The organism is Actinomyces timonensis DSM 23838 (genome assembly GCF_000295095.1).
Taxonomy (GTDB): domain Bacteria; phylum Actinomycetota; class Actinomycetes; order Actinomycetales; family Actinomycetaceae; genus Actinomyces; species Actinomyces timonensis.
Genome location: NZ_JH806634.1, coordinates 176,829 through 227,896, shown reverse-complemented (window position 1 = coordinate 227,896; position 51,068 = coordinate 176,829). Strand labels below are relative to the sequence as shown.

Genomic DNA, 51,068 nt, shown 5'->3' with positions numbered 1-51,068 from the left:
CGACGACGGCAGTGGCCCTCGCGCGCGGGCCTCGCAGGCCTCGTGGGCGCGGCGCCTGGCGCCGGAATGGGCGCCGCTGGGCGGCCGCAGGCGCGCGGGCCTGGGGGCCCTGACCGCGGTGGCGCTGGTCAGCACCCTCGTATGGCCGGTGGCCGCGTGGATGGCGACGGGCCGCATGGACGCCTACACAGCCACCGAGACCTCGTGGCGCGGGGGCGAGCTGGCCCCCTTCGTCCCGTGGCTGGACCGCGGGCAGTGGTGGGTCGGGGAGCACCTGGGCTGGCTGCTCGTCGTCGGCGTCCTGGCCCTGGCCGCGCTGGGCCTGGCCTCCCGGGCGGCGCGCTCCCTCGGCCCTGCCGCCTGGTTCTGGTGCGCGGCCTACGCGCTCTACCTCCTGGCCTTCTTCGACCCGACGACGTCGCTGCTGCGCATCCTGCTGCCGCTGGCCCCGCTGGCGTGGGCCGCCGCCGCGAGCGTGGGGCGCCGTGGCCGCTGGGCGCTGGTGATCGCGGGGGTGATGGCCCAGGTCTTCTGGATCAGCTGGGTGTGGGATCTATCATCCTCAATCACCTGGGTGCCCTGATCAGTGGCCTACCATCGCCCCGTGAGCAATAGCGCGACCATGACCGCCACGGCGGAGCCGATGAGCCTCAGCAGCCGGATCCGCGCCTGGGTTCATGAGTTCTTGCAGTTCGGAATCGTGGGCGCACTCGCGTACGTCATCGACTCCGGCCTGTTCAATCTCGTCCAGCACGGTCCCACCGGTTTCCTGTCGGGGCACCCGAACTCCGCGAACGTCCTGAGCGCGACGATCGCGACGATCTTCTCCTGGGTGGCGAACCGGTACTGGACCTACCGGGGACGCACGAGGGACAACACCTGGCACGAGGGGATCCTCTTCGCCCTGGCGAATATCGGTGGGCTGGTCATCACGCAGTTCTGCCTGCTGTTCACCCACCACGTCCTGGGGCTGACAGGGCCTCTCGCCGACAATATCGCCGCCTACGTCGTCGGATTCGGATTGGGCACCGCGTTCCGATTCCTCTTCTACCACTACATCGTGTTCACCGGCTCCAGCGATGAGGCCGGCGCCGAGGACCCCGGCAGCCCGAGCGTCTCCGATTCCTGAGTCCGGCGTGTCAAGGCTGTGACGCTCCTGCGAGGCGGCTGAGCGCCTGGCCCGGGATCGTGCCAGATGCCACAGCGGGGATGAGGGAAGGCTCACGGCCAGTGGGGCGCTCCTCTCCATAGCCTTGCCGCGTGACTGCTTCCCTCACGGCTATCGCCGCGCTCAATGCCGCCGTCCCTGCGGCCCCTATGCCCGCCCTCGGCCCGAAGTGGCTCGACGCCGGGGAGATGATCACCCAGATCGTCTCCTGGTTCGGCCCCTGGGCGATCGTCGGCGTCATGCTCGTCATTTTCGCTGAGACGGGCCTGCTCATCGGATTCTTCCTCCCCGGGGACTCCCTCCTGTTCACCCTTGGGCTCTTCGTGGCCACAGGCGCGGTGGGTGTGCATATCTGGGTGGCTGCCCCTCTGGTACTGCTGGCGGCCATCGCCGGGAACCAGACCGGTTACCTCATCGGGCGCGAGGCCGGCCCGAAGATCTTCAACCGTCCGAACTCCCGGCTGTTCAAGCAGGAGTACGTCGAGCGCACGAGAGACTTCTTCGAGCGCCACGGCGGCAAGGCCGTCACGCTGGCGCAGTTCGTGCCGATCGTGCGCACCTTCACCCCGGTGATGGCCGGCGTCGGGCGGATGCACTACCGGCATTTCGTCACCTTCAACGTCATCGGCGCCACCTTCTGGGCCTTCGGGATCACATGGCTCGGCTACTTCCTGGGCTCCATCGAGTGGATCCAGAAGAACATCGACGCGATGATCCTCGTCATCGTCTTCGTCTCCGTGGTGCCCATGCTCCTGCACGCCCTATCCGGGCGCCGCAAGAAGACCGGCAAGGAGGCTGCCACGCCGGTTCCCCAGACGACCCCGGGCACCGGCCCGGGGCACTGATCGGGAGCGGATCGGCCCGCCTCGGCGGTCAGATCCCTTCCACCGCACGACCCCGCAGCGCCCGCTGCCCGGTCACGACCACCCGCGAGGTACACATGACCCTGCACCGACCGATCGCCGCGCTCGGCTCCGCGACTCTTCTCGCGGGGCTCGCGCTGACCGCGCCGGCGGCACTCGCCTCTCCGGCCGACGCCGCCCCCGCCACAGCGAGCGCCGCCCAGGCCGCTGCGGCCCCCGCACTGGCCGCCACCGACGGCGATAACGCCGCTGGGAGCATCGGCTGGGTGATGTCCCAGGCCGGGTCCTGGTCCTACATCAACCCCGCCGACGGCCAGGCCATCACGGGCTGGCTGCACACGGGCGGATCCTGGTTCTACCTCGACGGCGACGGCGCGCTCGTCACCGGCTGGGCCACCGTCGGCGGCGCCTGGTACTACTTCGACGCCGATGGCCGGATGGCCACCGACTGGAACTGGATCGACGGTGCCTGGTACTTCCTGGGCGACGAGGGATCCATGGCCGTGGGCTGGAAGCTCATCGGCGGCTCCTGGTACTACCTGGGCAGCAACGGCCAGGCCGCGATGGGCTGGCTCGCCGACGGCGGCTCCTGGTACTTCATGGGCAACAGCGGCCGCATGGCCGTCGGCTGGGCGAACCACCTGGGCGCCTGGTACTACTTCAACGGCTCGGGCCAGATGCTCACCGGCTGGATCGTGGACGGCTCCACCTGGTACTACCTCGACCCGTCATCGGGCCGGATGACCGCCAGCGAGCCCGTGGCGGGAGCCGGCTCGGGCGGCACGTCCGGCACCTCCGCCTCCGACGCGAAGGCCTACGCCAGCAGCCAGATGAGCGCGTGGGGCTGGGACGCCAATGAGTACTCCTGCCTCGTGGGCCTGTGGGACCGCGAGTCCGGCTGGAACTACCAGGCCTCCAACGCCTCAGGTGCCTACGGCATCCCGCAGGCACTGCCCGGCTCGAAGATGACCTCGGCCGGCTCGGATTGGGCGACCAACCCCGCCACGCAGATCGACTGGGGCCTGGGCTACATCAAGGGCCGCTACGGCAGCCCCTGCGCCGCCTGGTCCCACTCCGAGAGCGCCGGCTGGTACTGACCCCCACCCACCTCCCCATCGAGACCGGGCGAACAGCACCGCGAGATCTGGAATTCTCCAGTCAATCGCAATCTCGCGGTGCTGTTCGCCCGGTCTCGTTCATAGGAGGGGGCGATGGATTGACGGCGCGGGGCGGGTCGGGGCGAGCCGGCGGCTAGAAGCGGCGGCGGCGGCCGACGCTGACGATCGCGCCCTTGGGCAGCACCGTGTTCGGATCGAGGGAGCGCGGCACGGCGGCCAGGAGCACGGAGAACACCGGTGGGCGGCGCGCGGTGAGCTCGATGCGGCCGCCGTCGGCCTCCACGAGGTCCTTGGCCAGGGCGAGGCCCACGCCGGTCGAGCCGTGCCCGGACACGGAGCGCTCGAAGATATGGGGCGCCAGCTCGTCGTCGACGCCCTCGCCCTCGTCGGCGATGTCGATGAAGACGCCGTGCCCGCCGTTGGCGCTGCGCACGGAGACGGTCGTCGTGCCCGCGCCGTAGCGCAGGGAGTTCTCGATGATAGTCGCCAGGACCTGGGCGAGCGAGCCGGGGCTGGCCAGGACCGGCTGGCCGATCGCATCGGTCAGGACGAGCTCGCGCCCGGCCTCGGCGAAGGCCGGCCCCCACTCCTCTTGCTGCTGGGCGAAGAGATCGGCGAGGTGCAGGGCCTCAGTGGTGCCGCCCCCGGAGCGCCGGGAGACCTTGAGGAGGTCGTCGACGACGCCGGTGAGCCTCTCCACCTGCTCCAGGCAGGCGTGGGCGCCAGCGCGGACCTCCTCGTCGTCGGCGATGATCTCGATCTCCTCCAGGCGCAGGCTGAGGGAGGTCAGCGGCGTTCGCAACTGGTGGGAGGCGTCGGAGGCGAACTGCCGCTCGGCGGCGAGCCGCCCGGCCACGCGCTCGGCGGAGCGCACGAGCTCGGCCTGGACGAGGTCGATCTCCTCGATCCCGGAGACCCGCACGCGGGGGCGCACCTGCCCACTGCCCAGCTGCTCGGCCTCGGCCGCCAGGTAGATGAGTGGGGCGGAGATGCGCCTCGAGACCTTCGCGGCCACGATGTACGCGGCGGCCAGGGCGATGATCGCCAGGGCGGTGCCCACCGTGACGACGGAGAACACCGTCCTCCAGCGCTCCAGGTCGTCCGGCGCGGAGCGGGCCGCGTAGAAGATCGTCGCCGCGCCCAGGGGGATCCCCAACAGGACGACGGCGACGAGCACCGCCGCCATGGTCATCTGAAGGGCGCGGCGTCGCATCGGGTCCCCTGGGCGGAGGCGGCCTCAGGCGAGGCGGTAGCCGGCGCCCTCGGCGAGGAGGATCGCGGGGGCGTCGACGTCGTCGCCGAGCTTGCGGCGCAGCCAGGTGGCGTGCATGCCAAGGGTCGACTCCGAACCGGTGGGGTCCTCGCCCCAGACCTCGCGCAGGATGTCGTCGCTATCCACCACGGAGCCCGCGCCGCGCACGAGCACGCGCAGGAACTCGAACTCGCGGACGGTCAACTGCAGCTCGCGGCTGCCCACGAAGGCCCGGTGCGCGGCGACGTCCACGCGGATGTCGCCATGGGCGAGCTGGTCGACGGCGGCCTCGCCGGAGGCGCGGCGGACCTGGGCCCGCACGCGGGCGAGGAGCTCGGCGAGGCGGAAGGGCTTGGTGACGTAGTCGTCCGCGCCGGCGTCGAGGCCGACGACGTGGTCGGTGTCCTCGCTGCGAGCGGTGAGCATGAGGATCGGGATGGTCAGGCCCTGCGCGCGCACGGTCCGCGCGACGTCGAGGCCGTCCATGTCGGGCAGGCCGAGGTCGAGCACGAGGATGTCCGCCTCGCCGATCTCCTCCAGCGCGCCCTTGCCGGTGCCATGGGCGCGGACCTCGTAGCCCTCGCGCCCGAAGGCGCGGGCGAGGGGCTCGGAGATGGCGGGGTCGTCCTCGACGAGAAGCACAGTTGTCACGATTCAGATACTAGCCGAGTTGCCCTGGCGCGGCAGCGGCGCTGTCCCCATCGCGGGCGCGCTCCGGCCCTCTCACCCCGTTTCCCGCGGCATCGCGCGGAATGAGAACCTGAACGCGGGCTGAAAGGTCCCTGATCGCCGCCCTCCGCTCCCGCCGGCCCGGACCCTCAGGCGCGCTGAAGCGACCACGGGGTGACGTTGCCCATGCCCTTGGCGACGACGTCGTGGCACTGGCGCACCCGGTACTGCGCGGCGACGGGGCTGGCCATGAGGGCGCGGGCGGTGGCCTGATCCATGCGGATGCCCCCGGGCTCGGCGGTGTCGACGAGGCGGGAGGCGAGGTTGACGGGCGGGCCGAAGACGTCGCCGGAGCGGGACACAACGCGCCCCTCGACGAGGCTGGCCCGCACGAGGATCGCGTCGAGGCCGGACTGGAGCTCGTCGACGAGGGACGTGACGACGTCGGCGGCGATAGTCAGGTCATCGGAGATGTACATGACGGCGTCCCCGATGGTCTTGACGACCCTCGCCCCCCGGGAGGTGATGACGTCGCGGGCCGTGGTCTCGAAATCGTCGAGCATGGTGGACAGCTCCATGCGGCTCATCGTCTGGGCGCGCTGGGTGAAGGAGACGATGTCGACGAAGCCGAGGGACCGCACGAGCGGGTAGTAGTCGGGGCCGACGCGCTCGACGCCCCGCCGGGAGATCTCGGCGTCGGTGCGGTCCAGGAGGGAGGCGAGGTGGCGGCGCCACACGTAGGTGAGCTGGTCGGTCAGGGGACCGGTGAGCTCGTTGATGTGGTCGAGGACGACGAGCCGGGCGGAGGTGTCGTCCAGGCCGAGGCGCTGCCCGACATCAGCCACGAGGGTCTCGAGCTGCCACAGGACGAGGCGGTCCATCGTGTAGGACTGGGCCCGGAGCAGCTCGAGGATCGCCGAGGCGGACAGGCCACCGGGCTCGTCGGGGCCGGGATGGCGCTCCTCCTCGGAGTCGATGAGATCGGCGATGGACCGCAGCGTGTCGGCGTCCTGATGGGTGAAGCGGGGCTCGTCGTCGCTGACATCGGCGAAGCCCATGGCCCGCCAGAAGCCGCGCGCGAAGAGCGGCGAGACGCGCGCCGCACCGGCGAGCTGGGGCAGTGTCAGGGTGGGGTCGCCCCCGAGCAGGACGCGGGCGTGGGCGTGGACCGTCGCGCCGCAGCATGCCGACTCGGCGGCGTCACTGGGCGTGGCCGCACGAGGCCCGGCCCCCTGCCCGGGTATGCAGACGGTGTCCTCTGGCGCCTTGGCAGGGGACTCTCCTCCCTCGTGGGGAGTGGGGAGGCTCTCTCTCGTACCAAGCACTCCTCCTAGCGCGAACGGCGTCACCTCATTCACGCGGATAGGGTAGCGCAGGTCACAGGATTTCGTCAGGGCGATATCAGATGTCCCCCGTTTCTGACATATCCATGAGAAAACGTGCGAGCGGCAGCGCCGCAGCGGGTCAGGCCGAGCCCCGGAGTCGCGCGTCCCCGGCTCTCACGAGGATGTCCTGGTCGCCGTCGTCGGGCCGGACTCGGAGCTCGGGCTCGATGCCGACGGCGGTGCCGACGACGTCGCCGCCCGGGGCGCTCACGCGGACCCGCCTGCCGAGGGTCGCGCAGGCCCCGCGCAGGTCGTCCCCGAGAGATCCCGCGGCGGTCGGGGCGCGCTCCGGGTCCCCACCAGCGGCCTCCCACTGCTCCACGAGCCCGAGCAGGCGCGGGGCCAGGGTCTCCAGCACGATCCCGGGCTCCAACCAGTCGCCCCGAGAACTCCCCGCTCCCAGGCTCCGCAGCGAGGCGGCCCAGGGCACGGGCAGCTCCTGCGGCGACTGGCCGATGTTGACGCCGATGCCCACGATGATGACGGGCGCCGCCTCGCGACTGGCAGGCGGCCGGGCCCCGGGGGCGCCCCCGGGCGCGGGAATGAGCTCGGCGAGGATGCCCGCGATCTTCCGGGAGCGCCCCCATCCGGGCACCTCGGCCTCGCCGCCTCCCGAGCCGCCAGCGCCGTTCGCTCTGCTGTTATCGTCGGTGAGCGGTTCGACGACGACGTCGTTGGGCCATTTCGTGCGGGCGCGCCAGGGCAGGCCCTCCAAGGCGGGGGCGAGGGCGTCGCGCACGGCGAGCCCGGCGAGCAGCGGGAGCCAGCCGAGGGTCTCGGCGGGCACGAGCGGACGGAGGACGAAGGAGACGGTCAGCGCGCTGCCCGGCGGGGTCACCCAGTCGCGCCCGCTCCGGCCGCGCCCGGCGGTCTGGGAGAGGGCGCGCAGCGCGGATCCGTGGGGCCAGCGCTCCGCGGCGGCGGCATCGGGCCTGCCGCCGGGGGCGAGCTGGCGGCGGAGGTCGTCGTTAGTGGAGCCGGTGGCCTCGACGGTCACCAGCCGAGTCGTGGCGCTCATAGGGCGCAGGCTACCCGCGCGCGACCAGCGAGCCCCGCCAGGCCAGTCGGCACTGCCGGACCAGCCGATCCAGGAGGCGACGAGCGCGCCGACGGCGGGCCCTCCCCCGGGCCTGCCCGTCCTGCCGCCTGCCACTGAGTACCCTGAGGCGGTGATCATCCTCGCCTCGAAGTCCACGGGCCGCCTGGCCACCCTCCGCGCCGCGGGTGTCGAGCCCCGGGTCGAGGTCTCCTCGGTCGACGAGGGCGCGATCCTCGCCGCGCTCGCCCAGCGGCGCGCCGAGGCCGGCGAGGAGGCCCCCTCCCCCGCCGAGCAGGTGCTCGCGCTGGCCACGGCCAAGGCGCTCGACGTCGCCAGCGCTCTCGGGGAGGGCGCCAGCGCCGCTGGCGAGGGCGCCGGGCCGAGCGGCACGAGCGGGAGAGCCAGCGCTCCCGTCGTCGTCGGATGCGACTCAATGCTGGAGATCGACGGCGCCGTCGTCGGCAAGCCCCGCACGCCCGAGGCCGCCCGTGAGCGATGGCTGGCGATGCGGGGACGCACGGGCGAGCTGCACACCGGGCATGCGCTCGTACGCCCGGCCGACGGGGCGAGCGCGAGCGGCGTCTCCTCGGCGATCGTCCATTTCGGCGAGCCCACCGAGGAGGAGATCGACGCCTACATCGCCACCGGGGAGCCGCTGTGGTGCGCCGGGGCCTTCACCATTGACGGGCTGGGCGGCGCCTTCATCGAGGCGATCGAGGGCGACCCGCACGGCGTCGTCGGCATCTCGCTGCCGCTGCTGCGCCGGCTCCTGGCGGAACTGGGCGTGAGCTGGACGGACCTATGGGGCTGAGCTGGCGGGACGCGCCGTCCGCCTCAGTCGGCGGGGTTGAGCCGCGACATGATCTCGGCGAGTGCCTCCAGGTCGCTCCGCCCGAGGCGGTCGACGACGTGCCTGCGGACGCCGTCGAGGTGCAGCGGGGCCGCTGAGCGCAGGAAGGCCAGGCCGGCGTCCGTGAGGGCGCAGTTGACGCCGCGCTTGTCGGAGGGGCAGGAGCGCCGCTCCACGAAGCCCTCCTTCTCCAGGCGGGTGACCGTGTGGGTGAGGCGGGAGCGGGAGTGCCCGATCATCTCCGCCAGGCTCGACATCCGCAGCTCCTTGCCGGGGGCCTCGTCGAGGCGCACGAGGATCTCGTACTCGTGCAGGGAGAGCCCGACGCTCGTCTCGAGCTCGTGGTTGAGCACGCCAGTGACGGCGGTCGCGGTGTGGAGGAAGGCGCGCCAGGCGCGCATCTCGAGGGCGTCGAGCCTGGGAGATCCCGCGGCCGCGCAACTGCTCGATGCCAGGAGAGGGGCCTCGGCAGCAGCGGCCTGGCCGCAGGATGGGGTGACCTCCACCGGCGCCTGCCCGCAAGACGGGGCTGCGGGGGCGGAGGCCTGGCCACAGGCGGGCTTGTCCTGCTCCGCGAGAGCCTGTCCGGCCTTCCCTGCCATATCGTTCCTCTCCGCGCTGCCTGACGATTCGGGGCGCCATGGCGCCGCTGATGGTGACGTGGCCTCTCAATGAGCGATCGGGCCACGGGATGTCGTTAAGTATTGAACAATCTCGAGAGGATTGCCAGCGAGCATGACGAGCCCCACGGCCGTGTGAGCCTCATCGGGTGCTCGCGCCCTGCCGCCGCAGCACACGCCGCTTCCCCACAGCCGACCAGCACGAGCCGCGCTCATCAACGATGAGAGCCGCCCCGGGCCGCCCGACGGCGAGTGCCGCGGGGAAGAGCAGGTCGAGGCCCTCATGCCGGGGGTCCGCTGGGACGAGGCCGAGGCTCAGGGCGGCCAGCAGGAGACCGTGGGCGACGACGCCGTCCTCCTCGGCTGCGAGGCCGGCGCGCCGGGCCGCGCCTAGAACGAGGTGGATCGGGTTGTCATCGCCGGTGGCGCTGGCCCAGGCGGCGAGGTCGTCTCCTGTGAGGATGAGCCGACGGCCGGAGGCGGCGTTGTGACTGCCGTGGCTGCCGTGAGCGGGGCGAGTCGCGTCGGTGGGTGCAGCACCCACGGCGCTCGCGGTGCTGAGAGGGTCGGCTCCCTCAGGGGCCGGGAGGGGGCGTCGGGCCAGGTCGTGGCGGATCTGGAGCACGGGCCACGCCTGCGGGGGCGGGGTGGACGGGGCGCCGTCGGCGGCAACCTCAGCGCTCAACTCGACAGTCACCTCGATGAGCTCCCAGCCAGAGCGGGCCGTCCTCCTCAGGCGAGGCGGCCTGGGATGAGCCGAGCTGTGGGGAGCGGGGGCGATGCGGCAGCGCCGGTGGATGAGGCCATCCCAGGGGTCGACGATCTCGCGGGCCAGGGCGAGGGCGGCCAGTGCCGGGGCCATGGCCCGGGCGCCGCGGTGGGCGGACGCCTCGGCGTCGTCGATACCGGAGCGGGTGAGAATGCGCTGAAGCGGCTGCCGGGCATGACGAAGCCCCACCTGCTCGGGGCTGGTGGGGCTCGGCGCGCTCATGCCCGGATCGTATCCGGGCGGCGGGGCTCAGCGGGTCTCGCGGTGCTCCGTGTGCTTGCCGCAACGCGCGCAGAACTTGGAGATCGCGAGGCGATCGGGGGTGTTCCGGCGGTTCTTCTTGGTGATGTAGTTGCGCTCCTTGCACTCCGAGCAAGCCAGAGTGATCTTGGGACGCACGTCAGCGGTCTTGGAAGCCACGTGTCTCTCCTCTCATTGATCCTCGAGCAGCCCGGGGCGGCGATGTGCTCGAACCTTGCGTAGCGGGGGAGGGACTCGAACCCTCGACCTCACGATTATGAGTCGTGCGCTCTAACCAGCTGAGCTACCTCGCCATATGAACACGGAAGGGGCCTGACGGCCCCCGCTGCGAGCGAGCCCCGAAAGGGAATCGAACCCTTGACCTTCTCCTTACCATGGAGACGCTCTGCCGACTGAGCTATCGGGGCAACGAGCGGAATCCTAGGATGATCGCTTCTGCGCTCGCAACTCGACCATCCGTGGCCCTACTCACTGGGCTCCCTCCGAGGAGGGATGGCATCCCACAGCAGGGCCATGGGCACCGTGGCGGGTGAGGGATTCGAACCCCCGTAGCTTGCGCGGCTGATTTACAGTCAGCTCCCATTGGCCGCTCGGGCAACCCGCCATGCTCCACAACCCGAGCCCGAGGACTCATCGCGTGGTGCCGTGGAAGAATAACAAGCCGACGGCGGAGCGCGCCAATCCCGCCCCTAGGACCCTGCTCACACGGCTTCCACGGCCCCGGGGCCGTCCCGGGGAGGGGGCGGCGCGGGGCCGCCGGGCGCTGGGCAGCGGCGCCCGGCAGCGGCGCCCGGCGCTCACGAGCGGCGCTTCTCCCCGCACGCCCAGCACGCAGAACGGCCCAGAAAGGCAACGCCATGGCATCAGACTCCTCCTTCGACGTCGTCTCCAAGCTCGACCGCCAGGAGGTCGACAACGCCGTCAACCAGACCGCCAAGGAGATCGCCCAGCGCTACGACTTCCGCGGCGTCGACGCCTCCGTCTCGCTCGCGGGCGACGTCATCACCATGGAGGCCAACTCCGCCGAGCGCGTGCTGGCGATCCTCGACGTGCTGCAGTCCAAGCTGTTCCGCAGGGGCGTCTCCCTCAAGGCGCTCGACCTGGGGGAGGGCGAGCCCAAGCCCTCGGGGAAGATCTACCGCCTGGCCTGCCCCCTCAAGGAGGGCATCAGCCAGGAGATCGCCAAGCGGATCACCAAGGAGATCCGGGACGAGGGCCCCAAGGGCGTCAAGGCCACGATCCAGGGGGACGAGGTCCGGGTCTCCTCGAAGTCACGCGATGATCTGCAGGCTGTCATCGCCCTGCTCAAGGGACTCGACGTCGACGCCGCCCTGCAGTTCGTCAACTACCGCTGAGCCCGGCGGGCGGTCGCGTCGCCGGAGCGCGCGCCGTTGCTATCGTGATCTCACCGTGACCCTGGATCCCCGAGGAGATCCTATGAGCACCGGGCCTTACGACCCGAATATCCAGTACGGCGCCGCTCCCGCCTCCCCCACTGGCCCTTCGACGCCGATGGGCGCCCCTGCCGGCGGCCCGCCCGCCTACGGCATGGGCGGGCAGTACCCGGCGCCCGGGCAGGCGCCGTCAACGCCCCCATCGACCAAGAGGAAAGGCATCATCGCCCTCATCGCGGGGCTCGCCGTCCTCAGCCTCCTCGTCACCGGTGGGATCCTCGCCGCCTACAAGGACTCCGGCGACTCTTCCGACTCCGCGGCAGGCGGCTCATCGGCGAGCGCGGGGGCTGACTCGTCCGGCGGCAAGCTGGGCGACAAGGCCTCGAAGGCCGCGGTGGGCGACTGCATCGACTCGCTCACCGACCCGAGCGCGACGATCGTCTCCTGCGACAACGCCAGCGCCAAGTTCAAGGTGGTGGCCACGTCGACGACGAAGGAGTCCTGCGCGACCACTCCCGGTGGTGACTACTTCGACGACGCCACGTGCTACAACGACTTGAGCGCGGGGATCCCCGTGGAGGAATCCGTCAACGACGCCAAGGCCGGTGACTGCATCACCGCCGACGAGTCCGACCCCTCGCATCCAGCCGTGCGCAAGGCCGACTGCTCGACGAGTGGGGCGCTGCGCGTGGAGGGCTCCTTGCCGGGGGTCTCCAACGTCCCGGTCATCGCGATCCCCACGATCGATGTGAACAACCCCGGCCCCGCGCCGACACTGGAGGAGACGCGCACCCAGTACATCATCGACCAGTGCGTCGCGTCGGGTGCGACCAACACCAACACGGTCTACTCCTGGAACCTCGGCGGTACGAGCTTTACGAGTGTCCAGACGGACAATCCGACGTCCTATGACGCCGTTCTGTGCCTGAGCGACCAGGGCTCCTGATCCGCGTCGGGCCTCTCGCTGGCAGCCGCTGGGCGGGGCCTTGCGCGCCGAGAGGGCGGGACCGTGACGGTCCCTCCCTCTCGCGTGTGCCCGGGAGTCCGCGGTGGCCCGCCTGGACAGCCCGGGGAGGTCTGTCAGTACCCGGCCATCTGCTCCAGGCGGCGGATGCGGTCGGCCATCGGGGGGTGGGTGGCGAAGAGGTTCTTGACGCGCCCGAAGGGGTTGGCGATCATCATCGAGCTCACGGGCTCCATGCGCGGGTCGCGCGCCATGGGCGCGGCCGCGATGCCGCCGTCGAGCTTGCGCAGGGCGCTGGCCAGGGCGAGCGGGTCGTTGGTGAGGACCGCGCCGTCGTGGTCGGCGTCGTACTCGCGAGTGCGCGAGATCGCGAACTGGGTGACGGTGGCGGCCAGCGGGGCGAGGAGCGCCAGGAGGAGGACGGCCAGGCCGTTGCCCTCGCGGCGGTCGCGGCCAGTGCCGAACCACAGGGCCATCGTGCCCAGCGAGGAGATGACCCCGGCGATGCCTGCGGCGATGGAGCCGGTGAGGATATCGCGGTTGTAGACGTGGGAGAGCTCGTGGCCCAGCACGCCGCGCAGCTCGCGCTCATCGAGGAGCTGGAGGATGCCCCGCGTGCAGCACACGGCGGCGTTGGCGGGGTTGCGGCCGGTGGCGAAGGCGTTCGGGCTCATCGTCGGCGCCATGAAAAGGCGCGGCATGGGCTGGCCCGAGGCCGCCGACAGCTCAGCGACCACCTTGTGCATGACGGGCTCCTGGGCGGCGGTGACCTCGATGGCGCCCATGGAGCGCACGGCGAGCTTGTCCGAGTTCCAGTAGGTGTACGCGGTCTGGGCCACCCCGATGAGCGGCATGATGAACAGGAAGATCGAGGAGCCGGTGCCCCGGGTGAGCAGGTAGCCGATGAGGATGAGCAGGCCCCACATGCCGCCCAGGAGGGCGGTGGTCTTCAGGCCGTTGTGGTGGTTGGTGCCTCGGTAGATCGCCGACATGCCGTCAGAGTAGCGGAGCCACCTGTGCGCGCCCTGTGCAACGGCCGGGCCCGCGCGCGACCGGTGGACATCAGGATCGAGATTGTGGTGTGCCAAGGCATCTGGGACGGTGTTGGCGTCTCAGACGTCCTGGAACGGACTGGGCGGCAGTTGGAGAGGCGGTGACGTCAGGCGCGTCTGGCACCGGCGGCGACATTCTGCACCGGTGGTTGCGCCTGGCACCTTGGGTTGCGTTCTCACCGCACCCGAAGGTGCTCGGCGCAACCACCGGTGCTGGAGGCACCCGACGATGCGACCACGACACGACCGCTTGTCCCAGGACAGCATTCACCGACTGATCGCGCTCTACTTCTCCAGATAATTCTGCCGCGTCCTCCCGATGAGGAGACACACCCCGACCAGAAGCGCCAGGAGCACGCCGTTCGCGCAGACGAGCTGAAGCATCCGATATTCAGGATCCACCACGTACTGCCCCTGAAGCGGGATCATTCCGAGATAGTAGCACGAGAAATCATCACCAGTCACTGCGCCCACGACCCAGTGATCAGCAAAACGCCTGACGAGGGAGAAATACAGCGTCGCGAACGCAAGAATCTGCATGAAGACGAACATGCCCCATGAGACCGAGCGCGCCATACCAGGCCCGGCGACCCGCTTGCCAGCAGAAGCGCCTATGAGCATCATCAACATGCCACAGGCTAGAGCGACCCCCTTTGCGATGAGCCCTAGGAGCACCGCACTCCAACTAGTCTCGCCTCGACCAGAATCCGAAAGGCTAACGACGGCGTACAAAACCATCAAATACGACCAGAGAACACAACCGTGCAAACCCGCCATCTTCCATCTCGGCAGTGGAGAGAGGAAGAAGATCCTCTCACTGCAAAGGGCCACATGCCGCACCAAGTAATCTAGCGCATACAATGACGCTCCGAATGAGAGCAGCATGACACCCAGCGCGTGCATCTGTGCCACCATTTGCCCAGATCCCACCCGCCCTGCGACAGCAACGACCAACGCGAGTACCAAGATGGGCAGGAAGAACCGTCCATGACGACGCAGGACCATCCTCAAATCATTCATGTGCGGCCACCAAACGTTTAAATGCCATCTCGAGGGACCCATCACCGATCCGCCGAACATCGGCAACCTTTCCAGAGCGGAGCAGCCGCCCGTCCACCACCATCATGACAGCGTCGAAGACGCGCTCAACCCCCTCGATCAGATGGGTACTCAACAACATTGGAGCCTCCTGACATCGAACTTCGATGATGTTCTCGATCAAGCGATCACGAGTCAGGGGATCGACGCCAGCTAACGGCTCATCCAAGACATATAGTCTTGGCCGCCTCGCCATGATCAGAGCCAGATGCAAGCGCTCCGACATCCCTTTCGAAAGGCTTCCCACAGGCGCCGACCTTTTAATCGCGGACCCAGCGAGAAACTCTTCCACGACATCATCGCGAAAATCCTGGTGCCTCGCGCTGAACAGATCAATCGCCTGCCCAACTGTCATCCAGGAGAACAAGAACGGCTTATCTGGTAGATAGGCGATCTCATCTCGACTGGGGCACCTCAGCGCACCGTCATATCTCCCAATATCGCCACAGACCGTCTTGAACAACGTGGTTTTCCCGGCGCCGTTCGGGCCAAACATGCCGACAACACCATCGTCCGCGTCTACTCTAAAACTCATGTCCGAGACTGCGCGATGCTTGCCGTAAGACACCGAAAGGCGAATCCCTTCAACAACAATATCACCCATATCCAGATCACCTCCGAAGGAACGACACGACAACGAAAATGATAATATAGGCCAATACCCCGAGCGAGACAATCCTCAGAACCAGAATGGGCTTTGGCGCATCCGACCAGCCCTCGACTTCCTCAAGATCGAAGCACGCCAATAGCATACGTTGACCATCCGCATTCCACAAGGGCAACAAGTTGGTGGCGACAAAGATCATCACCAAGGCAGTTCCATATCTCCCCTCCTCACCCAGGCCCAGAACTTCCTGGCACAATACGAGCAGGTTCACGGCGATCAAGTTAGCGAAGAGTCCGGCAGAGTGGCAGAGCAGCCTTTCCCTTCTAGGGAGAAGTGATACCTGATTCATTCTAACGAAGAATGCCGGCATGACCCAATAGTTCATCTTGAATCCCACCTTGTCAGGACGCCTTCCGCACCATCGCAACGCCAGGACATGACCAGCCTCATGGATGAGCAGATTACTGACAACTAACGTCGCCGCCAGGACGAGGCCTCCGCCTCCATTGAGCCTTTCTGAAGCCACGTCTGAAGCGAGATACCCCAGCAGCCATAGCAACCCATTGATCAACATCGCGAGAAACAGCATGACGTAGACGCCCAGCCATAGCGTCGACAGGCGAGAAGCCTTGTCCACCCAGGCAACAGGCCTCTCCCCAATCACCACAAAGGTCGTCTTGAAGTAGGTATCGCTAGCGCGATCATGTATCACAACACGATCTCCGTGCCTGACGATTTCGATGTCGTCCTCGCAGCACGACTGCCACGACGGCCGTTCTTTGAGTCGACTGAGTCGATCAAGTCGGTTTGACAAGACGCTTCCATCCCCTCGGCTCAGCGCTCACTCACATATTGAGCCTTGTACTCCTCGAAATCATTCCGCAGTTCGCTGATTCTACTCTTGTTCTCGAAGATCACGCTGCACAGATGACAGGCATCGACAACGGGAAAAGGCTCAGCGAATCGTTCATCCCCATTCCTCTTGAGCTTTTCCACAAACCACCCCAGGCCTTCTTCTGTCATAATCTTGAATGCAAGGTTGCATTCTATGCGACGCGCCCCCTCCTCGATCGTGAGTTCATTGGCGTCACCAACCGAAAGAGCGCTGTTGATGACACCCAGCGAACAGCATGGGTAGACTTGGCCGTCACCCGAGAACAGCAAAACCTGTCCTGGGCACTTCAGGTTCTCGGTTGAGACATGATCGTACGTTATCTCGCATGATGCGATGCCCTCGGCCTGCCCAACAGGTGTAATATTGAAACTGTTGATATGCACACCTTCTAGGAGGCCTTCTAGTTGGTCCAGCGTCTTACTGGCGGGCTCACTTCGCGACTGGCAGATGTTGACAGCGAATTCGATTTCGGGCGCGACATCCCTCACCTTGAGGATGTTCCTCACTCGCTCGATTGGCACATAAGGCAGATGAAAGGTGTCAGCACTGATCGTGATAGTTCGGACGCCAGCGTCTGCCAATTCTAGAAGAACTCCCCTGGCGCTCGCTTCCGTGATCCCCCAGAATCCATTTGAAACGATCGTGCTTCGTTTGCCAGCTCGTTTCAAACGTCTCATCTGCTCCAGTATGAAGGACTTGCGCAGCAACGCCTCTCCACCAGTGAACGCGACTATCTTGATCGACGGTGAGGCGATGGCTTCGTCGATCAGACGAACAACTGTAGCATCCTCTAAGTGCCTCTCATCCTTTGGATGGGACGACACGCAGCAATGAGCGCATCTTGCATTGCACTTCATATGCGGAGCGATAATCACACGTTGCATTAGAACACCTTGATAGTGGTATCGAATTGGGCGATGGGTGCGGGCGCCTCCAGTGGCGCCCGCACCCACTTCGCAGCCGTCACCAGCCAGCGGCAACCCAGTTGTTGCTGACAAGAAGCCAACCAAGGTCATCACTGTCAGACAACTTGACGACTCGGTCGTCCACGATAAGCGCATCGAGCAGATCCTGCATGATCTCACCTCCCTCAATCGAGGTCAATTGTCGGTCGATTGGCAACGCCAACGTTAGGCAGTTCACACCTTCAGCGCCAGCCATACGATCGATTTCGCTCCGAAGTACCACGGGTAGGGGATCGCGCACCATACGGAAGTTCCCCGCGTGTCGCACATTCGTGCGGACTTAGGTGTACTACATCACCCTTTGGCATCGCCAAACTCATCCGAAAGTATGACGGTCGCGACTCCTTCAAGGAGGCTGTGTCAGCAAGCCGAGGCCCATCTGCGACGCCTCGGCGGCCCCGGGCTCACCTGGAGCAATGATGCGAGCAGCGGATCTGCGCCGGGACGGAGACAGTCGCCGATCGCGGCCCACGAGTGGGCAGCGCGGATATGACTTGGCCGCCCGTCGTGCCCGATCTTGGATGATCGCGGGCGGGGATTGGCCTCCGGCACGCACCCAAGTGGGACGTCCAGAGCGGCGCTGGGCGCTCCTGAGCGACCCTGGACCCTCGAGAGCACCGCCGGAGCGCTGCCCCCAACGTCCCTGCGCGCTGTAGCCGCCCCTTCCCGCGCCGTCGGCCCGCAGAAACCGTCTCGGCCCGCTCCCGCGCCCTCAAACTGCGAGGATGAGGGCGCAACAGCGGGCAGAGGGCGCGGGAGCGGGCTGAGGGCGCAACGACGGGGCGAGGGGCGGTGAACCAGTCCGCCCGGTCTTCCGGGAACTCCCGGCCGCCCCTCCCCCGCTTCCTCAGAGCCGGTGGGCGACGCGCTCGGGGACGCGGGAGGGGTCGGGGGCGCCGATGAGGTCGGCGGGGACCTCGGTGCCGCGTGAGACCGCGGTCATGGCCTCGCGGGAGACCACCTTGACGCGCTCACGGGGCTTGGACTCCCCACTGCTGACCGTCACCTCGCCGAAGTCCTCGCCGAGCCCCCGCTCGTAGGCATCGAGGAGCTCCCAGCCGTCCCAGGTGGTGAAGGGGACTCCGCGCTTGTTGAGCAGGAGCATGACGGCGTCGTGCCCGACCTGGTTCTCGTCAGAGGTGGTGGCGTGGAGCAGACCCGCCTGCGCGTCGGCCACGAGGTTGGAGATGGTCTCCTGGGCGTCGGACTTGGTGGAGCCGATGAGGCCCACTGGGCCGCGTCGGATCCAGCCGGTGGCGTAGATGCCGGTCAGCGGCTCGCCGCCCTCGCCCAGGACTCGGCCGCCGGCGTTGGGCAGCACGTGGCGCTCGGCGTCGAAGGGAAGGCCCTCGATGGGGCTGCCCGCGTAGCCGATGGCGCGGTAGACGGCCTGGACGTCGAAGTCGCGGAACTCGCCGGTGCCCTCGACGTTCCCGTCGCCCGTCAGGCGCGTGCGCTCCACGCGCAGGCCGCGCACATGACCAGCCTCGTCCGTGAGGACCTCGCTGGGGGCGGAGAAGAGGTGGATGTGGATGCGGTGGGAGGCGGTGAGGTCCTCGGGCTCCGCCATGGCGTAGCCCTCGAGGGCCTTGACCACCTGGCGCTGCTGGTTGGAGGCCGCGAGCGCCGCCTGGGAGCCCTCGTCGTACTCGAAGTCCTCCTCATCGACGAGGACGTCGACGTCGGGCTGCTTGCCGAGCTCGCGCAGCTCCAGGGGGGTGAACTTCACCTGGGCGGGGCCGCGGCGGCCGAAGACGTGGACGTCGGTGACCGGGGAGCGGCGCAGCTCCTCGGCGACGTTGGCGGGAACCTCGGTGACCATGAGGTCCTCGGCGTGCTTGGCCAGGACGCGGGCGATGTCGAGCCCCACGTTGCCCACGCCGATGACGGCGACCTCCTTGGCGCTCAGGTCCCAGGTGCGGGGGTGGTCGGGGTGGCCGTCGTACCAGGAGACGAAGTCCGCGCCGCCGTAGCACTCGGAGGCATCGGCCCCGGGGATGCGCAGGGGGGCGTCGGTGTCCGCCCCGGTGGAGAAGATGAGGGCGTCGTAGTGCTCGCGCAGCTCATCGACGGTGATATCGCGGCCGACCTCGACGTTGCCGATGAGGCGGATGTCCCCGCGCTGGAGGATCTTGTACAGCGCGACGATGATCTGCTTGATGCGGGGGTGGTCCGGGGCGACGCCGTAGCGGACCAGGCCGTAGGGGGCGGGGAGCCGTTCGAAGAGGTCGATGTTCACATCGAGTCCCGACTTGGACAGGATGTCCGAGGCGTAGATGCCCGCGGGGCCTGCCCCGATGACGGCGACGGAGAGAGGGCGGGTACTCACTGGATCTGGCTCCTGGGGTGAGGGGGCTGAAGGGGGCGATCCTGGCGCAGCGGGCCACGGCTGGCTGGGAGGACGACGCCCACAGTCTAGATACTCCGGGGCGCCTGACCAGCAATGGCCCAGGTGGCGGACCTCCCATCGACCTCCTGGGACTCCGCTGGGGCGCCTTCCGGCCGCCCTGGATCGCCGCTAGGGTGGTTGGGAACGCGAACGCATCGGCCGTCCCCTGCCCTGAGAGGCCCCGCGATGAAGCGCCGCTCCTTCCTGCTCTCCGCCCTGGGGGCCGCAGCGATGCTGCCGGGCCCCGGGCTGACGGCGTGCGCCCCGCGCCCCGACGGCGAAGTGCCCCCCGGTGGGGCGACGCCCTCCTCCGCCTCCCCCTTCTCGGGGCCGTTCCCGGCCCCGTCGTCGGGCTCCTCCTCCCGGCCCGCCCCGACCGCTTTCTCTTCCACCGCTGGCATCCCGGGGCTCGGCGTCGACATGCTCGCCGACGCTGGAACGGGGTGGTCGATGGATGACCGCTTCGTCTTCCACAGCGATCACCCCACCTGGTGGTACGAGGACCTGTCCACGGGGGTGATCCGCATCCTCACCACCGACGGCGCCGCCCTGGGCTTCGCGGAGGCGACCGCCGACGACCTCGGTCGCGGGGTCGAGCCCCAGGGGGCCACCCAGGCGCTGTCCGACGCCGCGGCCATCGTCGATCCCCGCGGCGCCTGCGCCTACAGCCTCACCACCGCGACCCAGATGGGCCCGCCCCAGGCCGGGTCCTGGTCGGCCACGGTCCTCAAGATCGAGCTGGTCTCGGGGCGGATCCTCGCCTCCCGGGACGTGGAGCTGCCCGCGAGCGCGCCGACGGCGAAGGGGGCTGCCCGCCTGGCCGTCTCCTCGGACGCCACGCGCCTCGCCCTGGCGCTCGGGCCCCCGCCCGACTCCCCGGTCGGCCCCTGCTGGATCGAGGTGCTCGCCACCGCCGACCTCTCCACGCTGCTGACCAATCCGCAGGGGGCTGGAAGCGCGGCGCTGGCCGGCCTGTCCGGCGACGCCGTCATGGTGGGCACCCCATCGTCCAGCGCCTCGTCGCCAGCCGCGCCCCCGTACCGCGTCCTGTCCACCACGGACGGCTCCGTCCTGCAGGAGGCCCCGACGAGCCAGGCCCACCTGCTGGAAGGGTGGCTCTACTGGGCCGCCCAGGACCAGGGCTCCTGGCGGGCCATGGACCTGGGAACCCGGGCGACGGCGGATCTGGGAGCGGGCCCGCCCCGGGCCGGTGATCATCCGGAGGCCTGGTGCTCCGGCGGCTACTCGATCATGCGCACCCCGTCGGCCGCCGATTTCCGCGAGCTCGGCTCCCCCACCCCGACCTTCACCTGGCCGAACACCGACGGCACCGTCCCCACCGGCCTCGCGGTCTATGGCGATGTCCTCTACACGGTCTTCGACTCGCGCCCCGGGGAGGTGGTGCTCACCGATCTGCGCACGGGCGAGGAGCTGGCAACGGCCTTCCTGCCCGGCGACGCGCTCTCGGGCGCGGGGAGGGCGCTGGAGGTGACCCATGAGGGGATCGGGGCGATGGACCCGCGCGGCAAGGCGGTCTTCTACGCCGCGACGGCCTGGCGCTGAGGCTTGCGGGGAGGGCCGGGCGCGAGGCCCGCACCCTCAGCGAGGGCCCTCGCGGGTGTCGCCGACGACGCGGCCGGCGTCGAGGGTGAGGCAGCGGTCGGCGATCCGGCGGGCCTCCTCGTCGTGGCTGACGAGGAGGACGAGCGCGCCATCCCGGGCTGCCCGGGCCGCGGCGTCGTAGATGATCTGGGTGGAGCGGGCGTCGGCGGCGGCGGTCGGCTCGTCCATGAGCAGGATGGCGGGCCTGCTGACGACGGCCTGGGCGACGAGGACCCGCTGGCGCTGACCTCCGGAGACGGCGGAGAGCTGGCGGTCGGCGAGATCGGCGATGCCCAGGAGCTCCATCACCTCCCCCGCGCGCTCCTTCTGGGCGCGCGTGAGCGGGCGCAGGAGGCCGGTGCTGCCCCAGCAGCCCATGGCGACGGCGGCCCTCACCGTCAGCGGCATGCGCTCGGGGATCGGCGGGGCCTGGGGCACGAGGGCCGCTCGCGCGTCGGTGGGGCGGCGCTCGATGCTGCCGCCCGCAAGCGGCAGGATCCCGGCGACGGCGGCCAGGAGGGTGGACTTGCCCGAGCCGTTGGGACCGAAGAGGCAGACGGCCTCGCCCATGGCCAGGTCGAGGCTGACCCCGTCGAGGGCGAGCACCTCGCCCCGGCGCACGACGACGTCGCGCAGAACGAGCCCGCCCATGGCCGCTGCATCGGTGGCGGTCGGAGGGGGCGCGGCGCTGGGGCTCGGCCCCGAGGCGGCGGGGCCGGAGCTGGCGAGGGCGCTCGAGGGGGCCCGTCGGGGGGCGGGGAAACGCATGCGAGGAGCATAGCGTGACAAGTGCGAACGATTATCGTTACCCTGCGCTCGTGCACTACCTCCTCGACCCGCTCTCCCTCGGGTTCTTCACCAACGCCCTCGCCGGCGGCGTCCTCGCGGCGCTCGTCTGCTCGGTCGCGGGCACCTGGGTCGTCATCCGGGGCATGGGGTTCCTCGGGGAGGCTATCGGCCACGGGATGCTCCCGGGCGTCGCGATCAGCGCGCTCATCGGACTGCCGACGCTCGCGGGGGCGGCGCTCAGCGCCACCGCCATGGGCGTCCTCGTCGCCGTCCTGTCCCGGCGCGCCCGCCTCTCCCAGGACACCGCGATCGGCATCACCTTCGTCCTCATGCTCTCCCTGGGTGTCATCATCGTGTCCCGGTCGCGCTCCTTCGCCACGGATATCACCGCGATCCTCTTCGGCGACATCCTGGGGATCGGGAACGACGAGGTCACCGTGCTCATCGGCACGCTCGTCGTCGTCCTCGTCGTGGGGGCGCTCATGATCCGGCCACTGACGGCGCTGTCTCTCGATCCCGGTATCGCGCTCACCCTCGGGATGCGCCCGGCCCTCGCGCAGGCCGGCCTCACGCTCCTCATCATCGCCGCCGTCGTCGCCTCCTACCGGGCCGTGGGAACCCTGCTCGTCGTGGCGCTCCTCGTCGCCCCGCCGGCCACGGCCGCGCTGTGGTCGAGGTCGATCCTCGCGATGACCGCCTGGGCCTCCCTCATCGCCAGCGCCTGCGTCGTCGTGGGCCTCTACATCTCGCTGTACGCCGACACCGCGGGCGGCGCCACCATCACCGCCACCGCCGCGGGCGTCTTCCTGGCGGCCTCCGGGGCCGCCGCGCTCATCGGCGCCCGGCGCCGCTCGGGCCGTCCCACCCCCGTAACCGCGAAGGAGCACGCGTGAGACTCCCCCAGACCTCCCCGCGCATCGGCGCCAGCAGTGCCTGCCCCACCGGGCGCGCCTGCCGGACCAGCCGCGCCAGCCGGATCAGCACGGCCGCCCTCGGCCTCCCCCTGGCCGCCGCCCTCGCCCTGAGCGCCTGCTCGTCGGGCTCGCCCGCTGGCGGCTCTGGCAGCGCCGCGAGCGCCCCCGCGTCCGACGCCACAGCCTCCGCCGACGCCACCGGAGCGGGCCATGGCCACGTCGACGGCGCCACCGAGCTGCAGGAGGCGCCCCTGTCCCTCGTGATGGCCTCCTCCGACGGCCAGGTGAGCCTCCTCGACCTCGGCGCCGACGGCGCCGCCCCCGCCACCATCGCCTCGGCGCCGGGGCTCACCGCCACGACGTCGGACTCCCGCTTCGTGGCCATCACCGGGGCGGACGGGGCGACGAGCCTCGTCGATTCCGGCGTGTGGACCTGGGACCACGGCGACCACCAGCACTACTACCGCGCCGAGGCCCGGGATCTCGGACCCCTGGGAGTCAGCGGGACGACCAGCGTGGCCTCCACCAATGCCCGCACCGTCATCGCCTCGGGCACCACCGCCACGGTCCTGGACCGCCAGGCCCTCGGGCAGGGCACCCAGACCCCCGTGGCCACGGCCACCATCGACTCCGGCTCCTTCGCCGCTCCCCTGGGCGATCGGACGGTGCTGGTGGCCGGGGGCCAGGCGAGCATCGTCGATGACTCCGGCCAGGCCGTCGGCCAGGGCATCGCCTGTCCCTCGGCGTCGGGCGGCGCCCTCACCCGGGCGGGCATCGTCGTCGGCTGCCAGGGCGGGGCCGTCATCGCTCCCGAGCCCTCCTCGACCGCGACCGCCGAGCCCCCCGCTCCGACGTGGGCGCCCCTGCCGGATGAGGCCGCGGGGGCGCGGATCGTCTCGATGTCCAACCGCGCCCGCCGATCCCAGGTGGCGGCCCTCGACGACGCCGGCGGCGCCTGGCTGCTCAGCGTGAGGGACGCGTCCTGGACGCGTGTGGCCTTCGGGGCGCCCGTCGTCGCCGTGTCCGCGATGGATGATACCCACAAGCGCGTCGTCGGCGTCGACGCCGAGGGTCGCGTGCGCGTGTGGGCCGATGGCGCCGAGGCGACGGTCACCGAGCCCATCGCCGATCCCACTCTCGCCGCGGCCACCGGGGTCCAGGTCACCCCCAGGCGCGCCTACCTGCCCGGCGCCGATGGCGCCTCCGTCCTGGAGATCGACGCCGCCGACTCCGCCCGCGTGGCCCGCACGATCCCCGCGGCGGGTCTGGTCGCCTTCGAGGTGGTCGGCGCATGAGGCGCCGGGACCTGCTCGCGCTCCTCGCGCTGACGCCGCTCGGCGCCGTCGCCGCCTGCGAGGACCGCAAGGACGGCGGCGACAAGCCCTCGATCGTCGTCACCACGAACATCCTGGGAGACGTCGTCACCCAGGTGGTCGGCGACCAGGCCAGCGTCACCACCCTCATGGCCCCCAACGCGGACCCGCACTCCTTCGGCGTCTCGGCCAAGCAGACCCTCGCGATGCGTGAGGCCGCCCTCCTCGTCACCAATGGCCTGGGTCTGGAGGAGGGGCTGGCCAGCAATATCGAGAGCGCCAAGAGCGACGGCGTCACCCTGTTCACCGCCGGGGACCAGTTCACGCCCATCGAGTACTCCTCCGATGACGCCTCCGGCCCCGACCCCCACTTCTGGACCGACCCGACAAGAATGATCGACGTCGTCAACGGCCTGGAAAGCGCCCTGGGAGGCGTGGCGGGGATCGACGCCACCGCCCTGGCCGCCTCGGCCACGGCCTACCGGGACAAGCTCACCGCGGCCGATCAGACCATGACCACCCGCTTCGCGACGATCCCCGAGGACAAGCGCGCCCTGGTCACCAACCACCACGTGTTCGGCTACATGGCGGCCCGCTACGGCTTCCGCCTCATCGGCGCCGTCATCCCCGGCGGCTCCACGCTCGCCGCGCCCAGCGCCTCGGACCTGGAGGAGCTCTCGACGGCGGTGCGCGAAGCCGGCGTGAACGCGCTCTTCGCCGACACCTCCCACTCCGACCAGCTCATCACCGCCTTCAAGAACTCCACCGGGCAGGACATCCAGGTGGTCGCCCTGTACACCGAGTCCCTGTCCGTCCCCGACGGCGAGGCCCCCACCTACCTGGACATGCTCTCCGTCAACACAGACCGCATCACCTCGGCCCTCACCGCGTGAGCGCCGTCCCCTGCCGATGACGCGACCCACCCAGAAAGGACCACTCATGTCATCCTCCACCTCGTCACGCCCGCGCCTGGCCGGCGCATCGCGGCGCGCCGCCGTCATCGCCGCCCTGAGCGCCACGGCCCTTGCCCTGGGCGCCTGCGGCTCGGCGTCCACCGACTCCTCGGCCACCACGGCCGCCTCCGCGAGCGCCTCCGGTGAGGCCCACGAGCACAAGCACGGCTCGGACCGCTTCGTCTTCGCCTACGACGGCGGGGTCAAGGTGGTCGACGGCTCCACCCTGGAGGAGGTCGCCGACTTCCCCATGAGCGGCTTCCTGCGCCTCAACCCCTTCGGCGACAACGAGCACGTCCTGGTCACTACCGAGTCCGGATTCCAGGTCCTGTCCACCGGCGCCGGCGGCGGCGAGGCCAAGCTCACCGACCTCGTCTTCCCGGCGAACAAGGGCGGGCACGTCGTCCCCCACGGCGAGTGGACCAGCCTGTTCGCCGACGGCAGCGGCGAGATCACCCTCGTCAAGGCCGACGCCCTCGGCCACGACGCCGATGAGACCGTCACCGCCCTGCCCGACACCGAGAAGATCGCCTCCGAGGAGGCCCACCACGGCGTGGCCGTCAAGCTCTCCGACGGGACTGTCATCCGCACCCTGGGCAACTCCGAGTCCCGCAAGGGCGCCCTGGCGCAGGATGCCTCGGGCACGGAGATCACCCGCAACGAGGAGTGCCCCGGCGTCCACGGAGAGGGCGTCATGAAGGACGAGGCCGCCATGCTCGGCTGCGAGAACGGCGTCCTGCTGTACAAGGGCGGCGCCTTCACGAAGATCGCCAGCCCCGACGCCGACTACGGGCGCGTGGGCAACTCCTACGTCACCGACTCCTCCCCCATCGCCGTCACCGACTACAAGGACGACCGCGACGCCGAGGGCGTCAACCTGCACCGCGTGGGCCTGCTCGACTCGGCCGCGGGCTCCTTCAAGGTCGTCGACATGCCCTCCGGCGTCGAGTACACGTGGCGCGGCATCAAGCGCGACGGCGACGACAACGCCTGGGTGCTCGGCACCGACGGCGCCCTGCACAAGCTCGACGTCGCCTCCGGCTCCTTCACCGACTCGATCCCGGTCATCGCCGCCTGGGAGCCGCCGGCCAAGTGGCAGGACGCCCACCCTGCGCTCCAGATCTCCGGCTCGACCGCCTGGGTGACCGAGCCGAGCACCAACAGCGTCTACAAGGTCGACCTCACCAACGGGGAGAAGACCTCGAAGGCCTACTCGGTGACCCCCAACGAGGTCGCCTTCGCCAAGCACACGCACGCCGACGGCTCCGAGCACCACGACGAGGGCGAGGAGCACGACCACGAGCACACCGCCGAGGCCACGCACTGATCGCCTCTCCGGCGCACGCGCCCAACTGACAGCGGGCCCCGCGGCAACAAGCCGCGGGGCCCGCTTCGTGCGCTTAGGAGGGCGGCGGTGCGCCGCGTCCGCAGGGCTGGCATCGGGTCTATTCGAGGCTTCGCCCCTCCTACGCGCCGCCATCGGCTCGGGCACTCGAGCAAGCTCGGCGCCGCTCGCCTCAGTTGCGCGTGGCGGGGGACCGCCCGAGGACGCGGCGCACCACCGCCCTCCGACCGACGCCTTCTCAGGCCGCGCGGTCGACGAGCTGGTGGGCGAAGTCCTCTAGGAGGCCCCGCACGACGCGGGCGCGCTCGCGGGCGCCGGCGAGGGCGGTCTCCAGGTCCTCCCCGGCGACGCCGTCAACGGCGAGGCGCTCGCGGGTCGCTGCGAGGACCGCCTCCTCCAGGCCCTCCAGGCCGGCGACGGCGTCGTCGGCCCAGGACAGCGCCATCTCGCGGGTGCGCTGCAGGACGGGGTGGGCGCGCAGGCGCTTGACGACCCTGGCGAGCATGGCGGGATCGTGCAGGTCCGCGGAGGACAGGTCGGAGAGGATCGACTGGCCAGCGGCGTCGAGCTCGCCCGCGGCCAGTGCCTTGCGCAGCAGGAGGACGGGCATCGTGTCCACGCCCTCGAGGAGGTCCGTGCCGGGGGTCTTGCCGGTGGTCTGGGAGTCGGAGGCGAGGTCGATGACGTCGTCGGCGAGCTGGAAGGCGATGCCGATGCGCTCGCCGAACTCCTCGACGATGGCCTCGACCCCGGCGCCCGCACCGGTGAGCATGGCGCCGTAGCGGGCGGAGACGGCGATAAGCGAGCCGGTCTTGTCCGCGAGCACCTGGATGTAGTGGTCAACGGGGTCGGTGCCCGCGGGGCGACCGAGGGTCTCGTGGAGCTGGCCGGTGCACAGGCGCTCGAAGGTCCGCGCGTGGGCGAGGGTCGCCTCGGGCCCGAGAGCGGCGATGAGCTGGGAGGAGCGGGCCACGAGGATGTCGCCCGCGAGGATGGCCGCCGAGTTGCCCCAGACGGTCTGGGCGCTGGGGGCGCCGCGCCGCAGCGGGGCGTCGTCCATGACGTCGTCGTGGTAGAGCGTGGCGATATGCGTGAGCTCGACGGCGACGCCCGCGTCTCTCACCGCCTCGCCCGTGGCGCGCTCGGGGTCCCCGAGCTGGGCGGTGAGCAGCACAAGGGTGGGGCGCAGACGCTTGCCGCCGGCCCTGGCCAGGTGGGAGGTGGGAGGGTTGATGGTCTCGTCAGCGTTGCTGACGATCATCATGAGCCGCTCCTCCACGGCGTCAAGGGCGGGGGCCATGCGGCCCTCGAGTTCCGGGGCGCTCAGTGGCAACGGTGTGGTCACGGGATGAGCATAGCCGCGCGGTCGAGCGTCGTGAGCACGGCCTGGGGCAGGACGCCGAGGGCGATCGTGGCCAGGACGGCCATGGTGATCGCGGCGGCCGCCATGCCCTGGGAGTCGACGACGGCGACGCCCTCGCCCTCGGGGTCGCGGAAGTACATGAGCACGACGAGCCTGAGGTAGAAGAAGGCCGTGGCCGCCGAGCTCGCGACCGCGATGACGACGAGCCAGGTCGCCCCGCCACCGACACCGGCGACGAAGAGCCGGAACTTCGCGATGAACCCGCCGGTGAGCGGGATGCCCGCGAAGGACAGCAGGAAGACCGTCATGGCACCGGCCAGCCAGGGGCTGCGCCGGGCGAGGCCCCGGTAGTCGTCGAGGCTCGTGGCCTCCGCGCCCGCGCCCCCGCCGTGGGACTCGCGCACGAGCGACACGATGCCGAAGGCGCCGACCGTGGCGATGCCGTAGGCCAGGGCGTAGAAGAGGATCGCGGGGGCCGCGGCCTTGTTGTAGGCGATGATGCCGATGAGCATGTAGCCGGCGTGGGCGATCGCCGAGTAGGCGAGCATGCGCTTGACGTCGCGCTGGACGATGCCGACGACGGTGCCGACCGCCATCGTGACGATGGCGATGGTCCACAGGACGGGCGCCAGGTCCCAGCTCAGCCGCCCGCCGACGGTGAAGAAGAAACGCAGGAGCGCGAGGAAGGCGGTCGCCTTGACCCCGGCGGCCATGAAGCCGGTGACCGGGGTGGGCGCTCCCTGGTAGACGTCCGGGCTCCAGGCGTGGAAGGGGGCGGCGGCGATCTTGAACAGGAGGCCCACGAGCACGAGCGTGACGCCGGCCAGCACGAGCCAGTCGGCGCCCGGGACGGCGCCGGCCACGGCTGCGGCCAGTTCGCTGTAGAGCACGGAGCCGGAGGCGCCGTAGAGGAGGGCCGAGCCCATGAGGAGGAAGGCGGAGGCGAAGGCCCCCAGGACGAAGTACTTCATGGCGGCCTCCTGGCTGAGCAGGCGGCGGTGGCGGGCCATGGCGGCCATGACGTACAGCGGCAGAGAGACGAGCTCGAGCATGACGAACAGCGAGATGAGGTCGCTGACGACCGGGAAGAGCATCATGCCGGCCAGTGAGAACAGCGTGAGGGGGAAGACCTCGGTGGCGACCCACCCGGCGTGGATGGACTCGCTCTCCTCGGCGCTGCCGGGGCGGTCGGCGGCCTGCGCGGCGAAGGCGGAGTCGCCGAGCTCGGTGCGGTCCGAGATGACGAGGATGGACAGCAGGCCGATGATGAGCAGGACGCCCTGGGCGGCGATGCCGAAGTTGTCCTCGTTGAAGCCGGTGGCGACGTAGTCGGGCTTGGCGCCGTCGACGACGATTCCCCACCGCCACACGAGGGCGACGATCGCGCCGAGGATGGCGGCCACTGAGAGGGCCGTCTGGGTGAGGTGCCTGGCGCGACGCGGGATGAGCGCCTCGACGAGCACGCCGAGGATGGCGGTTCCCAGGATGATGAGGACCGGGACGAGGCCGGCCCAGTGGATGGACGGGGCGGTGAAGCTCACTTGCTGCTCCCTTCCGTGACGGGGGCCGTGGCGGCGGACTGAGAACCCGCCCCGGTCATGGTGGCGGCGGTCTGCGCTCCGACGCCGTCGAGGATGCCGGTCAGGGCGGCGGGCGCCAGGCCGAGGACCAGCATGGCGACGATGATGGGGGCGACGACGACGCGCTCACGGCCGTCGAGGTCCTGGCTGCCGACGCGCTCGGCGGCCGGCGCCCCGGTGAAGACCCTCTGGTAGGGCAGGAGCATGTAGACCGCGGCGATGATGACGCCCAGGAGCGCGAGGATCCCGTAGACGGGCTTGGCGGAGAAGCTGCCGGTGAGGACCATCCACTCGGGGATGAACCCGGACAGGCCCGGCAGGGCGATGGACGCCAGGCCGGAGAAGAGGAAGGTCCCGGCGATGAGCGGCATGACCCGGGCGATACCGCCGAGCTCGCTGATGCGCACCGTCCCCGTGCGCCGGGCCATGAACCCGGTGATGAGGTAGAGGCCGGCGATCGACAGCCCGTGGGCGACCATGTAGACCATGGCGCCGACGGCGGCCACCTGGTTGCCGATGAAGATCCCCAGCACCATGAAGCCGAAGTGGCTGATGGAGGTGTAGGAGATGAGGCGGTAGAGGTGGTCCTGGCCGATGGCGGCCAGCCCGCCGTAGATGATGCCGACGATCGCCAGCGGCAGGATGACCGGCGCCGCCCAGCGGGAGGCCTCGGGGAAGAGCGGCAGGACGATCGCGATCATCCCGTAGGTGCCGATCTTGTCCAGGACGCCGATGAGCAGCACGGAGGTGCCGGGGGTCGCCTGCTCGGCGGTGTCGGGCAGCCAGGTGTGCAGAGGCACCATCGGGGCCTTGATGGCGAAGGCGATGAGGAAGGTGACGAAGATGCCCCGGGTCACGCCCGTGGAGGAGGTGAGCCCCTGGGACAGGTTCTGGATGAGGTAGTTCTCGTCGCCGCCGGGCCCGTACACCGTCAGCGCGACGACGCCGATGAGCATGACGAGCCCGCCGGCCAGGGAGTACAGGAGGAACTTGATGGCGGCGCGGCGCCGGTCGGGCCCCCCGTAGCGGCCGATGAGGAAGTAGACGGGGATGAGCATCGCCTCGAAGACGAGGTAGAAGAGGAGGACGTCGCGCGCGGTGAAGATGACGACGATGAAGGCCTCGAGGGCGAGGATGAGGCTGGCGAAGCCGGCCTGGCGATCGGCTGGGATCTCGCCCCAGGAGGCCAGGAGCACGATGGGCACGAGGAAGACGGCCAGGAGGAGCATCGCCAGGCCGAGGCCGGTGACGCCCAGCGCCCAGGAGACGCCCATGGCGGGGATCCAGTGGCGGGTCTCGGCGAGCTGGTAGACGGTCCCGGCGTGGGGGTCGAAGAGGATGGCGGCCCAGATGCCCAGGCCGAGCTCGGCGATCGCGATGGTGAGGCCGAGGCCGCGCGCCTGGCCCCGCAGGGCGGGAATGGCCAGGAGCAGGGCCCCGATGAGCGGGACGAGCACCATGACGGAGAGCACGGGGTAGGCGCCCGTGGCGACGGTGAGTGTCTGCATGTGGCTGTGTCCTCTCAGAACCTGGTGGCCAGGACGGCGATGAGGGCCAGGACGGTGCCGGCGGCCATGTAGCCGGCGTAGGAGCGCACGTACCCGGACTCGGTGCGGCCGACGAGCCGGCCGAGCGCGGCGGTGCCGGTGGCCAGTCCCTCGACGGCGCCGTCGACGACGTAGCGGTCGGAGGCGTTGGCGGCCAGCACAAGGCCCTGGCCGGGCCGCATGGCGATGGCCTCGTTGATGGCGTCCTGGTGCATGTCCTTGCGCGCCGCCTCGACGAGGGCGCCTCCCGGCTGGACGACGGTGGCCACGGGGCGGGCCGCGTACATGAGCCAGGCGGCGAGCGCGCCGACGATGACGAGGCCGAGGGTGGCCCCCATGATGACCGTGGCGGGCAGGACCGGCTCGCCGTGCTGGGCGTGGCCGGTGACCGGCTCGAGCCAGGTGACGAAGGTGTCGCCCGCGGCCAGGGCGCCGCCCAGGCCCATGGAGAACACGGACAGGATGAGCAGCGGGAGGGTCATCATCCATCCCGACTCGTGCGGATGGACGGGGCCCTCGATGTCTTTCTCCGTGGTCCAGCGGGCCTTGCCGTGGAAGATCATGAAGAAGAGGCGGGACATGTAGAAGGCGGTGATGCCGGCGCCCACGAGGGCGATGGAGCCCAGGATCCAGGGCTTGGCGCCCTCGCCGATGAAGGCGGCCTCGATGATCTTGTCCTTGGACCAGAAGCCGCTGAAGGGCGGGATCCCGAGGATCGCGAGCCAGCCGATCCCCATGGTGGCCCAGGTGATCGTCATGGCGGTGCGCAGCGCCCCGAAGCGGCGCATGTCGACCTGGTCGCCCATGGCATGCATGACGGAGCCGGCCCCGAGGAAGAGCTGGGCCTTGAAGAAGCCGTGGGTGAGGAGGTGGAAGATGGCGAAGGCGTAGCCGATGGGGCCCAGGCCCGCGCCGAGCATCATGTAGCCGATCTGGCTCATGGTGGAGGCGGCGAGCACCTTCTTCATGTCGTCCTTGGCGCAGCCGATGATCGCGCCGAGCAGGAGGGTGATGGCGCCGACGATCGCCACCGCGAGCTGGGCGCTGGGGGCGCCGCCGTAGATGGTGCCCGAGCGCACCATGAGGTAGACGCCGGCCGTGACCATCGTGGCCGCGTGGATGAGGGCGGAGACGGGCGTGGGGCCGGCCATGGCGTCGCCCAGCCAGGCCTGGAGCGGGAACTGGGCGGACTTGCCGCAGGCGGCCACGAGGAGGAAGAAGCCGATGGCGGTCAGCCAGCCGGTGGTCACGCGGCCCGAGGCGGCGGCGGGCAGGACGGCGTCGAAGGCGACGGAGTGGACCTGGGAGACCATCGCCATCATGGCCGCCAGGAGGCCCATGTCCCCCACGCGGTTCATGATGAAGGCCTTCTTGGCCGCGGTGGCGTTCTCCATGGACTTGTCGTGCTCGGCGCGCGGGCCGTCGGCGTCGGCGGTGTTCCAGAAGCCGATGAGGAGGTAGGAGGCCAGGCCCACACCCTCCCAGCCGACGAAGAGGGTGATGTAGGAATCGCCGAGCACGAGGGTGAGCATCGCGGCGATGAAGAGGTTGAGGTAGGCGAAGAAGCGGCGGCGGTCGCGGTCGTGGCTCATGTAGGCCACCGAGTACAGGTGGATGAGGGAGCCGACGAAGGTGACCAGGCCGACAAAGGTCAGCGACAGCGGGTCGATGCGCAGGCCGACGTCGATGCTCAGGCCCCCGGCGCTGAACCAGTGCCACAGCTTGGTGCCCATGATCCGCTTGTCCTCGGTCATGCCCGCGACCTGGGCGATGATCGTCAGGCCCAGGACGGCGGAGAAGACGGCGGCGGCCAGCCCCAGCCAGTGGCCCCAGGAGTTGGAGCGGCGGCCGGCGATCAGCAGGATCGCGGCGCTGACGGCCGGCACCGCGATGAGGAGCCAGGCCAACTCCGCCGCGCCGGTGGCGGCGTGGGTGGCGTGCCCGGCGGAGACGGCGGGTGCCAGTGCGAGGGGAAGTGCGCCCATCATGCTCACGTCAGCCCCTTCAGTTCTTGAGCAGGTTGATGTCGTCGACCGACACTCCCCTGCGGGTTCGGAAGATGGACACGACGATGCTCAGCCCCACGACGACCTCCGCGGCGGCCACGACGATGACGAAGAAGGCGAAGATCTGCCCCGTCAGGTTGCCGTGGACGCGGGAGAAGGTGACGAGCACGAGGTTGACGGCGTTGAGCATGAGCTCAACGCCCATGAGCTCGATGATCGCGTTGCGGCGCAGCAGCACGGTGAGCGCGCCGAGGGCGAACAGGATGATCGCCAGGATGATGTAGAGGCCGATGCTCACTTGTCCTCCTCCTTCGCCTCGGTCAGGCTCGGGTCGGCGGCCGGGGCCTCGGGCAGGGCCGGGGCGGCCATGGGCTGAACCACCGCGGGGGCGGCGGCGCCGGGCATGGAGGCCATGCCGGACTGGGCGATGCGCGCCTCCGTGCGGGAGCGGATCTGGCCGGCCCTCGCGGCGGCCGCGGTCTCGGGAGAGATCTCGGCGAGCTCGTAGCCCAGATCCCGGGCGCGCAGGACGCGCGGGATGGATTCCTCGACGGCGGCGCCGTCGGCGTCCAGGGCGGGGGCGGCCGCGGAGTTGGTGGCGGCGTAGACGCCGGGCATGGGCCGCTGGCCGGGGTGGGTTCCCTTGACGGCGTAGTCGCGCAGCTTGTCCTGGGCGATCCTCGCCTGGGAGCGCTTGGGGCGGATGCGCTGGCGGTGCGTGAGGGTGAGCGCCCCCAGGGCCGCCACGATGAGGAGCATCGCGGTGAGCTCCATGGTGACGACGTGGCGGCTGAACAGGGCGGTGGCGAGCTCGGCGGGTTCGGCGGCCGAGCCGGAGTCGAGCCCGGCGGGGCGCGGCAGGGTGGTCTGCCAGACCGCCAGGCCGAGGGCGCCCGCGAGGGCCGCGCCGGTCAGGGCGATAAGCGGGACCTGCGCCCGGGACGTGGTGGCGCCCACGGGCTCCTCCCCGCCGACTCCGACGAGCATGATGACGAATAGGACGAGGGTCATGATCGCGCCGGTGTAGACCACCACCTGGGTGACGCCCAGGAAGGGGGCCTCGTTGGCGATGTAGAGGATCGCCAGGCCGATCATGATGACGATCATGTTGACCGCGGCCGCGACGGCGCGCTTCGCGGTGAGCAGCCCGACGCCGCAGGCGATGGTCACCAGGGCGACGACGCCGAAGAGGATCGTCTCGCCGAGGGTCACCGTCCCGGTGCTGCTCAGGGCCGCGAGCGCGGGCGCTGTGGGAGCCACGGGCGCCGCTGCCAGCGGGAGGATGATGGGTGAGCTCATCGCACGGCCTCCTTCGGCCTCGCGGGGGCCGCCACGACCTTCGCGGTGGCGAGGGTCGGGTCCTCGGGCCGGTGGGCGCGCACCCAGTCGGCCTGCGCCTGGGTCGGCCCGGTGACGGCGCCGCGGTAGTAGTCGCCGTCCTCGGTGCCCTCGACCATGGGGTGCGGGGCGTCCAGGGCGCCGGCGGGGACGGGGGCGAGGAGGTCGGCCTTCTCGTAGATGAGGCCGGTGCGGGTGGGGCCGACCAGTTCCTCGATCTCGTGGGTCATCGTCAGGGCCCGGGTGGGGCAGGCCTCGATGCACATGCCGCAGAAGATGCAGCGCAGGTAGTTGATCTGGTAGACGCGGCCGTAGCGCTCGCCGGGCGAGTACTGCGCGCCGGGGGCGTTGTCCGCCGCCTCGACGTAGATCGCGTCGGCGGGGCAGGCCCAGGCGCACAGCTCGCAGCCGATGCACTTCTCCAGGCCGTCGTCGTAGCGGTTGAGCTGGTGGCGCCCGTGGTAGCGCGGCATGAGGTTGGCCGGCTCGAAGGGGTACTGCTCGGTGACCGTGGGCCGGAACATCGAGGAGATCGTCACCCCGTACCCGGCCACGGGCGCGAAGGCCCGGGCCAGGGGGCCGGGGGCGTCGCGCAGCCAGCGGTCGTGGGCGGAGGCGCTGGCGCGCGGGGCGGGAGTCTGGTCAGTCATCGGTCCCCTCCTGGGAGGTCGCGGCGGACTGGGGGCGGGCGGCACCCGCTGCGGCGCCCGCCGGGGCGAGGGCGCCGGCGGCCATCGCGGCGGCGCGGCGGGCCCTGGGCGTCACCGGCAGGCTCTGGCCGGGCATCGGCGGGACGGGGTAGCCGCCCGCGTAGGCGTCGAACTCCTCCCCGGGGGCGACGAGGTCGCCGTCGGCACCCCGGCCAGCGCGGGCAGTACCGCCAGCGGCGTCGTCGTCACCGGCGGGCAGGAAGAGCAGGACGAGCATGGCCACGAGGAAGACGGCGGCCAGGACCATGAGCAGGCCCCGCGTGGAGCCGCCGGAGAAGGAGCGGTAGCCCTGGACGACGGCGACCAGCACGAACCATGCCAGGGACACCGGGATGAGGAACTTCCAGCCGAGCTTCATGAAGTGGTCGTAGCGGATGCGCACAAGGGTCCCGCGGGTCCAGATCATGAAGAACATGACGGTCCAGACCTTGCCGATGAACCAGAGCATCGGCCACCAGCCCTCGTTCGAGCCGGCCCACAGCCAGCCGAATCCGGAGTGCCAGCCGCCCAGGAACAGGGTGACGCACACGGCGGAGACGTTGAACATGTTGATGTACTCGCCCAGGAAGTACCAGGCGAACTTCATCGAGGAGTACTCCACCATGTGGCCGGCGACGAGCTCGCCCTCGGCCTCGGGAAGGTCGAAGGGCAGGCGGTTGACCTCGCCGACCATGGAGACGACGTAGATGAGGAAGCTGGGGATCATGGCGATGCCCCACCACATCCTCTCCTGCGCGGCGACGATCCCGGAGGTGGACATCGTCGCCGAGGCGAGGAAGACCGTGAGGATCGACAGGCTCATGCTCAGCTCGTAGGAGATGACCTGCGCGGCGCTGCGCACGGCGCCCAGCAGCGGGTAGGTGGAGTGCGTGGACCATCCGCCCAGGATGATGCCGTAGACGCCGAAGGAGGCGACGGCTAGGACGTAGAGGATCGCCACCGGGAAGTCGGCCATCTGCAGGGGCGTGTGGTGCCCGAAGATGGAGACCTCGGGGCCGAAGGGGATGATCGCGTAGACCATGAAGGCCGTGAAGGCCGTGAGGATCGGGGCCGCCAGGTAGAGGAGCTTCTCAGCGCCGCCGAGCCAGAAGTCCTCCTTGAGGATGAGCTTCGTGGCGTCGGCGATGGCCTGGAAGAGCCCGAAGGGGCCGTTGACGTTGGGCCCGGGGCGGGTCTGCATGCGGGCCAGGCCGCGGCGCTCCACCCACAGGACCATGATGACGGACAGGATGAGGAAGGCCAGCAGGAAGACGGCCTTGAGCAGCGTGAGCCACCAGGTCTCCCCGCTGAAGTCGGCTGTGACGCCCCCGCTCGCGGCGACGGGCAGCGCCGCCGGGGCGAGGATGAGTGACGCGGTGCTCATCGGACCACCTCCGCAGTGGACGTGTTGGGCTGGTCAGTGCCGGTGATGCCGGCGGGCCCGGGGGTCCCGGGTTCAGCGCCGAGGGGAAGGGACACGCGCACGGGCGAGCCGTGGCGGGCGCCGAGGCTCTGGCGCACGGTGGATCCGGCGGAGCACTCGGGGAGCCAGACGACGCCGTCGGCGACTCCCCCGATGACCGCGGGCAGGCGGATCGCGCCTGTGCCGGTGGAGATCTCAACCGTCTGACCGCCGGTGACGCCCAGGCGGGAGGCGAGGTCGGCACCGAGGCGGGCGACGGGGCGCAGGGCCGTGGCGGCGAGGAAGGCCTCGCCGTCCTGGAGGCGCCCGGCGTCGAGCATGGGCTTGTGCGTGGCGAGCACCGCGGCCAGGCCCGAGGGGGCCGACGACGGCGCTGCGGGCTCGGCCGTCTGCGCGGCGGCCTCCTCGCTGAAGGCGACGGCGGGGCGCACGCCCGCCCACAGTCCCAGGCCGGCGAGCTCGGCGTGGAGGGTCTCGAGGCGCTCCACGCCCAGGTCCGAGCCCATCTCGGCTGCGAGCATCCCGAGGACCTGCCGGTCGGTGCGGGTGCGCGAGACGTGGGCCTGCCCGAAGGGGCGCACGCGCCCCTCCCAGTTGACGAAGGTGCCGTTCTTCTCCGCGGGCGGCGCCACGGGGAGGACGACGTCGGCGTGCTCGGAGGCCTCGGAGCGGCGCACCTCCAGCTGGACGGTGAAGGCGGAGGCCGCCAGGGCCGCGCGGGCGAGTCCCGGGTCGGGGAAGTCGCGAAGGTCGACACCGCCGATGACCAGGCCGCCGAGCTCGCCGTCGGTGAGGGCGGTCAGGATCGCGGTGGTGTCGCGGCCGGGCGCCTCGGGAAGCGGACGCGCGTTCTCGCCGGTGGTGGGGATCCCCCAGGCGGCGGCGACCTGCTCGCGGGCGGTGGCGTCGGCCACGGGCCGTCCCCCGGGAAGGAGGAAGGGCAGGGCGCCGGCCTCGATACCGCCGCGCTCGCCAGCGCGGCGCGGCACCCAGGCCAGGCGCGCGCCGGTGGCGGTGGCCAGGGTGTCGATGGTGGTGAGCAGGCCGGGCGTGGCGGCGGCGCGCTCGCCGACGAGGATCGTGGCGCCGTCGGCCTTGAGGGCCTCGACGAGCGCCGGGTGCGTCTGGGTCAGGAGGGCGACGGCGCGGGCCTCGTCGCCGGGGGCGACGAGGATGGACTCGGCGCTCATCTTGGCCTGGCCGGGGGTGAGCACGCTGGTGAGGGAGGCGACCCTCACGCCGCCGGCGCGCACGCCCTTGCGCAGGCGCAGGAAGAGCGAGCCGCACTCGTCCTCGGGCTCCAGGCCGACCAGGAGGACCTGGCCGGCGGTCTCGAGGCTCGTGTAGGTGACAGCGCCCAGGCCCGTGCCGGCCACGCGGGCGGCGAGGAAGGTGTCCTCCTCGGCGCTGTGGTCGCGCACGCGCTGGTCGATGTCGTTGGTGCCCAGGACGGCGCGGGCGAAGCGGGACCAGGCCCAGGCGTCCTCCAGCGTGAGGCGCGCGCCGGGCAGGAGCCCGACCCCGCCGTCGGCGGTGGCGCGGGCCAGGCCCTGGGCGGCCACATCGAGGGCGTCGGACCAGGAGGTGGGCACGAGCTGGCCGGATTCGTCGCGCACGAGCGGCGTGGTCAGGCGGTCGGGAGCGGTGGCCCACTGGAAGGCGAAGCGGTCCTTGTCGGTGATCCACTCCTCGTTGACCTCGGGGTCGTTGCCGGCCAGGCGCCGCAGGACGGTGCCGCGGCGCATGTCGACGCGGATGGCGGAGCCGGAGGCGTCGTGCTCGGTGACCGAGGGGGTGGAGACGAGGTCCACGGGGCGGGCGCGGAAGCGGTAGCGCGCCGAGGTGAGCGCCCCGACCGGGCAGATCTGGATGATGTTGCCCGAGAAGTAGGAGGCGAAGGGGCGCCCGGAGACATCGAGGTCGCCACGGCCCGGGTCGATCGGCCCGGGGGCGAGGCCGTCGGCGGCGCCGGGGTCGCCGGAGGGGCCGGCAAGGCCCTCGGCCGGGGTGAGGCCGTGCGCGCCGCGGATGGACTGGGCGCCAGGGGCGGGCGCCTCGGGGTCGAGGAAGTCGAGGACGGTGGAGTCGAAGCGGCCGATCTGCTCGGAGTAGAGGCCGCCGGAGTGCCCGTCGGTGGCGGGGTGCCCGCCGCCGCGCCCCTGGAGGGCGATGAAGGGGTCGCCGGCGATCTGGTCGGCGAAGCGCACGCAGCGCTGGCACAGGATGCAGCGGTCGCGGTCGAGCAGGACGTTGCTGGTCAGGCGCAGGGGCTTGGGAAAGGTGCGCTTGACGTCGGTGAAGCGGGTGACGGACTGGCCGCCGGTCGCCATGAGCTCCAGCGCCTGGTTCTGCAGGGGGCACTCTCCGGCCTTGTCGCAGATGGGGCAGTCCAGGGGGTGGTTGATGAGGAGGAACTCCATGGTGCCGGCCTGGGCCTTGGCGGCGACGGCGCTCGTGGCCTGGGTGGAGATCTCCATGCCCTCGGTGGCGGTCATCGCGCAGGAGGGCTGCGGCTTGGGCATGGGCCGCACATTGCCCTCGCGGTCCGGCATGGCGACCTCGACGAGGCACTGGCGGCAGTTGGCCGAGGGGCCGAGCAGGGGGTGGTCGCAGAAGCGCGGGATGCGCACGCCGATCTGCTCCGCGGCGCGGATGAGCAGCGTTCCCTTGGCGACCTCGACGGGCACGCCGTCGATCGTGATGTTGACCATCTCAGTCATGACTCACCTGGCGCTTTCGAGGATGGAGGAGGCGCGGTAGGGGAAGAGCTCGCGGGCGGGCGTGGTGTAGCCGGCCTCGAACTCGCCCCGGAACCGCTTGATGCCGGACAGGACCGGGGTGGCGGCGGCGTCGCCGAGGGCGCAGAAGGAGCGCCCGGCGATGTTGGAGGCGATGTCCTCGAGCTTCTCGACGTCGCCGGGCAGGCCCTTGCCGGCCTCGAGGCGCAGCATGATCTGGCGCATCCAGTACGTGCCCTCGCGGCAGGGAGTGCACTTGCCGCAGGACTCGTGCTGGTAGAACTCCGTCCACCGGGCGATGACGCGCACCACGGAGACGGTGTCGTCGAAGACCTGGAGGGCGCGGGTCCCGAGCATCGAGCCCGCCCCGGCCACGGATTCGTAGTCGAGGGGGACGTCGAGCTCGTCGGGGGTGAAGATCGGGGTGGACGAGCCGCCTGGCACCCAGAACTTGAGGCTGTGGCCGGGGCGGATGCCGCCGGCGAGCTCGATGAGCTTGCGCATGGTGATGCCGAAGGGGGCCTCGAACTGGCCGGGGTTCACCACGTGCCCGGACACGGAGAAGATGCCGTGGCCCTTGGAGCGCTCGGTGCCCATGGCGTTGTACCAGTCGGGGCCCTTGGCGAGGATCGCGGGCACGGAGGCGATGGTCTCCACGTTGTTGATCACCGTGGGCCGCCCGTACAGGCCGGCGACGGCGGGGAAGGGCGGCTTGAGGCGGGGGTGGCCGCGGCGGCCCTCGAGGGAGTCGAGCAGCGCCGTCTCCTCACCGCAGATGTAGGCGCCGGCGCCCGCGTGGGCGACGATCCTCAGGGGCTGCTTGCCGTCGAGGCCGAAGCCGGTGGCGAGCAGGCCCGCCTCAGTGGCCTCGCGCACGGCGGCGAGCAGTCGCCGGTAGACGTGGGCGACCTCGCCACGCAGGTAGACGAAGGCGAGGTCCCCGCCGATGGCGCGCGAGGTGATGGCGATCCCCTCGATGAGCGCCTGGGGGTTGGCCAGGATGGTGGGGATGTCCTTGCAGGTGCCGGGCTCGGACTCGTCGGCGTTGACGACGAGGTAGCGGGGGCCCCCGTCCATCGGGGGCAGGAAGGACCACTTGAGGCCCGTGGGGAATCCGGCGCCGCCGCGGCCGCGCAGGTTGGATCCCTTGACGAGGGTGACGAGCTCCTCGGCGCTCATGGTCTTGGCGCGGGCGAGGCCCTTGTAGCCGCCCACGGAGCGGTAGTGCTCCAGGGTCCAGGAGCGGTCCTCGCCCCAGTGCTCGGTGAGGACGGGCGTGAGGGTTCCCGGCGCGGTGAACGCGGGGCCGGTGGGGGCGGCGTCGGCGGTGGTGCTCACTTCGTGTCCTCCTTCGGGCTGGTCCAGCCGTTGGCCGCGGCGATGCGCTGGCCGAGGAGGCTGGGCTCGCCGGCCGAGGGGCCCTCGTCGGCGTGGCCGTCCTCGAAGCCGGCCAGGACGCGCTCGTTGGCGCGGAAGGTCGGCAGGGTGTCCGGCCCGCGGGTGGGGCGGGCGCCCTCGCCGGCGTCGAGCGCGTCGATGAGGGCGACGGCGCTCTCCGGCGTCTGGTTGTCGAAGAACTCCCAGTTGACCATGACGATGGGGGCGTAGTCGCAGCCGGCGTTGCACTCGATGCGCTCGAGGCTGATGCGGCCGTTCTCGCTCGTCTCATCGGAGCCGAGCCCCGTGTGGGCGGAGACGGCCTCCCAGATCTCGTCGCCTCCCATGACGGCGCACAGGGCATTGGTGCACACGCCCACGTGGTACTCGCCCGAGGGGTGGCGGCGGAACTGGCTGTAGAAGGTGGCCACGGCGCTCACCTCGGAGCGGGTGAGCCCGAGCTCCTCGGCGCACAGGGCGATGCCCGCGGGCGAGACGTAGCCGTCGACGCTCTGGATGAGGTGGAGCATGGGGATGAGGGCGCTGCGCTGGTGCTCGGCGGGGTAGCGGCCCTTGATGGCCTCGATGTCGGCGAGGAGCTGGGCGGCGGTGGCCTCGTCCCAGGCGGCGGTGAGGGCCGCGGGGATGACGGGGATGGCGGGGGCGGCGGCCTGGCCGGCCGTGGGCGCCGCGGTGGTCGGGTTCGTGCTCATCAGCGGTCCACGCCTCCCAGGACGGGGTCGATCGAGGCCAGGGTCGGCACGAGGTCGGCGATCATGCCACCCTCGGCCATGAGGGCCAGGGACTGCAGGTTGGAGTAGGAGGGGTCGCGGAAGTGGACCCGGTAGGGGCGGGTGCCACCGTCGGAGACGGCGTGGATGCCCAGGAAGCCCTTGGCGTGCTCCACCTGCTGGAAGACCTGGCCCGCGGGGACGCGGAAGCCCTGGGTGACCAGCTTGAAGTGGTGGATGAGGGACTCCATGGAGCTGCCCATGATCTCGCGGACGTGCTCGAAGGACTGGCCCTGGCCGTCAGTGGCGATGGCCATGCGGGCGGGCCAGGCGATGGTGGGGTCGGCCACCATGGTCGTGTTCGAGGGGTGGTTGCCGCGCGCGGCGATCTCGTCGAGGCGGTCGAGGCACTGCGAGACGATCTTGAGCGACTGGTAGCACTCGTCGACGCGCAGGCGCAGGCGGTTGTAGCAGTCGGAGCGCTCGTAGGTGGGGACCTCGAAGTCGTAGGTCTCGTAGCCGCAGTAGGGGTTGGTCTTGCGCAGGTCGAGCGGGTACCCGGTGGCGCGCAGGCAGGGGCCGGTCAGCCCCATGGCCATCGCGCCGGCCAGCGAGATCTCGCCGACCCCGATGAACCGGGACTTCAGGATCGGGTTCTCCATGAGGAGGAGCTCGAGCTCGTGGATGTCCTTCTTCATGTCCGGCATGACGGAGCGCACGAAGTCGGTCAGGCCCTCGGGCAGGTCCTGGGCGAGCCCGCCGGGGCGGACGTAGGCGTGGTTCATGCGCAGGCCGGAGACCATCTCGAAGACCCGCAGGATGTTCTCGCGGCAGCGGAAGGCGATCGTCATGAGCGTCGTGCCGCCCATCTCGTTGCCGCCGGTGCCCACGGCCACGACATGCGAGGCGATGCGGTTGAGCTCCATGAGGAGGACCCGGGTGACGGTGGCCTTCTCGGGGATGTCGTCGGTGATGCCCAGGAGCTTCTCGACGGCGAGGGCGTATCCGACCTCCTGGAAGAAGGGGGCCACGTAGTCCATGCGTGTCACGAAGGTCTCGCCCTGCACCCAGGTGCGGTACTCCATGTTCTTCTCGATGCCCGTGTGGAGGTAGCCGGTGCCGACGCGGACCTCGGTGACGGTCTCGCCGTCGATCTCCAGGACGAGGCGGAGCACGCCGTGGGTGGAGGGGTGGACGGGGCCCATGTTGACGACGATCCGGTCGTGCTTGAGGCGGTCGGCCTCGTCGCGGGCGGCGATCTGGGCGACGACGTCGTCCCAGTCGCCCCCGGACAGCGTGTACTGGGGGGCGCCGTCGACAAGGTCGTCGGTGGCGGGGCCGGCGGCGGCGAAAGCTGCGGTGGTGCTCATCAGCGGTACGACCTCCGGGTGTCGGCGGGCGGGGTGGTGGCGCCCTTGTACTCGACGGGGATGCCGCCGAGCGGGTAGTCCTTGCGCTGCGGGTGGCCGACCCAGTCGTCGGGCATGGCCGATCGGGTGAGGTGGGGGTGCCCGTCGAAGATGATGCCCATGAGGTCCCAGGTCTCGCGCTCGTGCCAGTCGTCCCCGGGGTAGAGGGAGACGATGGAGGGCACGTGCGGGTCGGACTCGGGGCAGGTGACCTCCAGGCGGATCATCCGCGCGCCGTGGGTGAGGCTCATGAACTGGAAGCAGGCGTGGAGCTCGCGCCCGGCCATGAGGGGGTAGTGGACGCCGTTGACGCCCAGGCACAGCTCGAAGCGCAGGTCCTGGTCGTCCCGCAGGGGGGCGACGACGTCGAGCAGGTGCTCGCGGACGATGAACAGGGTGAGCTCGTCGTGCTCGATGACGACCTTCTCGATGGCAGCGGCCGGGTCGACGCCGGCCTCACGCAGGTCCTCGATGAGGGCGTCGACGGCGCCGTCGAACCAGCCGCCGTAGGGGCGGGTGGCGGCGGGGGCCAGGGTGACGGCGGACTGGGTGAGGCCGTAGCCGGTGGTGTCGCCGGAGTCGGCGGCGCCGAACTGCCCGGCGTGGCGCGAGACGACCTCGACGCGCAGCTCGGGGCGCACGGGGGTGCCGGCGATCTCGGGCACGGCCGGCCCCGCGGGGACGGGGGCCTGGAGCTCCTCGGAGAGGGCGCCGTCGGTGGGCGCGGTGGTGTCACTCATGCGAGCTGGCCCTTCATCTCGGACACGGGTGTGGCGGCGAGGGCGGCGGCCTCGACGGCGCGCGCGATCTCCTCGCGGTGCTTGAGCATGGGCTTGGACTCGATCTGGCGGGTGAGCTCGAGCATGGCGTTGATGAGCATCTCGGGGCGGGGCGGGCAGCCGGGCAGGTAGATGTCCACCGGAACCACGTGGTCGCAGCCCTGGACGATGGCGTAGTTGTTGAAGATGCCGCCGGAGGAGGCGCAGGCGCCCATGGAGATGACCCACTTGGGCTCGGGCATCGAGTCGTAGACGTTGCGGATGATGGGGGCCATCTTGTGGGAGAGGCGGCCCGAGACGATCATGACGTCCGCATGGCGGGGCGAGGCGCGGAAGACCTCCCAGCCGAAGCGGGCCATGTCGAAGCGGGGGGTGCCGGTGGCCATCATCTCGATGGCGCAGCAGGCAAGGCCCATGGTGACGGGCCACAGGGAGCGGGCCTGCCCCAGGTCGGCGAGCTTCTCGACACTGGTGAGCAGGAAGCCGGGACCCTCGACGGACTCGATGGCCTGGGCGGTCAGGTCATCCCGCTTGGAGGGGATGGACCTCATCTTGTCGCGGTAGCGGTTCATGTTCATCGCTGCGTGCCTCTCTTCCGTCGTGTCCCGCTCAGTCCCAGTCCAGACCGCCGCGGCGCCACTCCAGGATGTAGGGCACCGTGATGAGGGCGATGAAGACGAGGGCGGCGGACAGCCCGAAGAACCCGAGCCGGGCGAAGGCGGTGGCCCAGGGGTAGAGGAAGACGACCTCGACGTCGAAGATGATGAAGGTCATGCCCACGAGGTAGAAGGAGACGGGGAAGCGCCCGGTCTCGGTGTTGACGGGGGTGGGGTCGATCCCGCACTCGTAGTTGGCGACCTTGACCTTGTTGGTCTTGTTCGGGCTGATGATCGCGGACAGGGCGAGCCCGCCCAGCGCGACGACGAGCGCCACCCCGGCCATGATGAGCAGTGAGACGTACGGATTCATGCTGCTGGCACCATCCTTGTGAGGAGCTGGATGAAGTGGTCGATGGCGTCGCCGCCGCGGCGCTCCCAGCCGTCGGACAGGAGCTTGGTGACGAGTTTCATGAGGTTCTTGCGGGGCAGCCCGTAGCGGGTGCAGATCCGCATGACCTCGGGGTGCTCGATAAGGGCGACGAAGAGGCGCCCGAGCGTGTAGTAGCCGCCCATCTCCGCGCTCAGGGCCGCCGGGTACTGCGCGAGGGCCTGCTCGCGGCCGGCCCGGGTGGAGCGCACGGCCGCCTGGGCGGCGGCCTGGGCGGCCAGGCGCCCGGACATGAGGGCCTGGGCGATGCCCTCGCCGTTGAAGGGGGAGACCATGCCGCCGGCGTCGCCCAGGAGCATGAGCCCGTCAGCGTAGTGGGGCTTGCGGTTGAAGGCCATGGGCAGCGCGGCGGAGGCGAGACGCCCGACCTGGTTGTCCCGGGTGAAGCCCCACTCGGCCGGGCAGTTGGCCGTCCAGCGGGCGAAGGCGGCGCGGTAGTCGATGCGCGTGGTGGCCGCGCGAGAGGAGACGGAGCCGAGGCCGACGTTGACGACGCCGTCGCCCACGGGCCAGATCCAGCCGTAACCGGGCAGGAGGTCGGACTCGCCGGGCTTGCCGTCCCACAGCTCCAGCTGGGACTCCATCCACTCGTCGTCGGAGCGCGGGGAGCGGAAGTAGGCGCGCACGGCCACGCCCAGGGGCTTGCGCTCGTTCTTGGCCCGTCCCACGGCCGTGGCCAGGCGGGCGGAGACGCCGCCGGCGTCGATGACGAGGGGGGCGCTCAGGCGCGAGGGGGCCTCGATGCCGGGGGCCTCGACGCGGGCGGTGGGCTTGGCGTCGACCCCGACGACGCGCCCCGAGGGGGTCAGGGCCGGACCGGTGACGGTCACGCCGGTCAGCAGCCGGGCGCCGGCGCGCTGGGCGTGGACGGCGAGGTCGGCGTCGAGCTGGGCGCGGGGGCGGGCCATCCCGTAGGAGGGGAAGGAGGCCTGCTCGGGCCAGGGGAAGGTGAGGCGGTGCCCGCCGCCGATGACGCGCAGGCCGACGTTGCGCTGCCAGCCGGTGGTGTCCACGGCCATGGAGGCGAGCTCGCGCACTGCCGAGGGGGTGAGGCCGTCGCCGCAGACCTTGTCCCGGCCGAGCTCGTTCTTCTCCACGAGGAGCACGTCGAGGCCGAGGGTGGCCAGATGGTAGGCGGCCGATGAGCCGGCGGGGCCCGCGCCGACGACGACGGCGTCGGCGGTCAGATCGCTCCCGCGCGCGGGCTGCTGCGCCAGCGGGGCGCTGCGGCTCGTGGGGGCGATCCTCATCGGCCAGTCTCCTTCGGGAATCTCATGCCATGGCCCTGGCGGGGAGCCCACAGCAGTGTCGGCGCGCGGGCAGCGGGCCATGTGACCCATCCGGCATGGCGGGCCAGGGAAGACTCTACCGAGATGACAGCTCGGTCTCGGTCCTTGACCACCCCGAGCGCCCCACCTGCGCGATCGCAACGATTCAAGCACTTCCTTGTGACGGGGGACAAGTTGTCAGACAAGTGATTTACGCCTGGGAACCGTATCTAAATAACGCCTCCCCCTAGGACCTGGGTCCCCCATGGCGGTAGTGCCCGAGCCGGCCAGCGCGGCGAGGTCGGCGACGAGTTCCTGGAATGATGGGGCCATGAGCCGAGCTTCCCTCTCCAAGGACCCCCGCGAGGTCGCGGGCATGTTCGACGCGGTCGCGCACCGCTACGACCTCACCAATGACGTCATGAGCCTGTGGCAGGTGCGCATGTGGCGCAGGGTCACCCGCGCCGCCGTCGCCGCCGCTCCCGGGATGCGGGTCCTCGACCTCGCCGCCGGCACGGGCACCTCGGCCGTCGACTACGCGGCCGACGGGGCCGACGTCGTCGCCTGCGACTTCTCCCCCGGGATGGTCGCCGAGGGGAGGCGCCGCCACCCGGGCATCGAGTTCGTCGAGGGCGACGCGATGGACCTGCCCCTCGAGGGCGACTCCTTCGACGTCGTCACGATCTCCTACGGGCTGCGCAACGTGCAGGACACTTCGAAGGCCCTGCGCGAGATGGCACGGGTGACGCGGCCGGGCGGGCGGATCGTCATCGCCGAGTTCTCCTCCCCTGAGAGGTCCGCGCTGCGCCGCGTCTACCGCTATTACCTGGGGACCGCCCTGCCCGCGATGGCGCGTCTGCTCTCCTCGAACACCGAGGCCTACGACTACCTGGGCGAGTCGATCCTCGCCTGGCCCGACCAGCGCGCCCTGGCCGCCCTCATGCAGGAGGCCGGCTGGCGCGGCGTGGGCTACAAGAACCTGTCGGGCGGGATCGTCGCCGTCCACCGCGCCACCAAGCCGCGCCCGTGAGCGGCGCTGCGCCGGGCGGGAGCGCCGAGCCGCTGCTCCTGCCCGCGGACGAGGCGGCCGCGCGCCCCGCGCGCCTGTCCTTCCTCACCACCGCCCTGCCGCCCGGCGCCCTCGATGGCACGCCGCTGCTCGACCTGCTCACCGGGCGCGACGACGTCGTCTCCTGGGTGCGCCACGGCCGCGGGCTCGTGGGGCTCGGCCGGGCGCTCGTCCTGAGCGCGCGCGGTCCCGGCCGCATCGAGGAGCTGCGCCGCGCCTGGCGGGCGACCGTCTACGCCTCCTGGTGGCGCGATCCGCTCGTGCGGCCCGGCACCGGGCCAGTGGCGCTGGGGACGATCGCCTTCTCGGATCGCTCGGAGGCCCACTCGGTGCTGCTCGTGCCCGAGGTGATCGTGGGCCTCGATGAGGCCGGGGCGTGGATGACGACGGCCGTCCCCACCCCCGGGGACGGCGGCCCCGGGAGCCCTGACGACTCGGGGCCGTCAGCCGAGGAGGCCGTGGAGCACCCCGATCACGGCGCGATCCTCGCCGGGCTGCTGGAGGCGGCGTCGCCGGCCCCCGCGGCGATCGGCAGCGCGGGAGGGAGCGGGGCGCTCGTGGAGACCGGCTCCCTCGATGATGCGAGCTGGTGCGCGGCCGTGGCCTCCACCTGCGAGCGGATGCGCGCCGGCGAGGCCCGCAAGGTCGTCCTGGCCAGGGACGTCCTGGTCACCCCCGGCCAGCCGCTGCCCGCGGGCACGATCCTGGGGCGCCTGGGACGCGCCTATCCGTCGTGCTGGACCTTCGCCGTCGACGGGATGGTCGGCGCCTCGCCGGAGATGCTGCTGCGCCTGGCCGGCCGGAGGCTGGCGAGCCGGGTGCTGGCGGGGACGGCCCGGCGCCATCCCGGGGACACTCCTCGGCGGACGGCCGAGTTGGCGGCGTGGCTGGAGGGCTCGGAGAAGAACAACCGCGAGCACGCCCTGGCGCGCGCCTCCGCCATCGAGGCGCTCACCCCGCTGTGCTCGGTGGTCGAGGCGCCCGAGCGATTCCTCCTGGAACTGCCCAATGTCCTGCATCTGGCCAGCGATATCACCGGCGTGGTGGCCGGGGACACCGGCGCCCTGTCCCTCGTGGGAGCCCTGCATCCGACGGCGGCGGTCTGCGGGACCCCGCGCGAGGCGGCGGGGCGGATCATCGAGGAGGTCGAGGGCATGGACCGCGGGCGCTACGCGGGGCCCGTGGGCTGGGTCGATTGGCACGGCGAGGGCGAGTGGTGCATCGCGCTTCGCAGCGGGAGCATCACCGCCCCCGGCGGGCCTGTGAGGGTCTTCGGTGGCGGCGGGATCATGCCGGATTCCGATCCCGACGACGAGCTCGCCGAGACCCGGGCGAAGATGCGCCCCATGCTCGGCGCTCTCGGCGCCCTCCCCTGATCGAGACCGGTCCGGGAACCCGCCTCCTAACTTCGACCGGTCTCGGCGGAGGGGTCAGGAGGTCTTCTCGGCGAGGGTGACCTCGATCTCCTGGGACTTGCCGTCGCGGATGACGGTGAGCTTGACCTGGTCGCCCGCCGAGTACTGGCGCACGAAGCCGGTGAGCGCCGCCGCCTGGCTGGTGGTCTTGCCGTTGATCGCGGTGATGACGTCGCCCTGCTTGAGGCCGGCGTTGGCGGCGGGCGATCCCTGCTCCACGCTTCCGACCTCCGCGCCGGCGCGCAGGGTGCCATCGGCCTCCGCGCCGCCGTCGCCGATGCTCACCCCCAGGTAGGCGTGCGAGGCGCTGCCGCTGGCGATGAGCTGGTCGGCGACCTTCTGGGCGAGCTTGGCGGGGATGGCGAAGCCGATGCCGATGGACCCGGACTGCTCGCCCGAGGAGCTGGAGCCGCCCGTCGAGGCGATCGAGCTGGTGATGCCGATGACCTTGCCGCTGCCGTCGAAAAGCGGCCCGCCGGAGTTCCCGGGGTTGATGGCGGCGTCGATCTGAATGGCGTTCGTGTAGACCTGCGTGCTCGGCTTCCGGTTCTTGTTGAGGAGACCGTTGAGCAGGCCCCCCAGCCCGCCCTGCTGCGGGGTCTGCTGGGGCTGGGGCTGGTCGGAGCCCCCGGAGGAGCCGTCCGTGCTCTCCTGGGTGGTGACCACGGGGCGGTCGAGCGCGGAGACGATGCCGGTGGTCACCGTGGAGGACAGGCCGAGCGGGTTGCCGATCGCCATGACGCCCTGCCCGGTCGCGACGGAGTCGGAGTCGCCGATCTGCGCCACGGTGAGGTCGCTCGGGGCGTCCTTGAGCTTGATGACAGCCAGGTCCGTACTGGCGTCCGTGCCCGCGACGTCGGCGCCGTAGATGCGCCCATCGGCGAGGGTCACCATGATCTTCGTGGCGCCCGCGACGACGTGCTGGTTGGTGAGGATGTGCCCCTGCGAGTCGTAGACGACGCCCGAGCCGACGGCGCCGCTGTCCCCCACCTGGACCGTGATCGAGACGACCGAGTTGGACACGGCGGCGGTGACGGCCTGCCAGTCCGGGGTGGTGCCCTGGGAGGTGACGGTCTGCGTGGTGGAGCCCGTGGCGACGGCGGTGGGCGCGGAGGCGGAGCCCTGCGACGGGGAGGCGCCGTCACCGCCGTAGTGAACGGCGGCGAAGGTGCCCCCGGAGGCGAGGAGCGCGGCAGCCGCGGTCATGGAGATCATGGCGCCCCAGCCGGGTCCGCGCTTCTCCTTCGGGGGGGCGGCAGCCGGGGAGGCCGCGGGGAAGGCCCCGTCGACGCCGCCCGCGCCGCCCGTGGCAACGGGCCCGCCGAACGTGTCCGTGGGGGCGTAGGGACCGGCCTGGGCGCCGTGATCGAAGTTGTAGCCAGCGGGGGCGGCGGGAGCGGAGGCGTAGGTCTCGGTCGGCGCCGTCGGCGCGGTCGGGCCCGTGGCGCCGTCCTGGCCGATGGGCTGGCCGTTCGACTCGTCGTAGGTGCTCATGTTCTCCTCCTCGGGGCTCGCCCCTTCATCCTGTGCGGAAGCCAGACAAGCCAACAAGGCCGTGCCGTCCCTTCTCGCTACCTGTGACCAGCCTGTGCGAGGGGATCCTCGTGCGGGGCCGTGGACGGGGCAGGCGACCACCGACTAGCGAGCCGTCGCATCATATGGCATCGCGCCAGGTCGACCAGTGAGCGAGGCACAGGTCGCTCGGGCGTCCACTCGCCCGGCTCCTCGCCCCAGCGCCGCCCTCAGGAGAGTAAGGGGACCCTGACCACGCTCGTTCCGCGCACGGGCTGGGCGAGGAGGCGCAGGAGGGTGTCCCGATCAGGGGCGTCGACCGCTTCGATGCCCATCCCCCGCGCGATATTGGCCACATCCGCGTGCTGCGGGGTGGAGAACAGGCGGCGGAATCTCCCAGCCCCCGGCACGCGCGCGTACTCCAGGCCGTTGAAGATGGCCCCGCCGGCGTCGTCGAGGACGATGACCTGGAGGTCGGGCTCGCGCTCAAGCCGGCCGCGCCCGAGCGACATGGCGTCGTGGATGAAGGCCAGGTCCCCCATGATCGCTCGCACCGGCCGCCCGGAGGCGAGCGCGAGCCCGGTGGCGGTGGCGATCGTCCCGTCGATCCCGGCCAGGCCCCGATTGGCGACGGCGGCGGGCGCGGGCGCGCCCCCGGGCGCCAGCCGGTCGAGTCGTCGGATCGTCATGGACGAGCCGACGACGAGCAGGGGCGCCTCGCCATCCTGGCCAGTGGGGGCGCAGGACTCCCAGACGGCGACGGCGGCGTCGTCAGCGTCGAGGGCGGCATCGCTCCCTGCCACCGAGGGTGGTTCGAGGGCGGCGACGGCGCTCCTCCACTCGGCGCCCCAGGACGGCACCGCGGCCCCGAGGAGGCCCGCGATCCGCTCCGCCTGGTCGGCGCGGCCAGTGGTCGTGGGGGCGGGATCGACGGCGATGACGCGCCCGGCGGTCCCGGCGACGTCGGTGATCCTGGCCCGATCGGCCAGGACGCTGATCCGCGCGTCCTCGCGCGCCAGGAGGGCGCTGATGGGCCTGCTGAGGCTGGGGTGGCCGGCGACGAGAATGTGGCTCGCCCGCGCCGCGAGGTCCCGCCCCGCGCTGGTGGCGAGCAGTTCGGCATAGCGGGGCTGGGCGGTGGCTCCGTGGCGGGCCCCGGAGGTCGGCTCGGCCAGGAGGGGCCATCCGAGGCGCTCAGCCACCCTCGCGGCGATGTCGCCGAGGGCCGGGTCCGGGCAGTCGCCCGCGACGACGAGCCCGCGGGCCCGGCCCGGCTCATCCGCGGCGCCTGAGGGCGGGGCGGGAGCCTCCCAGATGATCCGTGGCGCGGGGACCTGGGCCTCGGCGTCGTCGGGCACGCCCCAGGCGCCCCAGGCGCCCTGGAAGCCTTGGGCGCTCGGGGACATCAGGGCGCTCGGGGCGCTCGCGCCCTGCCCCGGCGAGTCGCCCAGGATCGGCCCGTCCACTGGCGCGAGCGGCGGGCGGAATCGGGCGTTGATATGG

General features: G+C 70.9%; 45 protein-coding genes, 3 tRNA genes and 1 pseudogene (1 of these 49 only partly in view). 14 read left to right on the top strand and 35 right to left on the bottom strand.

From position 1 onward, the window contains the following. From A1QA_RS14575 to A1QA_RS15110, 4 genes and pseudogenes are all read left to right on the top strand, one after another. Window positions 1–583, top strand: a pseudogene (locus tag A1QA_RS14575) (hypothetical protein); the annotation flags it as partial. A gap of 39 nt (window positions 584–622) precedes the next feature. Then, window positions 623–1,129 carry a GtrA family protein gene (locus A1QA_RS0111320; protein ID WP_017179019.1) on the top strand — a complete coding sequence of 169 codons (507 nt, stop codon included), beginning with the start codon at window positions 623–625 and terminating at the stop codon, window positions 1,127–1,129. Between the two features lie 188 nt (window positions 1,130–1,317). After that, a complete protein-coding gene (locus A1QA_RS0111315; RefSeq protein WP_017179018.1) occupies window positions 1,318–2,013 on the top strand; it encodes a VTT domain-containing protein in 696 nt (231 codons plus the stop codon). Window positions 2,014–2,108: 95 nt separating this feature from the next. After that, window positions 2,109–3,128 carry an aggregation-promoting factor C-terminal-like domain-containing protein gene (locus A1QA_RS15110; RefSeq protein WP_017179017.1) on the top strand — a complete coding sequence of 340 codons (1,020 nt, stop codon included), beginning with the start codon at window positions 2,109–2,111 and terminating at the stop codon, window positions 3,126–3,128. Window positions 3,129–3,282: 154 nt separating this feature from the next. Here A1QA_RS15110 and A1QA_RS0111305 read toward each other — a convergent pair whose 3' ends face one another. The 4 genes from A1QA_RS0111305 to A1QA_RS0111290 all read right to left on the bottom strand — a co-directional run bounded on the left by A1QA_RS0111305 (window position 3,283) and on the right by A1QA_RS0111290 (window position 7,473). After that, window positions 3,283–4,362, bottom strand: coding sequence for a sensor histidine kinase (locus A1QA_RS0111305; protein ID WP_017179016.1), 1,080 nt, complete (start codon window positions 4,360–4,362; stop codon window positions 3,283–3,285). 24 nt (window positions 4,363–4,386) lie between these two features. After that, window positions 4,387–5,052 (bottom strand): response regulator transcription factor, encoded by a 666-nt coding sequence (locus A1QA_RS0111300; RefSeq protein WP_026048895.1) that lies wholly within the window; start codon window positions 5,050–5,052, stop codon window positions 4,387–4,389. Window positions 5,053–5,219: 167 nt separating this feature from the next. Further along, complete coding sequence (locus A1QA_RS0111295; RefSeq protein WP_017179014.1) at window positions 5,220–6,395, bottom strand: adenylate/guanylate cyclase domain-containing protein; 1,176 nt, start codon at window positions 6,393–6,395, stop codon at window positions 5,220–5,222. Window positions 6,396–6,534: 139 nt separating this feature from the next. Continuing rightward, window positions 6,535–7,473, bottom strand: coding sequence for a biotin--[acetyl-CoA-carboxylase] ligase (locus A1QA_RS0111290; protein WP_026048894.1), 939 nt, complete (start codon window positions 7,471–7,473; stop codon window positions 6,535–6,537). A gap of 151 nt (window positions 7,474–7,624) precedes the next feature. On the opposite strand from A1QA_RS0111290, the gene A1QA_RS0111285 reads away from it, so the two are divergent. Beyond that, window positions 7,625–8,305, top strand: a complete 681-nt coding sequence (locus A1QA_RS0111285; RefSeq protein ID WP_026048893.1) for a Maf family protein — start codon at window positions 7,625–7,627, stop codon at window positions 8,303–8,305. Window positions 8,306–8,328: 23 nt separating this feature from the next. Here the strand turns inward: A1QA_RS0111285 and A1QA_RS14565 are convergent, their stop codons facing one another. From A1QA_RS14565 to A1QA_RS0111255, 6 genes are all read right to left on the bottom strand, one after another. Next, the gene (locus A1QA_RS14565; protein ID WP_082181232.1) at window positions 8,329–8,946 is read right to left on the bottom strand and encodes a MarR family winged helix-turn-helix transcriptional regulator; all 618 of its coding nucleotides are present in this window, start codon (window positions 8,944–8,946) and stop codon (window positions 8,329–8,331) included. A gap of 160 nt (window positions 8,947–9,106) precedes the next feature. Beyond that, window positions 9,107–9,955, bottom strand: a complete 849-nt coding sequence (locus A1QA_RS0111275) for a MaoC/PaaZ C-terminal domain-containing protein (RefSeq protein ID WP_017179010.1) — start codon at window positions 9,953–9,955, stop codon at window positions 9,107–9,109. Between the two features lie 27 nt (window positions 9,956–9,982). Then, window positions 9,983–10,153, bottom strand: coding sequence for a 50S ribosomal protein L33 (gene rpmG, locus A1QA_RS0111270; protein ID WP_017179009.1), 171 nt, complete (start codon window positions 10,151–10,153; stop codon window positions 9,983–9,985). Window positions 10,154–10,213: 60 nt separating this feature from the next. Continuing rightward, window positions 10,214–10,287 (bottom strand) — tRNA-Met (locus A1QA_RS0111265). A gap of 41 nt (window positions 10,288–10,328) precedes the next feature. Then, window positions 10,329–10,401: transfer RNA gene (locus A1QA_RS0111260), tRNA-Thr, on the bottom strand. A 116-nt stretch (window positions 10,402–10,517) separates the two neighbouring features. Further along, window positions 10,518–10,598, bottom strand: a tRNA-Tyr gene (locus tag A1QA_RS0111255). A 253-nt stretch (window positions 10,599–10,851) separates the two neighbouring features. Between A1QA_RS0111255 and A1QA_RS0111250 the strand changes: the two genes are divergently transcribed. Together A1QA_RS0111250 and A1QA_RS0111245 are read left to right on the top strand one after the other, a co-directional pair. Next, on the top strand, window positions 10,852–11,349 hold the full coding sequence (locus tag A1QA_RS0111250; protein WP_017179008.1) for a YajQ family cyclic di-GMP-binding protein: 498 nt from the start codon (window positions 10,852–10,854) through the stop codon (window positions 11,347–11,349). Window positions 11,350–11,431: 82 nt separating this feature from the next. Further along, window positions 11,432–12,334, top strand: a complete 903-nt coding sequence (locus A1QA_RS0111245; protein ID WP_017179007.1) for a hypothetical protein — start codon at window positions 11,432–11,434, stop codon at window positions 12,332–12,334. Window positions 12,335–12,468: 134 nt separating this feature from the next. On the opposite strand, the gene htpX is transcribed toward A1QA_RS0111245, so the two are convergent. The 6 genes from htpX to A1QA_RS0111220 all read right to left on the bottom strand — a co-directional run bounded on the left by htpX (window position 12,469) and on the right by A1QA_RS0111220 (window position 19,298). Beyond that, window positions 12,469–13,344 carry a zinc metalloprotease HtpX gene (gene htpX, locus A1QA_RS0111240; RefSeq protein ID WP_017179006.1) on the bottom strand — a complete coding sequence of 292 codons (876 nt, stop codon included), beginning with the start codon at window positions 13,342–13,344 and terminating at the stop codon, window positions 12,469–12,471. A 345-nt stretch (window positions 13,345–13,689) separates the two neighbouring features. Further along, window positions 13,690–14,034 carry a hypothetical protein gene (locus tag A1QA_RS16575; protein ID WP_244266148.1) on the bottom strand — a complete coding sequence of 115 codons (345 nt, stop codon included), beginning with the start codon at window positions 14,032–14,034 and terminating at the stop codon, window positions 13,690–13,692. Between the two features lie 382 nt (window positions 14,035–14,416). Continuing rightward, window positions 14,417–15,106: an ATP-binding cassette domain-containing protein gene (locus A1QA_RS14560; protein WP_043508576.1), complete on the bottom strand. Its 690-nt coding sequence runs from the start codon at window positions 15,104–15,106 to the stop codon at window positions 14,417–14,419. Window positions 15,107–15,113: 7 nt separating this feature from the next. Beyond that, a complete protein-coding gene (locus tag A1QA_RS0111225) occupies window positions 15,114–15,821 on the bottom strand; it encodes a hypothetical protein (protein ID WP_017179003.1) in 708 nt (235 codons plus the stop codon). 122 nt (window positions 15,822–15,943) lie between these two features. Next, window positions 15,944–17,020, bottom strand: coding sequence for a radical SAM protein (locus A1QA_RS15560; RefSeq protein WP_167320659.1), 1,077 nt, complete (start codon window positions 17,018–17,020; stop codon window positions 15,944–15,946). Window positions 17,021–17,816: 796 nt separating this feature from the next. Continuing rightward, complete coding sequence (locus A1QA_RS0111220; protein WP_017179002.1) at window positions 17,817–19,298, bottom strand: FAD-dependent oxidoreductase; 1,482 nt, start codon at window positions 19,296–19,298, stop codon at window positions 17,817–17,819. Between the two features lie 246 nt (window positions 19,299–19,544). Here A1QA_RS0111220 and A1QA_RS0111215 point away from each other — a divergent pair, with 246 nt between their 5' ends. Then, window positions 19,545–20,921, top strand: coding sequence for a hypothetical protein (locus A1QA_RS0111215; protein WP_017179001.1), 1,377 nt, complete (start codon window positions 19,545–19,547; stop codon window positions 20,919–20,921). A 36-nt stretch (window positions 20,922–20,957) separates the two neighbouring features. On the opposite strand, the gene A1QA_RS14555 is transcribed toward A1QA_RS0111215, so the two are convergent. Next, window positions 20,958–21,728, bottom strand: a complete 771-nt coding sequence (locus tag A1QA_RS14555; protein ID WP_017179000.1) for a metal ABC transporter ATP-binding protein — start codon at window positions 21,726–21,728, stop codon at window positions 20,958–20,960. 14 nt (window positions 21,729–21,742) lie between these two features. Between A1QA_RS14555 and aztB the strand changes: the two genes are divergently transcribed. The 4 genes from aztB to A1QA_RS14550 are packed head-to-tail and all read left to right on the top strand — an operon-like array spanning window position 21,743 to window position 26,256. After that, a complete protein-coding gene (aztB, locus tag A1QA_RS0111205; protein WP_208853921.1) occupies window positions 21,743–22,642 on the top strand; it encodes a zinc ABC transporter permease AztB in 900 nt (299 codons plus the stop codon). Further along, window positions 22,639–23,958: a hypothetical protein gene (locus A1QA_RS0111200; RefSeq protein WP_017178998.1), complete on the top strand. Its 1,320-nt coding sequence runs from the start codon at window positions 22,639–22,641 to the stop codon at window positions 23,956–23,958. The genes aztB and A1QA_RS0111200 overlap by 4 nt, the downstream gene beginning before the upstream one ends. After that, the gene (locus A1QA_RS0111195; protein WP_017178997.1) at window positions 23,955–24,869 is read left to right on the top strand and encodes a metal ABC transporter substrate-binding protein; all 915 of its coding nucleotides are present in this window, start codon (window positions 23,955–23,957) and stop codon (window positions 24,867–24,869) included. The genes A1QA_RS0111200 and A1QA_RS0111195 overlap by 4 nt, the downstream gene beginning before the upstream one ends. A gap of 46 nt (window positions 24,870–24,915) precedes the next feature. Next, complete coding sequence (locus tag A1QA_RS14550) at window positions 24,916–26,256, top strand: hypothetical protein (RefSeq protein ID WP_017178996.1); 1,341 nt, start codon at window positions 24,916–24,918, stop codon at window positions 26,254–26,256. A 256-nt stretch (window positions 26,257–26,512) separates the two neighbouring features. Here the strand turns inward: A1QA_RS14550 and A1QA_RS0111185 are convergent, their stop codons facing one another. From A1QA_RS0111185 to A1QA_RS0111110, 16 genes are read right to left on the bottom strand one after another with little or no spacing between them, the layout of a single operon-like run. Next, window positions 26,513–27,619 carry a polyprenyl synthetase family protein gene (locus tag A1QA_RS0111185; RefSeq protein WP_026048892.1) on the bottom strand — a complete coding sequence of 369 codons (1,107 nt, stop codon included), beginning with the start codon at window positions 27,617–27,619 and terminating at the stop codon, window positions 26,513–26,515. Then, complete coding sequence (nuoN, locus tag A1QA_RS0111180) at window positions 27,616–29,178, bottom strand: NADH-quinone oxidoreductase subunit NuoN (RefSeq protein ID WP_017178994.1); 1,563 nt, start codon at window positions 29,176–29,178, stop codon at window positions 27,616–27,618. Before nuoN ends, A1QA_RS0111185 begins: the two co-directional genes overlap by 4 nt. Then, the gene (locus tag A1QA_RS0111175) at window positions 29,175–30,725 is read right to left on the bottom strand and encodes a complex I subunit 4 family protein (protein WP_017178993.1); all 1,551 of its coding nucleotides are present in this window, start codon (window positions 30,723–30,725) and stop codon (window positions 29,175–29,177) included. The genes nuoN and A1QA_RS0111175 overlap by 4 nt, the downstream gene beginning before the upstream one ends. 14 nt (window positions 30,726–30,739) lie before the next feature. Continuing rightward, window positions 30,740–32,749 carry an NADH-quinone oxidoreductase subunit L gene (nuoL, locus tag A1QA_RS0111170; protein ID WP_026048891.1) on the bottom strand — a complete coding sequence of 670 codons (2,010 nt, stop codon included), beginning with the start codon at window positions 32,747–32,749 and terminating at the stop codon, window positions 30,740–30,742. A 19-nt stretch (window positions 32,750–32,768) separates the two neighbouring features. Continuing rightward, a complete protein-coding gene (nuoK, locus tag A1QA_RS0111165) occupies window positions 32,769–33,068 on the bottom strand; it encodes an NADH-quinone oxidoreductase subunit NuoK (RefSeq protein WP_017178991.1) in 300 nt (99 codons plus the stop codon). Further along, window positions 33,065–34,069: an NADH-quinone oxidoreductase subunit J gene (locus A1QA_RS0111160; RefSeq protein ID WP_017178990.1), complete on the bottom strand. Its 1,005-nt coding sequence runs from the start codon at window positions 34,067–34,069 to the stop codon at window positions 33,065–33,067. Before A1QA_RS0111160 ends, nuoK begins: the two co-directional genes overlap by 4 nt. Next, on the bottom strand, window positions 34,066–34,758 hold the full coding sequence (nuoI, locus tag A1QA_RS0111155; protein ID WP_017178989.1) for an NADH-quinone oxidoreductase subunit NuoI: 693 nt from the start codon (window positions 34,756–34,758) through the stop codon (window positions 34,066–34,068). Before nuoI ends, A1QA_RS0111160 begins: the two co-directional genes overlap by 4 nt. Further along, window positions 34,751–36,181 carry an NADH-quinone oxidoreductase subunit NuoH gene (gene nuoH / locus A1QA_RS0111150; RefSeq protein ID WP_017178988.1) on the bottom strand — a complete coding sequence of 477 codons (1,431 nt, stop codon included), beginning with the start codon at window positions 36,179–36,181 and terminating at the stop codon, window positions 34,751–34,753. The genes nuoI and nuoH overlap by 8 nt, the downstream gene beginning before the upstream one ends. Further along, complete coding sequence (locus tag A1QA_RS0111145) at window positions 36,178–38,940, bottom strand: NADH-quinone oxidoreductase subunit G (RefSeq protein ID WP_026048890.1); 2,763 nt, start codon at window positions 38,938–38,940, stop codon at window positions 36,178–36,180. Before A1QA_RS0111145 ends, nuoH begins: the two co-directional genes overlap by 4 nt. Window positions 38,941–38,943: 3 nt before the next feature. After that, a complete protein-coding gene (gene nuoF / locus A1QA_RS0111140; protein ID WP_017178986.1) occupies window positions 38,944–40,296 on the bottom strand; it encodes an NADH-quinone oxidoreductase subunit NuoF in 1,353 nt (450 codons plus the stop codon). Next, window positions 40,293–41,048 carry an NADH-quinone oxidoreductase subunit NuoE gene (gene nuoE / locus A1QA_RS0111135; RefSeq protein ID WP_017178985.1) on the bottom strand — a complete coding sequence of 252 codons (756 nt, stop codon included), beginning with the start codon at window positions 41,046–41,048 and terminating at the stop codon, window positions 40,293–40,295. Before nuoE ends, nuoF begins: the two co-directional genes overlap by 4 nt. Then, window positions 41,048–42,436 carry an NADH-quinone oxidoreductase subunit D gene (locus tag A1QA_RS0111130; RefSeq protein ID WP_017178984.1) on the bottom strand — a complete coding sequence of 463 codons (1,389 nt, stop codon included), beginning with the start codon at window positions 42,434–42,436 and terminating at the stop codon, window positions 41,048–41,050. The genes nuoE and A1QA_RS0111130 overlap by 1 nt, the downstream gene beginning before the upstream one ends. After that, the gene (locus A1QA_RS0111125) at window positions 42,436–43,215 is read right to left on the bottom strand and encodes an NADH-quinone oxidoreductase subunit C (RefSeq protein ID WP_017178983.1); all 780 of its coding nucleotides are present in this window, start codon (window positions 43,213–43,215) and stop codon (window positions 42,436–42,438) included. Before A1QA_RS0111125 ends, A1QA_RS0111130 begins: the two co-directional genes overlap by 1 nt. Continuing rightward, window positions 43,212–43,832, bottom strand: coding sequence for an NADH-quinone oxidoreductase subunit B (locus tag A1QA_RS0111120; RefSeq protein WP_017178982.1), 621 nt, complete (start codon window positions 43,830–43,832; stop codon window positions 43,212–43,214). The genes A1QA_RS0111125 and A1QA_RS0111120 overlap by 4 nt, the downstream gene beginning before the upstream one ends. Window positions 43,833–43,863: 31 nt before the next feature. Further along, entirely contained in the window at window positions 43,864–44,223 is a 360-nt protein-coding gene (gene ndhC, locus A1QA_RS0111115) for an NADH-quinone oxidoreductase subunit A (protein ID WP_017178981.1), read from the bottom strand. After that, the gene (locus A1QA_RS0111110; protein WP_017178980.1) at window positions 44,220–45,551 is read right to left on the bottom strand and encodes a geranylgeranyl reductase family protein; all 1,332 of its coding nucleotides are present in this window, start codon (window positions 45,549–45,551) and stop codon (window positions 44,220–44,222) included. The genes ndhC and A1QA_RS0111110 overlap by 4 nt, the downstream gene beginning before the upstream one ends. Window positions 45,552–45,900: 349 nt before the next feature. On the opposite strand from A1QA_RS0111110, the gene A1QA_RS0111105 reads away from it, so the two are divergent. Together A1QA_RS0111105 and A1QA_RS0111100 are read left to right on the top strand one after the other, a co-directional pair. Beyond that, on the top strand, window positions 45,901–46,599 hold the full coding sequence (locus A1QA_RS0111105; protein ID WP_017178979.1) for a demethylmenaquinone methyltransferase: 699 nt from the start codon (window positions 45,901–45,903) through the stop codon (window positions 46,597–46,599). Further along, on the top strand, window positions 46,596–48,014 hold the full coding sequence (locus A1QA_RS0111100) for an isochorismate synthase (RefSeq protein ID WP_017178978.1): 1,419 nt from the start codon (window positions 46,596–46,598) through the stop codon (window positions 48,012–48,014). The genes A1QA_RS0111105 and A1QA_RS0111100 overlap by 4 nt, the downstream gene beginning before the upstream one ends. Window positions 48,015–48,068: 54 nt before the next feature. Here the strand turns inward: A1QA_RS0111100 and A1QA_RS14545 are convergent, their stop codons facing one another. Together A1QA_RS14545 and menD are read right to left on the bottom strand one after the other, a co-directional pair. Continuing rightward, window positions 48,069–49,547 carry a trypsin-like peptidase domain-containing protein gene (locus A1QA_RS14545; protein ID WP_017178977.1) on the bottom strand — a complete coding sequence of 493 codons (1,479 nt, stop codon included), beginning with the start codon at window positions 49,545–49,547 and terminating at the stop codon, window positions 48,069–48,071. A gap of 248 nt (window positions 49,548–49,795) precedes the next feature. Next, on the bottom strand, window positions 49,796–51,068 hold the 3' portion of the coding sequence (gene menD, locus A1QA_RS0111090) for a 2-succinyl-5-enolpyruvyl-6-hydroxy-3-cyclohexene-1-carboxylic-acid synthase (RefSeq protein ID WP_017178976.1). It continues 548 nt past the right edge of the window; the window shows 1,273 of its 1,821 coding nt (coding positions 549–1,821); its start codon lies off the right edge, out of view — the gene reads right to left on this strand; its stop codon occupies window positions 49,796–49,798.

Coding starts and splice junctions, on each gene's coding strand:
- A1QA_RS0111320 (WP_017179019.1), top strand. CDS start 623: ATGACCGCCACGGCGGAGCCGATGAGCCTCAGCAGCCGGATCCGCGCC.
- A1QA_RS0111315 (WP_017179018.1), top strand. CDS start 1,318: ATGCCCGCCCTCGGCCCGAAGTGGCTCGACGCCGGGGAGATGATCACC.
- A1QA_RS15110 (WP_017179017.1), top strand. CDS start 2,109: ATGACCCTGCACCGACCGATCGCCGCGCTCGGCTCCGCGACTCTTCTC.
- A1QA_RS0111305 (WP_017179016.1), bottom strand. CDS start 4,362: ATGCGACGCCGCGCCCTTCAGATGACCATGGCGGCGGTGCTCGTCGCC.
- A1QA_RS0111290 (WP_026048894.1), bottom strand. CDS start 7,473: ATGAGCGCCACGACTCGGCTGGTGACCGTCGAGGCCACCGGCTCCACT.
- A1QA_RS14565 (WP_082181232.1), bottom strand. CDS start 8,946: ATGGCAGGGAAGGCCGGACAGGCTCTCGCGGAGCAGGACAAGCCCGCC.
- A1QA_RS0111275 (WP_017179010.1), bottom strand. CDS start 9,955: ATGAGCGCGCCGAGCCCCACCAGCCCCGAGCAGGTGGGGCTTCGTCAT.
- A1QA_RS0111250 (WP_017179008.1), top strand. CDS start 10,852: ATGGCATCAGACTCCTCCTTCGACGTCGTCTCCAAGCTCGACCGCCAG.
- A1QA_RS0111245 (WP_017179007.1), top strand. CDS start 11,432: ATGAGCACCGGGCCTTACGACCCGAATATCCAGTACGGCGCCGCTCCC.
- htpX (WP_017179006.1), bottom strand. CDS start 13,344: ATGTCGGCGATCTACCGAGGCACCAACCACCACAACGGCCTGAAGACC.
- A1QA_RS16575 (WP_244266148.1), bottom strand. CDS start 14,034: ATGTTGATGATGCTCATAGGCGCTTCTGCTGGCAAGCGGGTCGCCGGG.
- A1QA_RS14560 (WP_043508576.1), bottom strand. CDS start 15,106: ATGGGTGATATTGTTGTTGAAGGGATTCGCCTTTCGGTGTCTTACGGC.
- A1QA_RS15560 (WP_167320659.1), bottom strand. CDS start 17,020: ATGACCTTGGTTGGCTTCTTGTCAGCAACAACTGGGTTGCCGCTGGCT.
- A1QA_RS0111215 (WP_017179001.1), top strand. CDS start 19,545: ATGAAGCGCCGCTCCTTCCTGCTCTCCGCCCTGGGGGCCGCAGCGATG.
- A1QA_RS14555 (WP_017179000.1), bottom strand. CDS start 21,728: ATGCGTTTCCCCGCCCCCCGACGGGCCCCCTCGAGCGCCCTCGCCAGC.
- A1QA_RS0111195 (WP_017178997.1), top strand. CDS start 23,955: ATGAGGCGCCGGGACCTGCTCGCGCTCCTCGCGCTGACGCCGCTCGGC.
- A1QA_RS14550 (WP_017178996.1), top strand. CDS start 24,916: ATGTCATCCTCCACCTCGTCACGCCCGCGCCTGGCCGGCGCATCGCGG.
- A1QA_RS0111175 (WP_017178993.1), bottom strand. CDS start 30,725: ATGCAGACACTCACCGTCGCCACGGGCGCCTACCCCGTGCTCTCCGTC.
- nuoL (WP_026048891.1), bottom strand. CDS start 32,749: ATGGGCGCACTTCCCCTCGCACTGGCACCCGCCGTCTCCGCCGGGCAC.
- A1QA_RS0111160 (WP_017178990.1), bottom strand. CDS start 34,069: ATGAGCTCACCCATCATCCTCCCGCTGGCAGCGGCGCCCGTGGCTCCC.
- nuoI (WP_017178989.1), bottom strand. CDS start 34,758: ATGACTGACCAGACTCCCGCCCCGCGCGCCAGCGCCTCCGCCCACGAC.
- nuoH (WP_017178988.1), bottom strand. CDS start 36,181: ATGAGCACCGCGTCACTCATCCTCGCCCCGGCGGCGCTGCCCGTCGCC.
- A1QA_RS0111145 (WP_026048890.1), bottom strand. CDS start 38,940: ATGACTGAGATGGTCAACATCACGATCGACGGCGTGCCCGTCGAGGTC.
- nuoE (WP_017178985.1), bottom strand. CDS start 41,048: ATGAGCACGAACCCGACCACCGCGGCGCCCACGGCCGGCCAGGCCGCC.
- A1QA_RS0111130 (WP_017178984.1), bottom strand. CDS start 42,436: ATGAGCACCACCGCAGCTTTCGCCGCCGCCGGCCCCGCCACCGACGAC.
- A1QA_RS0111125 (WP_017178983.1), bottom strand. CDS start 43,215: ATGAGTGACACCACCGCGCCCACCGACGGCGCCCTCTCCGAGGAGCTC.
- A1QA_RS0111120 (WP_017178982.1), bottom strand. CDS start 43,832: ATGAACATGAACCGCTACCGCGACAAGATGAGGTCCATCCCCTCCAAG.
- ndhC (WP_017178981.1), bottom strand. CDS start 44,223: ATGAATCCGTACGTCTCACTGCTCATCATGGCCGGGGTGGCGCTCGTC.
- A1QA_RS0111110 (WP_017178980.1), bottom strand. CDS start 45,551: ATGAGGATCGCCCCCACGAGCCGCAGCGCCCCGCTGGCGCAGCAGCCC.
- A1QA_RS0111105 (WP_017178979.1), top strand. CDS start 45,901: ATGAGCCGAGCTTCCCTCTCCAAGGACCCCCGCGAGGTCGCGGGCATG.
- A1QA_RS14545 (WP_017178977.1), bottom strand. CDS start 49,547: ATGAGCACCTACGACGAGTCGAACGGCCAGCCCATCGGCCAGGACGGC.